The sequence below is a fragment of the Mesorhizobium sp. WSM4815 genome (assembly GCF_055811575.1).
On record NZ_JBVVQS010000102.1, the window covers coordinates 304,773 to 361,430 of the forward strand.

Below are 56,658 nucleotides of genomic sequence, written 5' to 3' on the forward strand. Positions count from 1 at the left end.
CCATCATTGCCGGCGGCCTTGTCGACGAACTTGCCCTGCGCGGCCATGATGTCATCGTCGAGGACATCGGCGAGGTCGGCGATGCCCAGAGACGCGAAATCGCGACAGGTTTCGCGGTTTGTCGGGCAGTCGCCACCAAGGTCGACATGGCGCGCGACGATGAGCGTTTTCCCATCGTGCTCGCCGGAAATTGCCTGACCGCCGCCGGTGCGGTGGCTGGCGACGCCGCTGATTCGATCATCTGGATCGATCAGCATGGCGATCTCAACACGCCCGAGACGTCCGCCTACGGCTTTCTCGACGGCATGGCGCTGGCGACGACGCTGGGGCTCTGCTGGCGGCCGATGACGTCAGCGATTCCCGGCTTCCAGGCGATCGACCCGTCGCGGTGCATGCTGGTCGACGCGCGCGACCTCGATCCAGATGAAAGGCGGCTTCTCGAGACGTTGCCGATCATTCGCGCCCAGTGGACCGATGCACTCGACAATGTCGGAAAGCTCAAGGCGGCCGGCGCGGCCCAAGTGCATTTGCATCTTGATCTGGATGTTCACGATCCGGATGTGCTGCAAGTGAACCGCTATGCGCTGCCGGGAGGTCCAAATCCGGAGCAGCTGCGGCAACTGGTTTGCGGGCTGGCCAAGTCGATCCCAATCGTCGGCATCACCCTGTCGGCCTATGATCCTGCCTTTGACGCCAAAGGCGAGGTTCCGCCTGTCGTTGGGCAATTGCTTGGCGATTTTCTTGCCGCGCATGCGAGGATCTGATGCTGAAAGCCCGCGTCATCCCCTGTCTCGACGTCAAGAACGGCCGCGTCGTCAAAGGCGTCAATTTCGTCGACCTGATCGATGCCGGCGATCCGGTCGAAGCGGCCAAGGCCTATGATGCCGCCGGCGCCGACGAGCTCTGCTTCCTCGACATAACCGCCTCGTCCGAAAATCGCGAGACCATCTTCGACATCGTCGCCCGCACCGCCGAGCAATGCTTCATGCCGCTGACCGTCGGCGGCGGCGTGCGCCAGGTCGCCGACATAAGAAAGCTGCTTTTGGCCGGCGCCGACAAAGTGTCGATCAACACGGCGGCAGTGAGGAATCCCGATTTCATCGCCGAGGCGGCCGACAAGTTCGGCAACCAGTGCATCGTCGTCGCCATCGATGCCAAGATAGTGTCAGGCGAAGGCGAGGCCGACCGCTGGGAGATTTTCACCCATGGCGGCCGCGAGAAGACCGGCATCGACGCGGTCGAATTCGCTCAGCAGATGGTCGATCGCGGCGCCGGCGAGATCCTGCTGACGTCGATGGACCGCGACGGCACCAAGGCCGGCTACGACATCGCGCTCACCCGCGCGGTCGCCGACGCCGTGCGTGCGCCGGTCATCGCCTCCGGCGGCGTCGGCACGCTCGATCACTTGGTCGAGGGCATTCGCGACGGCCATGCCGGCGCGGTGCTGGCGGCATCGATTTTCCATTTCGGTACGTACAGCATTGCTGAAGCCAAGTCGCACATGGCCCGCGCCGGCCTGCCGATGCGACTGGACTCGTCAGGGGATCGGCTCTAAAGCATGATCCCGAACCGAAGGTCCGCGCCAGCCAAAAAGGGGGAACCGGTTTCGGAAAAGATCATGCTTAAACAAGCAGATAGATGGCGCCATGGCTGAGTTTTCGCTCTCCGATCTGGAGACAATCATCAGGGAACGCGCGCATTCCGGCGATCCGGATTCGTGGACGGCAAAGCTGTTCGCGCGCGGCATCGACAAGGCGGCGCAGAAGCTCGGCGAAGAGGCGGTCGAAACGGTGATCGCGGCCGTTGGCGGTGACAGACAAGCCCTCGTTTCGGAAAGCGCCGATCTCATCTATCATTGGCTCGTCGTTCTGGGCGTCGCCGGCGTTCCGCTTGCCGATGTCCTGACCGAACTCGAGCGCCGCACCGGTCGTTCGGGCATCGCCGAAAAGGCGTCTCGGCAGGACCGGGGCTGATCGCTGCGGAGGGCAGGAAACTCGATGGACCAGCTCGCCCCCACCGAGAAATATTCGCCCTTCCGTTTTTTCTCGGCGGAAGAATGGTCGCAGTTCCGCGCCGACACGCCGATGACGCTCGGCGAGGACGAGATCCGTCGCCTGCGTTCGCTCAACGACCCGGTCGACCTCGAAGAGGTCAAGCGCATCTATCTTTCGCTATCTCGGCTGTTGTCGGCCCATGTCGAGGCCAGCCAGCTGCTGTTCAGGCAGCGCCAGGCCTTCTTCAACGCGGTGGATGTCGTCAAGACGCCCTTCATCATCGGCATTGCCGGCTCCGTCGCGGTCGGCAAATCGACCACGGCGCGCGTCCTCAAGGAATTGCTGGCGCGCTGGCCGTCGAGCCCCAAGGTCGATCTGATCACCACCGACGGCTTCCTGCTTCCCAACGAAATCCTGCGCCGCAACAATTTGATGGAGCGCAAGGGCTTTCCCGACAGCTACGATGTCGGCGCCCTGCTGCGTTTCCTGTCGGGCATCAAATCGGGGCAGCGCAATGTCCGCGCGCCAGTCTATTCGCACCTGACCTACGACGTCGTTCCCGGCGCGTTCCAGACCATCGACCGGCCGGACATATTGATCTTCGAAGGCATCAACGTCCTGCAGCCGGGCAAGCTGCCAAAGGACGGCAAGATCGTGCCTTTCCTGTCGGATTTCTTCGACTTCGCCATCTATATCGATGCCGAAGAGGAGCTGATCCATCAATGGTACATCGCCCGCTTCATGCGGCTGCGCGAGACCGCCTTCCGCGATCCGGACTCCTTCTTCCACCGCTATTCGCAACTTTCGCAAGCAGCGGCCCGCGCCATCGCCGAAGGCCTGTGGGCCAACATCAACCTGAAGAATCTGCGCGAGAACATTCTGCCGACGCGAGCCCGCGCCGATCTCATCCTGCGCAAGGGCGCCAATCATCTGGTCGAGGAAGTGGCGCTCAGGAAGCTGTAACGAAGCGGTTAACGGCGCTTTAGGCAGTGCCCGCTATCGTTCGATTGCAAATTCCAGAGCATTTGTCGGGAGCAGCCGGTGATCAATATGCCTGCATTGCGCCGGCCACCGCTTTTGCGAGACAGCATTAGCCAGGATAGGTCACCCGCCGCAGCGTCAGATTGATCCGGCCGCCATTCCTGAGCAGTGCCGAGGTCGACGGATAAATACGGTCGACGCCGTGGAAACAGAGGCGCCCTTGGCCGCCAAGCACGACGACGTCGCCGCTTTTCAGCCTGAACGATTTGGTGCCGCCTTCGCGCGTGCTCTGGCCGACCCTGAACAGGCAATCGTCGCCCAGTGAAACGGAGACGACCGGCGCGGAGAAATCGATCTCGTCGCGGTCCTGATGAAGGCCCATCTTCGCGTCGGGCGAATAGAAATTGACCAGGCAGGCCTCCGGCGGATGGGGATAGGCAGACACCTCGCGCCACAGCTCCAGCAGCACGTCCGGGATCGGCGGCCAGGGCGTTCCGGTTACCGGGTGCGTCGGCTGGTAGCGATAGCCGTGCTGCTTGTCGGTGACCCAGCCAAGCGAACCGCAATTGGTCATGCGCACGCTCATCTCCTTGCCGGTGCGCGGCATCGCCGGCACGAACAGCGGCGCTTCCTGCACGACCTGCCTCACATCCTCGATCAGCGCTTCCTGCACGGCGCGGGATAGGTAGCCGGGCATGTGGCGGACGCCTCTGGGCAGAACGAGCATCAGCTTGGTCGCTTCATCGGGTTCATCTGGCGGACAATGCCACCAACAAACAAGAACGGCGACCCGAAAGCCGCCGTTCTTGTCCTTGGATGGCAATCGCCAGCTTAAGGTGTGGTGAGATTCAGGTCAGGCCGAGCCGGAGTCGAAGACGGGCGCGAAGCGACCAAACAGGTGGTTTCCGAGAACCGGAGCGGAGCGTACTTAAGTACGTGAGCCCGCGCATGACCCCGAAATCGAGATCGATTTCGGCAAGGTCATGCGCAAAATCAAAGTTCTACAGCGTCCTTTGCGCGCCCAACAAGGCGCGCGGCGCTGTAGTAAGCGCAGGAAACCGCCGTTTGCAGGCCGGCATCACCTGAATATCAACATACCTTAGTCGAGATCCGGGATGCGCAGAACCTGCCCCGGATAGATCTTGTCCGGGTCGGTCAGCATCGGCTTGTTGGCCTCGAAAATGATCGTGTTCTTCGCACCCTTGCCCTTGCCATAGCTCTTTTCGGCGATCTTCCAGAGATTGTCGCCTTTCTTGACCGTGTAGAAGGTCGGTTGCTTGGCCGGGGCTGCGGGCGTGCCGGCCTCGGGCGCGGCGACCTGCAATTCATCCGCCTGCACCTTGGACACGCCGAGCGTGTTGCCGACGGCGATGATGGCTTTTTCGAAGATCGACTGATCCTTGACCACGCCTTTCAGCACAGCCGTATCGCCCTTGACGTCGACTTCCACATTGTCGGTGCCGAGCGCGTGCGAATCGAGTTCCTTCTTCAGCGTATCGGCGGTCGGCTCCGGCTCATCGTCGCCGAAGCCGAGCTTCTTGCCGACGTCCTTGACGAAATCAAACATGCCCATCTGCGGTCTCCTTGCTGTGACGAGTACCGAACTTGCCACCTGCAACCTCGAATTGGAAGCGGTCTCGACCGCGATCGATGTCGCGCCCGCCGCATCGGCCCAGAACTCGGAATCGATCTTTGGAAAAGCACCATGCGTGGCTGCCCGAGCGCGCACCCTTTGCGTCCGGGTGGACGCGCGTCAATCGTCGTCCACCCGACCGCGCAGCTTCTTGATCGTGCCGCGCCCAGCCTTGGTCTTCAGCCGCCTTTCGACCGCGCCTTTCGACGGCCTCGTCTTCTTGCGCGGCGGCGGCGGCGGTTCGGCGGCCTTGGCAACCAGTTCGGCAAGCCGCGCCCGGGCGTCCGCCCGGTTCTGCTCTTGCGTGCGGAAGCGTCCGGCCTCGATGACGATGACGCCGTCCTTGGTGGCGCGCTGGCCGGCCAGCTTAATGGTTCGCTCGCGGACGCGCTCCGACAGGCCAGGCGCATTCGCTGCATCGAAGCGCAATTGCACCGCCGTCGCCACCTTGTTGACGTTCTGGCCGCCGGGGCCGGACGAGCGGATAAAGTCCTCCTGCAGGTCATCCGGATGGATCACCGCATCGTCGGCAATGATGATCTTGTCGTCGGCGTTCATGCCGCAGTCATGGCGCGGCGAACGAAAAAAGAAAAGGCCCGGGTCGGGCCTTCCCCCGGGTCGGGCCCTCCCGATCCCGGTCCCGGGTCGGGCGTTCCCGACCCCGGTCCGGCGCATCGAGACGCAGCGGCGACTATTCCGCGGCTTCGCGCATGCGCGGCGCGGCGCCGAGCACGATGGCGTCGACATGCGGTTCGAATTTTTCGAAATTGACGGCGAACATGCCGACCAGCCTTGCCGCCTGCAGGTCATAGGCTGAGGTATCGGCCCATGTCGATCGTGGATCGAGAATGGCACGGTCGACGCCCGCGACCGCCACCGGCACCTCGAAACCAAAATTGGCGTCGGTCCGGTAATCGGCCCCTTTCAGCGAGCCGTCGAGCGCCGCGGCGAGCAGCGCCCGCGTCGCCTTGATCGGCATCCGCTTGCCGGTGCCGTAGGCGCCGCCGGTCCAGCCGGTGTTGACCAGCCAGCAATCGACACCGTGATGGGCGATCAGTTCGCGCAGGAGATTGCCGTATTCCGACGGATGGCGCGGCATGAACGGTGCGCCGAAACAGGTCGAAAACGTCGCTTCGGGTTCGGTGACGCCCTTTTCGGTCCCTGCCACCTTGGCGGTGTAGCCGGAGAGGAAATGATACATCGCCTGCGCCGGAGTCAGCCGGGCGATCGGCGGCATCACGCCGAATGCGTCGGCGGTCAGCATGATGATGTTTTTCGGGTGACCGGCGCGGCCCGTCTTGCTGGCGTTGGGGATGAAGTGGAGCGGATAGGCGCAGCGCGTGTTTTCAGTGAGATTGCCGTCGTTGAAATCCGGCACGCGGCCCGCGTCGAGCACCACATTCTCCAGCACCGTGCCGAAGCGCTGGGTGGTGGCGAAGATCTCCGGCTCGGCTTCGGCCGAGAGCTTTATCGTCTTGGCATAGCAGCCGCCTTCGAAGTTGAAGATGCCATGCGGACCCCAGCCGTGCTCGTCGTCGCCGACCAGCGTGCGCGACGGATCGGCCGACAGCGTCGTCTTGCCGGTTCCCGAGAGGCCGAAGAAGATGGCCGCGTCTCCGCCGGCGCCTTCATTGGCCGAGCAATGCATCGGCATCACGCCCTTCGCCGGCAACAGATAGTTGAGCACGGTGAACACCGATTTTTTCATTTCGCCGGCATACGAGGTGCCGCCGATCAGCACGATCATGCGCGTCAGATCGACGGCGATCACCGTTCCGGTTCGGCTGCCGTGGCGGACGGGATCGGCACGGAACGACGGCAGGTCGATGATCGTCAACTCGGGCACGAAATTATCGAGCTCGGCGGCTTCCGGGCGAATGAGCAGATTGCGGATGAACAAGGAGTGCCAGGCAAGCTCCGTGACGACCCGGGTCGTCAGCTTCAAGTCCTCATCGGCGCCGCCGACCAGGTCCTGCACATAAAGATCCTTGTCCGCCGCGTGGGCGCGAAAATCGGCGAGCAGCGTATCGAACTGGGCCGGCGAGATCGACTTGTTGTTGTCCCACCAGACATGCGGCCCGGTGGTCTCGTCGCGCACGACGAATTTGTCCTTGGGCGAGCGGCCGGTGTGCTGCCCGGTCTCGGCGACCAGTGCGCCATGCGCGGTAAGCCGGGCCTCGCCGCGGCGGATCGCCTCCTCGTAAAGGACGGCCTCGCCGAAATTGTAGCGCACCGCGCCGGTGGTTTTCAGGCCGATCCGGTCGATCGCCCATGCGGGATTGCGTTTGCCGGCTTCCGACATGAGGGGTTCCTTCTTCGATTGCAGCATCTTGGCCGGCGAACTTCCGGAGCCCCCAACGATGGAGACTGTAACGGTCAGAACCAGAAAAGCCAAATGATATCAAATATTTAATCGATTTAAATAATTTGAAAGTTGTTTAAATCGTTTATATGTGCGAAAAATCAGGCGGGTGCCCAAAGGATTGGCGGTCTGTATCGGTTCAATCCATGTTGAGGTGAGATTGTGGCCGCCGGCATGCCGCTCGTGACAGCGGACGAAGCCTGTGCCACATTTTGTACCTAATTTGTCCTGCAAAAGCCCCTTCTCGACCAAAGAAGGGACAGCTCATGAGGGAGCCACTTGAAATGGCAACAATCGCGCTTGTCGACGACGACCGCAACATTCTGACTTCGGTGTCGATCGCCCTCGAATCGGAGGGGTATCGCGTCGAAACCTATACGGATGGGGCGTCGGCGCTGGAAGGTCTGGCGGCGCGCCCGCCGAATCTCGCCATCCTCGACATCAAGATGCCGCGCATGGACGGCATGGAGCTTCTGCGGCGGATGCGCCAGAAATCCGACCTGCCGGTGATCTTCCTGACCTCCAAGGACGACGAGATCGATGAGCTTTTCGGCCTCAAGATGGGCGCCGACGACTTTATCCGCAAACCCTTCTCGCAGCGTCTTCTGGTCGAGCGGGTTCGCGCCGTGCTGCGCCGTGCCAGCGCCCGCGAGGCGTCGGCCAAGACGCCCAACCAGCAGGCCCGTTCGCTTGAGCGCGGCCAGCTTGTCATGGACCAGGAGCGCCACACCTGCACCTGGAAAGGCGAGCCGGTGACGCTTACCGTCACCGAATTCCTGATCCTGCATTCTCTGGCCCAACGCCCCGGTGTGGTAAAAAGCCGTGATGCGCTGATGGATTCGGCCTATGATGAGCAGGTCTATGTCGATGACCGCACCATCGACAGTCACATCAAGCGCCTTCGCAAGAAGTTCAAGGCCGTCGATGATGACTTCGAGATGATCGAAACCCTTTACGGAGTCGGATATCGGTTCCGCGAAGCGTAAATAGGCAATAGGCAGTAGGGAATAGTCGGTAGTCAGTTTTGAATGGTGCGAACGGCCACTCAGCATCGCCGCGACCTCAGCCAACCATTTCTCTATTCCCTACTGCCTACTCACTAATTACTAAGCGGGGGCTGCTATTCGATGGCAGTGGACGTAGAGCGAGTGAGACGGACGGGCGCCCGGCGCCCGTCGCGGATTCTGCCCGCATTCCTGTCGAGGATCACGGTGCCGATGCGCCGCTTCCTCGGCCACCATATCTTTTCCAGCCTGACGCGGCGCATTCTCTTCCTCAACCTCGCCGGCTTGGCCGTCCTGGTCACCGGCATTCTCTACCTCAACACGTTTCGCGACGGGCTGATCGATGCCCGCGTCGAGAGCCTGATGACCCAGGGCGAGATCATCGCCGGCGCGATCGCGGCATCGGCGACGGTCGAGACCGATTCGATCAGCATCGATCCGGAAAAGCTGCTTGAACTGCAGGCCGGCGAAAGCCTGGGCCCCGGCTCCGATCAGCTCGACAATCTGGACTTTCCGATCAATCCTGAGCGCGTCGCGCCGGTGCTCAGGCGCTTGATTTCGCCGACGCGGACGCGCGCCCGGATCTATGACCGCGACGCCAATCTTCTGCTCGATTCGCGCCACCTCTATTCGCGCGGCCAGATCCTTCGCTACGATCTGCCGCCGACCGACAAGGAAGAGCCCGATCTTCTCGAGCGAATCCAGAAATTCGTCTTCGACTTCTTCCGCAACACCGCGCTGCCGGTCTACCATGAGCAGCCGGGCGGCAACGGCGCTGCATTTCCGGAGGTGGTCAAGGCGCTTACCGGCAGCCCGTCGACCATCGTGCGGATCTCGGAACAGGGCGAGCAGATTGTTTCGGTCGCCGTGCCGATCCAGCGCTTCCGCGCCGTCCTCGGCGTGCTGATGCTGTCGACGGAAGGCGGCGACATCGACAAGATCGTCGCGGCCGAGCGCAAGGCGATCCTGCGCGTCTTCGGCATCGCCGCCCTTGTCACCGCCATCCTGTCGATGCTGCTTGCCTCGACCATCGCCAACCCGCTGCGCCGGCTGTCGGCGGCGGCGGTCAGGGTGCGGCGCGGCGTCAAGAATCGCGAGGAAATCCCGGACTTCTCCGATCGGCAGGACGAGATCGGCAATCTGTCGATCGCCGTGCGCGACATGACCAATGCGCTCTACGCCCGCATCGAGGCGATCGAAAGTTTCGCGGCCGACGTATCGCACGAATTGAAGAACCCGCTGACCTCGCTGCGCAGCGCGGTAGAGACCCTGCCTCTGGCCAAGAACGAGGCGTCGCGCGCCCGGCTGATGGAGATCATCCAGCACGACGTCCGGCGGCTGGACCGTCTCATCACCGACATTTCCGATGCCTCCCGTCTTGACGCCGAGCTCGCGCGCGAAGACGCAGGAACCGTGGATCTCAAGAAATTCATCACCGATCTGGTCGACGTTTCGCGCACGGCCACGCGCAACAAGAAGACGGTCGATATCGAGTTCAAGGTCGCCAAACTGCCGCAGGGCGTCAAAGGCTATTTCGTCGCCGGCCATGATCTGAGGATCGGCCAGGTCATCACCAACCTGATCGAGAATGCCCGCTCCTTCGTTCCTGAGGAGCGCGGCCACATCGCCCTATCGCTGGCGCGCGCCGGCAAGGTCAACATCATCACCGTCGACGACAATGGTCCCGGCATAAGGGCCGACAACATCGACCGCATCTTCGAGCGCTTCTACACCGACCGGCCGGCCGGCGAGGCGTTCGGCCAGAACTCGGGTCTTGGCCTGTCGATCAGCAGGCAGATCGTCGAAGCCCATGGCGGCACGCTGACCGCCGAGAACATCCCGGGCACCAAACCCGGCGAGATCAAGGGCGCGCGTTTCGTCGTGACACTGCCGGCGGAAGGCTGACGCATGATCCCGAAAAGTGGGAACCGGTTTTCGGACAAGATCATGCCTGAACCAACAAGCATGATCCCGAAAAGTGGGAACCGGTTTTCGGACAAGATCATGCGTGAACCAAAAAGCATGATCCGAAAAGTGGGAACGGATTTTCGGCCAAGATCATGCGTGAAACAAAAAGCATGATCCCGAAAAGTGGCGACCGGTTTCCGGACAGGAACTCATGCGTGAGCCGACTGTGAAGGCTGAGAACATTCACGGCACGGCGATCCTGATCGGCGAGCGTGGTGTCCTCATCACGGGACCGTCCGGGTCGGGCAAGACGACGCTGGCGTTCGCCCTCATCGATCATTGCCGCCAACGTGGATTGTTTTCGCGGCTGATCGGTGACGACAGGCTCCTCGCGGCCGATCACGCGGGGCGGCTGGTCTGCCGGGTGCCCGCTCCCATCGCCGGCCTCGCCGAGGTGCCCGGATTCGGCCCGCGGCCATTGTCGTTCGAGCCCGGCGGCGTCATCGACCTTTGCGTCCGGCTGGTCCCGGCAAGCGAAATGGACCGCTTCCAGGAAGATGCCAGCGAGTTCATCGCGGGCTGTCCGCTGCCGCGTATTGATCTTGCCGAACGCAATGTTCCGGCGGCCCTGCCGGCCGTGATGGCGCGGCTGCCAATTGCGCCTTTCGTATGATGCGATTTCGAATTGTTGCTGCAATGCGTCAAAATGGCCTGCGCCTGTGCAATTTTGGGCTTGTCAACGCGCCTCGCGTCGACAAGATAGCGCTCCCGCCGCCTGAAAAGGCCGGCGAGCATGAAACGCCTGTTAAGCGGCGATGACGGGAGCCACCAAAGAATGATCGGACTCGTGCTTGTAACGCACGGTCAACTGGCCGCCGAATTCCGCCATGCCGTGGAACATGTCGTCGGGCCACAAGACAGTTTCGAGACCGTCGCGATCGGCGCCGATGACGATATGGAGCAGCGCCGCAGCGACATCATCGATGCCGTTGCCCGTGTCGACACGGGAGCGGGCGTCATCGTCTTGACAGACATGTTCGGCGGCACGCCGTCCAATCTTGCAATTTCGGTGATGGAATCCGGTCGTACCGAGGTCATTGCCGGCATGAACCTGCCGATGCTGATCAAGCTGTCCAGCATTCGCAAGGGCGACAATATGAGCGCAGCGCTGGACGAGGCGCAGGCGGCCGGCCGCAAATACATCAATGTCGCCAGCCAGCTTCTGAGCAGCAAATGAGCGCGCTGTCGGCCAACAAGGGTGACATCGTCCGGGAATTTCCAATCGTCAACCAGCGTGGCCTGCATGCCCGCGCCTCGGCAAAATTCGTTCAGGTTGCCAGCGGCTTCGACGCCTCCGTCCAGGTCGAGAAGGACGGCGTCACGGTTGGTGGCACCTCGATCATGGGCCTCATGATGCTGGCGGCAAGCCCCGGCTATTCGATCCGCGTCACCGCCAGCGGCCCGGAGGCCGAGCAGGTGATCGACGCGCTGGAGCAACTGGTCGCCTCCCGCTTCGGCGAAGAGTCCTGACGCCTGGAGCGCGTCGCGGCTGAACCCGATTTCGCGCCGGCGCGCCTCTGAGGACATGCACGGATAAAGATTTCTTTATGTCCCATTGTCGTCCGACCGACGATCTGCTAGTCAGGCCGGCAACTCGCGCCCTTCGACACGCCTTCCGGCGCGGGCGCATCCCGAAGACAATTCTTGATCGGAGCACTGCCATGACGGGTAGCAATGACTATGTGGTCGCCGACATCTCGCTTGCCGGCTGGGGCCGCAAGGAGATCGAGATCGCCGAAACCGAAATGCCGGGCCTGATGGCCTGCCGCGAAGAATTTGGCAAGGCGCAGCCGCTCAAGGGCGCGCGCATCACCGGCTCGCTGCACATGACCATCCAGACGGCGGTGCTGATTGAAACGCTGAAGGCGCTCGGCGCCGAGATCCGCTGGGCCTCCTGCAACATCTTCTCGACCCAGGACCATGCGGCCGCGGCCATCGCCGAGACCGGCATTCCGGTCTTCGCGGTCAAGGGCGAGTCGCTCGAGGACTACTGGGTCTACACCGACAAGATATTCCAGTGGGCCGATGGCGGCACCTCCAACATGATCCTCGACGATGGCGGCGATGCCACCATGTACATCCTGATCGGCGCGCGCGCCGAAGCCGGCGAGGATGTGCTCTCCAATCCAGGCAGCGAGGAGGAAGAAATCCTGTTTGCCCAGATCAAGAAGCGGATGGCGGCATCGCCCGGCTTCTTCGCCAAGCAGAAGGAGGCGATCCGCGGCGTCACCGAAGAGACGACGACCGGCGTCAACCGGCTCTATCAGTTGCAGAAGAAGGGCCTGCTGCCGTTCCCGGCGATCAACGTCAACGACAGCGTGACCAAGTCGAAATTCGACAATAAATATGGCTGCAAGGAATCGCTGGTCGACGGCATTCGCCGCGGCACCGACACGATGATGGCCGGCAAGGTTGCGGTCGTCTGCGGCTATGGCGACGTCGGCAAGGGCTCTTCGGCGTCGCTCAAGGGCGCCGGCGCCCGCGTCAAGGTCACCGAGGTCGATCCGATCTGCGCATTGCAGGCGGCAATGGACGGCTTCGAAGTCGTCACCCTCGAAGATGCCGCCCCGACCGCCGACATCATCATCACCACCACCGGCAACAAGGATGTCGTCACAATCGACCATATGCGGGCGATGAAGGACATGGTGATCGTCGGCAATATCGGCCACTTCGACAACGAGATCCAGGTGGCGTCGCTGCGCAATCTGAAGTGGACCAACATCAAGCCGCAGGTCGACATGATCACCTTCCCGGACGGCAAGCGGATGATCCTTTTGTCGGAAGGCCGCCTGCTCAATCTCGGCAACGCCACCGGCCACCCGAGCTTCGTCATGTCGGCGTCGTTCACCAACCAGGTGCTGGCCCAGATCGAGCTGTACAGCAAGCCCGGCCAGTATCAGAACCAGGTCTATGTCCTGCCGAAGCATCTCGATGAAAAGGTCGCGCGCCTGCATCTCGACAAGCTCGGCGCCCGGCTTACCGAACTGTCCGGCGAACAGGCCGCCTATATCGGCGTGACCCCGCAGGGACCGTTCAAGCCGGAACACTACCGCTATTAACCACAGCGGAAATTACCACTAGATATTGAGGCCGGGCGATTGACTTTCGCCCGGCTTTATTTTTGCGCTGATTGATTCTTCACGCCGATTCGCGCAAGCGCTATGGTGCTGATTCGCGGGCCCGGGGACGAGGGCCGAAGCCCGCATCAGGGCGGTCTTGCATTCAGGCGGCGAAGAGGACCAGGACATGCCGGGGGATTACCCGCCTTGCGCGGGACAGGCCGTTTCCGGCGGCCACAACGATATGGCGACCACGGGTTCCGCTGCCAGAGGCGGAAGCCTCTTATGGCGCGCTGGCGCCCGCGTCGGAAAATTGCTTGCTTCTTCCGCGCTCGCCGGCCCGCTGCTTGGCCTTTCGGCACACGCTGGACCGGCTGCTGCATCCCACGCGGCTGCGCCCAAAGCCGGGCTGTCGGTCAGCACGGTCGAGGTCATGCAACTCGCCATGTTTGTCGGCGTCATGGGCGCGGCACTTGTCTCGGCCATTTTCCTGATCCGCGAACGGGCGCGCACCTCGGCCCAGAATGGCGAACTCAGAGCCCGCCTGGCCGACGTCAACGCTGCGCTGCAGCGCTCCGAGGCGCTGCTCAACCTGCGCGACCAGCGTGTCGTCGTGTGGGCATCGGAAAACAAAAAGCCCGAGCTCGTCGGGACATTGCCGGTTGAAAGCGGGGCTCCGGAAGACCGTGCCGCCTTCCTCGCCTTTGGCCGTTGGCTGATGCCGCGCTCGGCGGCGGCGCTCGAGAATGCTGTGGCGGGACTGCGGGAAAAGGCGAAGCCGTTCGATCTCGTCATCGAATCGCAGGCCGGGGCGCCGCTCGAAGTGCACGGCCGCAAGAGCGCAGCACACGTGCTCGTCCGCTTCGTCTCGCTTTCTGAAACGCAGCGAAGCGAGGCCAGGCTAAGAATTGAGAACCAGCGCCTTGCCGCCGACTATGACACCATGCTCGGTCTTTTCAACGCACTCAGCATGCCAGCCTGGCTGCGCTCGGCGGACGGGCGGCTGAAATGGGTCAACCGCGCCTATGCCAGGGCGGTCGAGGCGGAAAACGCCGAAGCTGCGGTTCGCGACGCGAAGGAGTTCCTGGGCGGCCAGGCGCGCGATGCAATCGCTGCGCAGCACAAGTCGCATCCCGTCTTCGAGCAGGCGCTTTCCACCGTGATCGAAGGCGACCGCCGCATGTTCGCCGTGACCGACTTCGCCGGCGCGGACGGCTCGGCGGGCCTCGCCTGCGACACCAGCGCCATCGAAACGATCCGTAGCGAATATGAGCGGACCGTGCGCAGCCATGCCGACACGCTCGACCAGCTCAACACCGCCGTGGCGATTTTCGATACCGATGAAAAACTGCGGTTTTTCAACCAGGCGTTTCAGAAACTATGGGGTCTCGACGCCGGCTTCCTGCACAGCGCTCCGGACAACGCCTTGTTGCTCGACCGGCTGCGCAGCGAAGGCAAGATCGCCGAGCAGCCCGAATGGCGGCGCTGGAAGGAAAGCCTGCTTGGCGCCTATCGCGCGGTCGAGTCGCAGGAACATTGGTGGCATTTGCCGGACGGCAAGACCATCCGCGTCGTCGCCAATCCGCAGCCCAAAGGTGGCGTCACCTGGGTGTTCGAGAACCTGACCGAGAAGATGGACCTTGAAAGCCGCTACCAGACCGCGGTGCGGGTCCAGGGCGAAACGCTCGACAATCTTGCCGAAGGCGTAGCCGTGTTCGGCCCCGACGGCAGGCTCAGATTTTCGAACCCTGCATTCGCAGCACTTTGGGGGCTCGACGCCGACGCCGCCAAGCCCAACGTTCACGTCTCCACGATCCGCGATCTGTGCGACCGGCGCGCCGCCGACAGCCCTTGGCGCGGCTTCGTTGCCGCCGTCACCGGTTTCGACGACGAGCGCCGCGACCGCCACGGCCAGACCGAGCTGAACAACGGCACCGTCCTGCGCTACGCGATGATCCCGCTGCCCAACGGGCAGGTGATGATGACCTTCGTCGACGTCACCGACAGCGTCAATGTCGAGCGGGCGCTGAAGGACAAGAACGAGGCGCTGGAAAAATCCGACCAGCTCAAGAACGAGTTTGTGCAGCACGTCTCCTACGAACTGCGCTCGCCGCTGACCAACATCATCGGTTTCACCGAGCTGCTTTCGCTGCCCTCGACCGGGACATTGAACCAGAAGCAGCGCGAATATGTCGAGCATGTCAGCTCGTCTTCCTCGGTCCTGCTCACCATCGTCAACGACATCCTCGACCTGGCGACCGTGGATGCCGGCATCATGGAACTCGATATCTCCGAAGTTCACGTCGACCGGACCATCGCTGCCGCTGCCGAGCTTGTGGCCGACCGGCTGGAGGAGCATGCGATCAGGCTCAAGATCGATGCGGCCACTGCGCCAAAGACGTTCCACGGCGACGAAATCCGCATCCGCCAGATCCTCTACAACCTGCTGAGCAATGCCGCGAACTACGCTCCTGAGGCGAGCACCATCACGCTCGCCTGCCGCTCGCTTGCCGAAGGCGTGGAATTCTCCGTTCACGACGATGGTCCCGGCATGCCGCCGGAACTGCTCGATTCGGTGTTCCGCCGTTTCGAACCGCGCACCAATAGCGGCCGCCGGCGCGGCCCTGGTCTCGGCCTGTCGATCGTCAAGAGCTTTGTCGAGCTGCATGGCGGCAGTGTCCGCATCGAAACCGGCAAGGACATGGGCACCACCGTCATTTGTGCCTTTCCCGACACGCCGTCCGGCATCCGCGCGGCGGCCGAGTAGCGCGCTCGATGGCAGGCATGGTGCTAGAGCGTTTTCTCGCCGACGAGGCTGCGACCGCAAGGCTGGGCGAGGATCTGGCCATGTCGCTGCGCCCCGGCGACGTGCTGGCTCTCAGAGGCGATCTCGGCGCCGGCAAGTCGAGTTTGGCCCGGGCGCTGATCAGGGCAATGACCGACGATGCCGGTCTCGACGTGCCGAGCCCGACCTTCACGCTGGTCCAGAGCTATGAGGCGCGCGTCCCCGTCCATCATTTCGACCTCTATCGCCTGTCCGCGGCGTCCGAACTGGACGAACTGGGTTTCGACGAGGCGCTGGCGCAGGGCGCTGCGCTGGTCGAATGGCCGGAGCGGGCAGCGGCCTATTTGCCAAAGACTTCGGTGCTCATCGAACTCGTCCATCAGGACGCCGGACGCCTGGCGAGACTGTCGGGACAAGGCGCTGCCTTCGAGCGCGCGGCGCGCTCGTTGGCCATGCGCAATTTTTTGGAAACAACCGGCTGGGGTGAAGCGCAGAGACGCTACTTTATCGGCGACGCCTCGGCCCGCTCCTATGAGGTCGTCTCGCTGGCCGGCCTGCCGCCGCGCGTGTTGATGAACTCGCCGCGGCTGGTGCTCGGGCCGCCGGTCCGCGACGGCAAGCCCTATGCGGTGATCGCCCACACCGCGCAATCCGTCGCTGCCTTCGTCGCCATCGATCGGGCACTGCGGGCCGGCGGCGTCAGCGCCCCGGAAATCCACGCGCAGGATCTGGACCAGGGCTTTCTTCTCATGGAGCATCTCGGCTCGGAGGAATTTCTCTGCCAGCACGGTCAGCCGCTGGCGGAGCGCTACGCGGCGGCGGCCGAACTGCTGGCCATGATGCACGGCAAGACGTGGCCCGATCGCATCGAGGCCGCGCCCGGCGTCTTTCACGATGTGCCGCCTTTCGACCGCGACGCCATGATGATCGAAGCCGAATTGCTGCTCGACTGGTATGTGCCGGCGATTTCAGGCGGCCCGGCAAGCGATGCCTTGCGCGCCGGCTATACCAAGCAATGGAACGCGGCTCTCGACCGGCTGGAGGGGCGCGAATACACGCTCATGCTGCGCGACTTTCATTCGCCGAACATCATCTGGCGCGGCAATCGTTCCGGTCACGATCGCCTTGGCATCGTCGATGTCCAGGACGCGCTGATCGGCCCCTCCGCCTATGATCTCGCCTCTCTCGCCATGGATGCCCGGGTTACGATCTCGCCTGAGATCGAGCGGCGGACGCTCGATGCCTATATCGCCGCTCGCCACAAGGCTGGCGTTTTTAACGAAGACGAATTCGTCGAGACCTATGCGATCATGGCAGCGCAGCGCAATTCGAAGATCCTCGGCATTTTCGTCCGGCTCGAAAAGCGCGACGGCAAGCCCTATTATCTAAAACACCTGCCGCGCATTCGCGATTATCTTCGGCGGGCGCTGGCGCATCCGGCACTTGCCGGCCTGCGGCATTTCTACACCGCCCACGGGCTGCTGGAGGAGCGGCCGCTGTGACGACACGCCCCAAAACCGCAATGGTGCTTGCCGCCGGGCTGGGAAAGCGCATGCGGCCAATCACCGACACAATGCCGAAACCGCTGGTCAGGATATCAGGCAAGACGTTGCTTGACTGGAGCCTGGACGGCCTGGCTCGTGCCGGCGTCGACAAGGCCATCGTCAACGTCCATTATTTTCCCGAGCAGATCGTCGCCCACGTCGCCGCGCGCCGCGCGCCGCGCGTCGTTATTTCCGACGAAAGCCAAACACTGCTCGATTCCGCCGGCGGTATCGTCCATGCTTTGCCGGAACTAGGAGGGGCTCCCTTTTACATCGTCAACGCCGACACCTTCTGGATCGACAGCGGCGTGCCCAACCTTGCCCGCCTCGCCCTTGCATGGGACGCGGCGAAAATGGATATTCTGCTGATGCTCGCGGATTCCCAGTCGGCAACCGGACACAGCGGCGGCACCGATTTCCTGATGGCGCCGGACGGCGCCTTGCGGCGTTCGAAAGGCGACCCGACAGGCCTGATCTATGCCGGCGCGGCGATCGTCCATCCCAGGCTTTTCAAGGATGCGCCGGCCGGCCCACACTCGCTCAACGCCTATTTCGATGCGGCCATCGCAGCCGGCCGCCTGTACGGCATGGTGATGCACGGCCATTGGATCACCGTTGGCACGCCTGACGCCATTCCGCTTGCCGAAGCGGTCGTTGCCACCGCTCTTGCTGAGTCGCCCGGCACTCTTACCGAGTTGACCAGCGCTCTCACCGAGTTGAAATGAGCGGCTCCCGCCGCGTTTTCTCGATCCCGCCCGGAGCGCCGTTTCTGCCGACGCTGGCCGAGGCCCTGCTGTCAGGGCGCCTCGTTTCCGGTTTCCGCTTCGACGGCGACCCGCTGGCGCTGGCCGACGCCACCATCTACGTGCCGACGCGCCGCGCCGCGCGGGCGCTGCGCGGCGTCTTCGTCGACTGTCTGGGTCGCCGCTCGGCGATCCTGCCGGTCATCCGCCCGCTCGGCGAGTTCGACGAGGACGAGGCCGCGTTCGAGGCCGACGCATCCGCCGCCATCGACCTCGCGCCGCCGATCGCCGCGATCGAGCGCCTGCTGCTGCTGGCGCCGCTGGTGCGCGCCTGGAAACGCCGCCTGCCGGCGCATGTCGCGGCACTTTTCGACGAGGAGATCGTTGTGCCGGCGTCGGCCGCCGATGCCATCTGGCTGGCGCGCCACCTGGCCCGGCTGATGGACGAGATCGAGACGGAAGGCACGGACTGGACCAGGCTCGCCGATCTGGTGACCGGCAACCTCGCCGGCTGGTGGCAAGTGACGCTCGACTTCCTGAGCATCGTCACCGAAAACTGGCCGAATCTCCTCGAAGAACGCAATCGCTCCAACCCGGCTGCGCATCGCAATGCGCTGATAAGGCTGGAAGCAGCGCGGCTGAAGCGCAATCCGCCGACCGGGCCGGTGATCGCCGCCGGCTCCACCGGGTCCATTCCCGCCACCGCTGAATTGCTTGCGGTGATCGCCGGCCTGCCCAGCGGCGCGGTCGTGCTGCCCGGCCTCGACCTGATGCTGGATGAGCCGTCATTCCAGGCAATTGCGGTGCCCGGCGCGCGGCCGGCCTTGCTTGGCCACCCGCAATACGGCCTGGCAAAACTGATCGGCAAGATCGGCGTGCTGCGCGGCGATGTCGAGGAGATCGCCGTTGCCGAAAGGCCGCTCGCGCTGCGCGCCGCACTTGTCGGCGAGGCGCTGCGGCCGGCGGAGACCACCGAGCTGTGGGTCGAGACGCGCGCCCGCTTTACGGCCGGCGATATCACCGAGGCCTTCGCCGACGTGACGCTGCTCGAAGCCGCCGGCGAGCGCGACGAAGCGGTGGCGATCGCCGTCGCGCTGAAACGCGCCGTCGAACAGCCCGGCCAGCGCGCCGCGCTCGTCACCGGCGACCGCGCCCTGGCGCGGCGCGTCTCGGTCGAGCTGTTGCGCTTTGGTGTCGTCGCCGACGATTCGGGCGGCACACCGCTCATCAACACGCCAGCCGCCAGCCTGCTCAGGCTGGCGCTTCAGGCGGCGTTCCGCCCCGGCGATCCCGTGGCCCTGCTGTCGCTGCTCAAGCACCCGCTGCTTGGCCTCGGTCTGGAACGCACAAGCGTCCGTCGCGCGGTGGAGATCGTCGAACTGGTGGCGCTGCTCGGCGGCACCGGCCGCCCCGACGTCGCCTCGCTGCCGGAGCTCTTCGAGGCCCGCCTCACCGGCCTGGGCAGCACCCGGCCACCGTTCTGGTTTTCCCGCCTGACCGTGCGAAACATCGAAGGCGCCCGCGAACTGCTCGTCCGCCTTACTGCTGCGCTGGCGCCGCTGATTGCCTTTCGCAGTCAAGCCGAAGCCGACCTTGCCGAATTGACCCGGGCCAGCGTCGTCGCGCTCGAAGGTCTCGGCCGCGCCGCGGATGGCAGTCTGAGCGAACTCTATGCCGGCGACGCCGGCGAAAAGCTCACCGAGCTCTTGCGCGGGCTGGTCGCTGCCTCGGCGTCGTTCTCCTTCGGAGCCGACGAATGGCCCGATGTGATGGAGGCGCTGATCGCACCCGAGACGGTCAAGCCGGCACAAGGCACCGACAGGAACATCGCCATCTGGGGTGCGCTGGAAGCCCGGTTGCAGAACGTCGATACGCTGGTCGTCGGCGGGCTCAACGAAGGCGTGTGGCCGCGCAAGCCGGAAAGCGACCGCTTCATGTCCCGGCTGATGAAGACCGGCATCGACCTCGAGCCGCCCGAACGGCGCATCGGCCTGGCCGCCCATGATTTCCAGATGGCGATGGGGGCGAAGCAAGTGGTGCTGGCGCGCTCCGCCCGCTCCGGCGACGCGCCGGCGGTGCCGTCGCGCTGGCTGCAGCGCCTGCTGACCTTCATAGGCAAGGACCATGCGGCGGTGCTTCGCCGGCGTGGTGATGAATTCCTGTCCTGGGCCCGTGCGCTCGATGCCGGCGAACGAAGAGACTTCGCGCCGCGGCCGCAGCCGAAGCCACCGCTGGATGTGCGGCCGCAACATTTCTCGGTCACCGAGATCGAAACGCTGCGCCGCGACCCTTACGCGATCTATGCCAGGAGGATCCTCCGCCTGATGCCGCTCGACCCGGTCATCCGCGACCCGGGTGCTGCCGAACGCGGCACGCTGTTTCACGCCATCCTGCATCTCTTTTCGCGGACCGTGGCCGATCCGCTTGTGCCGGAGGCGCTGGACGGTCTCATTGCCGCCGGCCGCGCATGCTTTGCCGAGGCGGCCCTTCCTCCCGATGTCGAGGCGGTGTGGTGGCCGCGTTTCGAAAAGCTCGCCGCCGGCATCATCGAATGGGAACGCGGCCGCGCCTTCGCCGTGACAATGCGGCATGCCGAGGAGCACGCCGAGAAAACAGGCGTCGGCCAGTCCGGCGTGACGCTGTCCGGCTATGCCGATCGTGTCGATCTCCTGGCCGGCGGCATGGCCGACATTCTGGATTACAAGACCGGCTCTTCGCCGTCGAAGGCGCAGGCCCATACGCTGCTTTCGCCGCAACTGGCGCTCGAGGGCGCGCTGCTCAGGCGAGGCGCCTTCAAGGGGCTTGGCGCGCGCGAGCCGTCGCAGTTGGCCTTCATCAGGCTGAAGCCGAACGGCGAGGTGTTCGAGGAATCCATCCTCGAATACAACCGCAAGCCGCGAACCGCCGCAGACCTCGCCGAGGAGGCCTGGGCGCGGCTCGAAAAACTGCTGATCCACTATGCCAACCCGGCTACCGGATACCTGTCGCGGGCGTTGCCGTTCCGCGAGGGCGAGACCGACGGCGACTACGACCATCTCGCCCGCGTGCTCGAATGGTCTGCCGGCGGCGACGCCGACGACGAGGGAGGGGAGGCATGAAGAAGGCCTATCCCATCCCGACCGATACCGCCGTCAGCCAGGCAAGCGCCTCAGATCCGCAAAATTCCGCCTGGGTGTCGGCCAACGCCGGATCGGGCAAGACCCATGTGCTGGCCCAGCGCGTCATCCGTCTTCTGCTGCGTGGCACCGATCCGTCGAAGATCCTGTGCCTGACCTACACCCGCGCCGCCGCTGCCAACATGTCGAACCGGGTGTTTTCGACATTGTCGGAATGGACGGCGCTTGGCGACGCAGAACTGGCGACAAGGATAGAGACGCTGGACGGTCGCCAGCCCGATCGCGAAACCATGCGCCGCGCCCGCCGGCTGTTCGCCGAGGCGCTGGAGACGCCCGGCGGGCTGAAGATCCAGACCATCCACGCTTTCTGCGAATCGGTGCTGCACCAGTTCCCGCTGGAGGCCAACATACCGGCCCATTTCGAAATGCTCGATCCGCAGATGGAGGCGTCGCTCTTCGCCGCCGCCCGCCGTGACATGATCTCGGGCACGGCGGCCGGCGATGCGGGGCTGGCCGAGGCTTTCGCCACCATTCTGGAACGCGGCGGCGAACATGGGCTTGACGCCTTGCTGGCCGAGATCGTGCGCAAGCGCGACGGTCTGCGCGCTTTCATCAGCGCGGCCGGCGGCGATGGTTTTCAGGCGCTGTTCGACGAGTTCAGGTTTCGCGCCGGCCAGACCGCCGAAGGCCTGGCGGCGTCCGTCTGGCCGCTGCCGGGCTTCCTGCCGGACTATTTCATCACCTTTGCCCGCGCTGCCGAAGCCGCCGATGCCCGCTTCGTGCTCAACAACGTTCTGCCCTATGCGCGCCTTGCCTTCGCCGAGGATGATCCGGTTCGCCGGCTGCATCTGCTGGCAAAAGCCTTCCTGCGAGGCGATGGCGAGCCTTATGAGCCGGCAATGTTCAAGAAGGCGTTGCTCGACCGGCTGCCGGATCTTGCCGAGCGCTATCTGTCAGCGGTCGATGCCATTCTTGAAATCTCCGACCGATTGGCCTTGTTCAGGATGCTGGAGGGCACACGTGCCGCGCTGACCATCGCCGACTGGCTGATCGCCCGCTACGAGCACCTGAAGCGCGCCCGCGGCTTCCTCGATTTCAACGACCTCATCACCCGAACGGTCAATCTCCTGGCACGGCCCGACGCCGGCCCCTGGGTGCAATACAAGCTCGACCAGGGCATCGACCATATCCTGCTCGACGAGGCGCAGGACACCAGTCCCGACCAGTGGGAGGTGGTGAAGCGACTGGCCGAGGAATTCTTTGCCGGGCTCGGCGCACGCGACAATGTTCACCGCACGGTGTTCGCCGTCGGCGACGAAAAACAGTCGATCTATTCCTTTCAAGGAGCGGCGCCCGACTCCTTCGCCGACTCAAGGCTGCTGTTTTCCGCAAAAGTGCGCGACGCCAAAGCCGCCTTCGCCGATCTCAAGCTGACCTGGTCGTTCCGCTCGACCGAAGACGTGCTTGCGGCGGTGGACCGTGTCTTTGCCGACCCGCTCGTGCGGCGCGGCATCAGCCACGATCCCGACCCGCTGACCCACAAGGCGATCCGCAGCGATGCGCCGGGCTATGTCGAGGTCTGGCCGTCGATCGGCGCCGACGTCGTCGACGAACCCGACGACTGGACGCAAGCCGTCGACCACGCCCATGCACCGGCGGTGCGTGTTGCCGAAAACGTCGCGGCAACCATTGCCGGCTGGATCGGCGCTGGCGAGATCATCGAGGGCCGCGGCAAGAAGCTTCGGCCCGGCGACGTGCTGGTGCTGGTGCGCAAGCGCGATCGTTTCGTCCATGCGCTGACGCGCGCACTGAAGCACCGCGACATCCCGGTCGCCGGCGCCGACCGCCTCAGCCTGCCCGGTCATATCGCGGTCAAGGATCTGATCGCGCTCGGCCACTTTCTGGTCCAGCCCGAGGACGATCTGTCGCTCGCCGCCGTGCTGCGCAGCCCGATTTTCGACGTTTCGGAAGAGACGCTTTTCGCGCTCGCCGGCGTCCGGCCGTCCGGCCTCTCGCTGATCGCATCGCTCAGGCAGCAGGCAGGCGAAAGCGCTGCCTTGGCCGCAATCGCTGCCCAGCTCGACACATGGTCCGATGAAGCCGCATTCAGGCCGGTGTTCGAATTCTATGCCGGGGCTCTCGCCCGCGACGGCTTGCGCAAGAAAATGATCGCGCGGCTCGGGCCGGAAGCCGGCGACATCCTCGACGAATTCCTGAGCTTCTGCCTGGCCGAGGAGCGGACCGGCCTGCCGGGACTGGAATCCTTCCTGGCGACGCTGGAGAATGCCGGCCCCGAGATCAAGCGCGAAATGGGCCAGACCCGCGACGAGGTTCGGGTCATGACCGTTCATGCCGCCAAGGGCCTCGAGGCGCCTGTCGTGTTCCTGGTCGATGGTGGCTCGGCGCCGTTCAGCGATCAGCATCTGCCGCGACTGATGCCGTTCGATGGCTCGGGCCAACACTGGGACGGCAAGGGCTATCTCTGGCGTTCGGCCAGCGATGTCGCCAATGGCTTTTCGCGGGCCGCTTCGGTCCGCGCGCGCGAACTGGCCGACGACGAATACCGCCGGCTGCTCTATGTCGGCATGACCCGCGCCGAGGACCGGCTGATCGTCTGCGGCTATCACGGCAAGCGGGCGCCGAATGCCGGCACCTGGCATTCGATCGTCAGCCGCGCGCTGGTCGGCGCCCCCGAAAGCATCGAGCGGCAGCACCCCACCACCGGCGAGACCGTGCATCGCTTTCACGTGACAAAATTGCCGCCCGTCGCACAGGCGGCCGCCGAACAGGCGCGGCAGGCGCAACAGTTCGAGCCGTTGCCAAAGAGCCTGTTCCAGCCCTTGCCGCCCTTCGAGGATCTGCCGCGGCCGCTGTCGCCGTCCGGCGCCTCGGCGCTGATCGACGAGGCCAGGCAAGCCGTAATCGACACCGGCTCGCCGGTACTGGACACCGAGGCAGAACCTGGCTTTGCGGTCATGCGGGGGCTGGCGCTGCACAAATTGCTGCAGATGCTGCCCGGCATTGCCGAGACCGAACGCCGCGATGCCGCGGAGCGCTACCTCAAGCGCGCTGGCGCGCAATGGCCTGAAAGCGAGCGCGACAAGGCTTTGGCTTCGGTGGCGACGATCCTTGCCGACAGCCGCTTCGATCAGCTGTTTGCGCCGAATTCACGCGCTGAGGTCGCGGTCATGGGCAGCCTGGAGGTCAAGGGCAAGCTGCGCTCGATCTCCGGCAAGATCGACCGGCTGGCGGTCACATCAGGCAGGGTGTCGATCGTCGACTACAAGACCAACCGGCCGGCGCCTGCAGCGCTGGCGGACGTTCCACCGGCCTATGTCCTGCAGCTCGCGCTCTATCGCGCACTGCTCCAGCCGCTTTATCCCGGACATGAGGTCTCGGCGGCGCTGCTGTTCACTGAAGCGCCACGATTGATCGAGCTGCCGCCGGCGGTGATGGACGACGCCCTTGCCCGACTCACGGGAGCGTGACACAACAGCTGCTTGAAGAAGGGCGCGATCACCACCACATTTGGTGCGACAACAACTCTCGAAAGGATTTTCGCATGGCCACCGTCAAGGTCGACAAGAGCAATTTCCAGACCGATGTGCTTGACGCCAAGGAGCCGGTCGTCGTCGATTTCTGGGCGGAATGGTGCGGCCCGTGCAAGATGATCGCGCCGGCGCTGGAAGACATCGCCATCGAACTCGGCGGCAAGGTCAAGATCGCCAAGCTCAACATCGACGAGAATCCCGAGTTGGCCGCGCAGTTCGGCGTGCGCTCGATCCCGACGCTGATGATCTTCAAGGGCGGCGAAATGGCCGACATGAAGGTCGGCGCCGCTCCGAAGACGGCGCTGTCGCACTGGATCAACGGCAATCTCGCCTGATCCGGCGGAAATCCGCAGACAAGCCCGGCCCTCGCGCCGGGCTTTTTGCTGCGTCATCTAATGTACCGCGCTTCCCCCTGGACGCGCGAAGGACGCTGCTGCACTTGATCTGACCGAAGATCGGATCGGGATTTTCTGGGTCATGCGGCTGGTCCGCCGTGGCACTCGCCACTTGCCGGCCCATGTTCTTGTCTGGCTTAAAGCAGGAGAACGACTTGACCGGATCCGCCAAGGCCACCGTCTTCATCGACAATGAGCGCGTCATCGTCACCGAATACCGCTTCGCGCCGGGCGACAATACCGGCTGGCACCGCCATGGCCATGATTATGTCGTCGTGCCGCTGATGGACGGCAAGCTCAAGCTCCTGACCAAGGACGGCGAATCCTTCGCCGAAATGAAGAAGGGAGCGCCCTATTTCCGCAAGGAGGGCGTGGAGCACGACGTCATCAATGCCAATGAGGGCGAGTATGCCTTCATCGAGATTGAGCTGAAGTAGTCCCCACCGAGGCCATCTCCGCCATAGGCGTGAGGCGATCACCAATCCGCGATGCGATCGCCTCCGACGAACTGCGCACTTTTCTCTGTGTATTCAAACAGTTCTATCTTCACGTTGTTAGGATCGCGAATCCAAGCCTGGTAGGTATCATCGCATGCGTGTTTCTTTGACGTGACTTCAACGCCTTTCGCTCTTACGTGGGGGATCGCGGCGTCAAGGTTTTCCACTTCAAGGCAGAAGTGGTTGATCTGGTTCAAGTCGCTATAGCTGGCCTCGTCTTTCTGGAACACCTCGACGTGGCTGCGGTTGCCGCAATTGAGGTAAAAACCGAAAATCTTGCCGTCGCGCAGGAAGTTGAACTGGGTGTCCATGCCGAGGACGTCCCGATAGAAGCTTCGCGTCACTTCGAGATCATCTGCGAAGATGCAAACGTGAGCGAGCTGTTTTACCTTGATCATGACTGGCTCCTCGCGATGATCTGACAAAGTCAGGTCATCGTGGCCTGATGAACGCGCCGCTCAAACCGGCGGCGTGCCGTTTTCGGCCAGCACCGCGCCGGCCAGATAGAGCGAGCCGCTGATCAGGATGCGCGGTGGCGGTCCGTCCCATGTGTCGCGCAGCAGCATCAGCGCATTGGCGACGGAGCTCACCGGTTCGGCCGACAGGCCGGCTTCGACGGCGCGGATCGCCAGTTCGTCATTCGGCACACTGGCCTCGCTGAGGCTCACCGGCACCGTGTAGACATGCCGCACCAGGCCCTTGAAGGCGCGGAAATAGCCGCTCTGGTCCTTGGTGTTGATCATGCCGCAAATCAAGAACAGCGGCCGCGGGTTTTTTTCCTCCTGCTCGGCCAATGCCTCGGCAACGACCACGCCGGCGCCGGGATTGTGGCCGCCGTCGAGCCAGATGTCGGCGCCCTTTGGCGCCAGTTCCGTCAGCCTGCCTTGCGGCAATTTCTGCATCCGCCCCGGCCAGGTGACATTGGCCATCGCCTTGTCGGCGACGCGATGGCTGATCTCGAAACCTGCCGACTTGACCGCCGCAATCGCCGCCGCCGCATTGGCGAACTGGTGGCGCCCTGGCAGGCGCGGTGGCGACAGGTCCATCAGCCCGTCTTCGTCCTGATAGACCATCCGGCCGTTTTCCTCGAAGGCGAGGAAATCCTGGCCATAGACGAAGGCGGGACAGTCGAGCCGCTCGGCGGTTTCGATAAGCACCTGAAGCGCCGTTTCGCTTTCCTGCGCGCCAATGACCACCGGGCAACCGCTCTTGATGATGCCGGCCTTTTCGGCTGCGATCAGTTCGACACGGTCGCCGAGAAAGGATTCGTGGTCGAGCGAGACCGGCATGATCACCGACACCGCCGGCTCGGTGATGACATTGGTGGCATCAAAGCGGCCGCCAAGGCCGACCTCGATGATGACGGCATCTGCCGGATGTTCGGAAAACAGCAGGAAGGTGACGGCGGTGAGGATCTCGAAGACGGTGATCTTCTGGCCTTCATTGGCCTTGGCGACGCGGGCGATGGCATCGGCGAAGACCTCGTCCTCGACCAGCCTGCCGCCGCCATCGGCGGCCAGCCGATAGCGCTCATGCCAGTTCACCAGATGTGGCGATGTGTGGACATGGACGCGGTGGCCGGCCGCTTCGAGTAGCGCCCGCGAAAACGCGGCGCAGGAGCCCTTGCCGTTGGTGCCGGCGATGTGGATGACCGGCGGCAGATGGTCCTGCGGATTGCCAAGCCGCTCCAGCAGCCGCGAAATGCGGTCGAGCGAAAGATCGAAGCCCTTCGGATGAAGCGACATCAGGCTTTCGATTTCGCGGTCGGCGGCAAGCGTGCTCATGGGAGAATCCTAGCGCATGACCCCGAAAAATCGAAATCGATTTTCGGAAAGGAATCATGCGTGAAATCAAGATGCTACAGCGCCACAGATGGCGCGCAATCGCGGTTCGCGACGACGGATGTCGCGTCAGGCTTGCGGGCGTGCTTCCGCCGGGACCGCCACCGGCGGCAGGATTTCCGGTTCCAGCGGCTTTTCTTCTTCCGGCAGCTTGAGCAGCATTTTCAGGAGCCGTGCGATCGTCTGGCGCATCTCCAGCCGCGACACCACCATGTCGACCATGCCGTGCTCCATCAGATACTCGGAGCGCTGGAAGCCGTCGGGCAGCTTTTCCCTGATCGTCTGCTCGATGACGCGCGGCCCGGCAAAGCCGATCAGCGCGCCGGGCTCGGCGATGTGCACGTCGCCCAGCATGGCGTAGGAGGCAGTGACGCCGCCGGTAGTCGGATTGGTCAGAACGACGATATAGGGAAGACCGGCTTCCTTCAGCCGATCGACGCCGATCGTGGTTCTCGGCAATTGCATGAGCGACAGGATGCCCTCCTGCATGCGGGCGCCGCCGGAGGCCGCGAACAGTATCAGCGGCCGCTTGCGTTGCACTGCGACCTCGAAGCCACGAACGATGGCGTCGCCGGCGGCCATGCCGAGCGAGCCGCCCATGAAGGCGAAGTCCTGCACGGTCACCACCACCGGCAGGCCTTCGACGGTGCCCAGCGCATTGATGATCGCGTCCTCCAGCCCGGTCTTGGCCTTGGCGTCCTTCAGCCGGTCGGTGTAGCGCTTCTCGTCGCGGAATTTCAGCGGATCCTGCACCACCTTGGGGTTTTCGAGCATCTCGTACTTGCCGTCGTCCATGAAGAATCTCAGCCGCTCCCTGGCCGAGATCTTCATGTGATGGCCGGAGGACGGGATGACGAACTGGTTCTGCTCCAGATCCTTGTGGAAGACCATCTCGCCGGTCTCCGGATCCTTGATCCAGAGGTTTTCAGGCATGTCGGTGCGCCGGCCGAGCATCGAATTGATCTTCGGTCGAACGTAGTTGGTGATCCAGTTCATCGCTTCGGCTCCTGTCCTGACGAAGAGTTAGACCATGATCCCGAAAAGTGGAAACCGGTTTTCGGTGGAGATCATGGTCAACCAGAAGATCAAGACTATTCGGCGGCAGCAAGGCGGGCCGCGCGCACGCCTTGCGAAAGCCCGCTGACCAGCGTGGCGACCGCCTCGGCCGGGTCGGCGGTCTTTTCGCCCTTCGGCCCCAGAACATTGGCGACCGCATTGACGATCGCAGTGCCGACGACGACGCCGTCGGCCGACGCTCCGATGATGCGCGCCTGCTCGGCGGTCTTGACGCCGAAGCCGACGCAGACCGGCAGGTCGGTATGGCCCTTGATGCGCCCGACCGCCGCCGCCACCTTGCCGGTGTCGGCAAGTGCTGAGCCGGTGATGCCGGTCATCGACACGTAATAGACGAAGCCAGAGGTGTTCTGCAGCACCTTGGGCAGGCGCTTGTCGTCGGTGGTCGGCGTCGCCAGCCGGATGAAATTGATGCCGGCCTTCAGCGCCGGAATGCACAGCTCCTCATCCATTTCCGGCGGCAGGTCGACGACGATCAGCCCGTCTATGCCGCTGGCCAGCGCATCGCCGAGGAAGCGGTCGACGCCGTGGATGTAGATCGGATTGTAGTAGCCCATCAAAACAATCGGCGTTTCATTGTCGGCGGCACGGAATTCCGACGCCATCTTCAGCGTCTTGACCAGCGTCTGCCCGCCTTTCAGCGCGCGCAGGCCGGCCGCCTGGATCGCCGGGCCGTCGGCCATCGGATCGGAAAACGGCATGCCGAGCTCGATGATGTCGCTGCCGGCGCCGGGCAATGCCTTCATGATCGACAGCGAGGTGTCGTAGTCGGGGTCGCCACCCATGAAATAGGTGACGAGTGCCGGGCGCCCTTCGGCCTTCAGCTTGGCCATACGGCGGTCGATGCGGGTGGTCATGATCAGATCTCCATGCCCAGCATATTGGCCACCGTATGCACGTCCTTGTCGCCGCGGCCGGACAGGTTGACGATGACGATCTGGTCCTTGTCCATGGCGGGCACGATCTTCACCGCATGCGCGATGGCATGGGCGGATTCGAGCGCCGGAATGATGCCTTCGACGCGTGTCGTCAACTGAAACGCCTCCAGCGCCTCGTCGTCGAGAACAGGCACATAGTCGACGCGGCCACTGTCGCGCAGCCAGGAATGCTCCGGCCCGACGCCGGGATAGTCGAGGCCGGCCGAAATCGAATGCCCGTCCATGATCTGCCCGTCGGCGTTCTGCAGGAGATAGGTGCGGTTGCCGTGCAGCACGCCGGGCGCGCCGGCGTTCATTGAGGCGCAATGCTCGATGCCGTCGAGGCCGCGGCCACCGGCCTCGATGCCGATGATCTTTACGCTGCGGTCGTCGAGGAACGGGTGAAAAAGGCCGATGGCGTTGGAGCCGCCGCCGACGGCGGCGATGATCGTGTCCGGCAGCCGGCCTTCCTGCTCGAGGATCTGGGCGCGCGCCTCGATGCCGATCACCGACTGGAAGTCGCGCACCAGCTCCGGATAGGGGTGCGGGCCGGCGGCGGTGCCGATCAGGTAGTAGGTATCCTCGACATTGGTTACCCAATCTCGAAGAGCTTCGTTCATGGCGTCCTTCAACGTGCCGTGGCCAGCGCTCACCGGCCGCACCTCGGCGCCGAGCAGCTTCATGCGGAAGACGTTCGGGCTTTGCCGGGCGACGTCGGTGGCGCCCATGTAGACGACGCACGGAAAGCCGAAACGCGCCGCCACGGTGGCCGACGCCACGCCGTGCTGGCCGGCGCCGGTCTCGGCGATGATGCGTTTCTTGCCCATGCGCTTGGCCAGCAGGATCTGGCCGAGGCAGTTGTTGATCTTGTGCGAGCCGGTGTGGTTCAGATCCTCGCGCTTGAAATAGACCTTTGCGCCGCCCCCGAGGCCCTTAGCCGCGGAAACCTCGCGAAGATGCCTGGTCAGGCCTTCGGCGAAATAAAGCTTCGACGGCCGCCCGGCATAGTGGGTCGAAAGGTCAGTCAGTTCGGCCTTGAAATCCGGATCGTCCTTGACCTCGTTCCAGTGCCGCTCGAGGTCGAGGATCAGCGGCATCAATGTTTCGGCAACGAAACGACCGCCGAAGATGCCGAACATGCCCTGCTCGTCGGGTCCGGTGCGGAAGGAATTGGGTATCGCCGGCTTGTTCATCGCCGATCTCCTAGCTTGTGGTTTGAAGCACGGTCAGGCGGCGCGGCTGTCGCGTGCTGCCTTGACGGCCCGGAAAAACTGTTCGATCAGCGCCGGATCCTTGACGCCCGGCGCGCTTTCCACGCCTGAGGAAATGTCTAGTCCGGGCGGGTTGGCAAGCCGAAAGGCATCGCCGATGTTGGCGGCGTTGAGCCCACCGGAAAGCATGTAATCGACGCTTGCGTCAAGGCCGGCCAGAATGCGCCAGTCGAAAGCAATGCCGTTGCCGCCCGGCAGTTGCGAACCCTTCGGCGGCTTGGCGTCGAACAAGAAACGGTCGGCAACGCCGACGAAGGGTCTTATCCGCTCCAGGTCGGCAACCTCGCTGACCGGCAGCGCCTTCATCACCGGCAGGCCATAGCGGGCCTTGATCTCGGCCACCCGCTCCGGCGTTTCCGAGCCATGCAGCTGCAGCATGTCGGGCTGCATTTTTTCGACGATTTCATCCAGAAACGCATCGCCGGCGTCGACTGTCACGGCAACCGCCCTGGCCTTGCCAATTGCCGCTTCGCGCAAGCGGCCGGCTTCCGCCGGCTCGACATAGCGCGGGCTTTTGGCAAAGAAAATAAAGCCGACATGGCTGGCGCCGCCGGCCAATGCCGCGGCCAATGCCTTGTCGGTCTTCAGTCCGCATATCTTGATGTCGAGCGCCATGACGCGGGGATTGGCACGAAACGGCAAAAGAGTCGAGAAAAAGCGCATGTTTGCCACCGGCGCGGAACGCGCTACCTTCCTAAGACAAGAGAGCGGAACGGGCTACTTACTTCAGATAATACAGGCGGGAGCAAACAGCATGGCAGACGATACCGTCGCCCAACTCAGGCAAAAAGTCGCCCAGGCTCGCGAGGTCATCGCCCATCTGATGGACAAGGCCGCATTCAATGGCGCCGAGGCACACCGCGCGCTCGACTATTTCGGCAGCAACGCCTTCAAGAAGGACTTCCTGCCATGGCCGCGCCATACCGACGAAGGCTTGAGGCCGGAGGAGTTGAATGCGGCGAATGACGACTGAGCGGCAGTGCAGGAGTAGTGAATAGTGAATAGTGAATAGTGAATAGTGAATAGTGAATAGTGAATAGTGAAGGAGGCTCTCTCACTACTCACTCCCATTCACTATTCACTATTCACTATTCCGGACCCTATTCGAACATGATCGCTTGCAGCGCGCCACCATTGCGCTTGAGCCAGTCCTTGCAGCGCTCGGTGTCGGGGCAGAGCTGTTCGCACAATTTCCAGAATTTCGGGCCGTGGTTCATCTCCTTGAGATGCGCCACCTCATGCGCGACGAGGTAGTTTATGACCGGTCGCGGCGCCATCATGATCCGCCAGGAGAACGACAGGTTGCCGTCCGACGTGCATGACCCCCAGCGGCTCGACGTGTCCTTGAAGCGGATTGCCTTGGCGCGCTTGCCGATCGTCCCGGTGTGCCTGACCACCAACCGCTCGATCTCGCGCTTGGCCTCGCGCTTGAGGAAATCGGCGATGCGGCGCGGCAGGTGCACGCGCTCGCCATGCACGATCATCAGCGGACCGCGTTCGTCGCACGACAGCGTGACGGTACCGCGTTTCGAGGGCTCATGAACGATGCGATGCGGCACGCCGCGCACCGGTATTTTGATGCCGGGCCGCACCTGCGGCCGGTTGGGCACCTTGGCCAGCCGCTGCTCCAGCCAGTCCTGATGGCGGTCAAGGAATTTTTCCACCTCGCCTCGCCGCAGGCCCGGTGGCACGGTGATGCGCAGGCCCCGGCCACCGGAATCGATGCGCAGCGTCAATCGCCGCGCCCGGTCGCTCTCGACGATCTTGAGCGGCAGCGTGCGGCCGGCAACACAATGCTCCCGCTCCACGACGGGGGCGGGCCTGGGTTTGGTCAGGTTGCGGAAGAAGCCGAATGACATGGCCGGAACGATACGTGATTCGAGGAAAACGAATAGAACAAAAAAGAAACGGCGCCGCTGACGCGACGCCGTTTTTGATTATTATTTATGTCGAGGCAAGTGACTTACTCGTCAAGCAGGCCTGGCGTGGATTTGCCACCGCCGGTTGTGGGCCCGCCGGTTGTGGGCGACGTCGACTTGTTGCGGTTCGCCATGAAGCGGTCGAACTCTTCCTGGTCCTTGGCGCGACGCAATTCCCTGGCGTATTCGTCGAACTCGCTCAGCATCTCGTCGAGCTTGCGGCGCTCTTCATTGAGCCGCTCGAGTTCTTTTTCGCGCCAGTCGTCGAAAGCGACGTTGCCGGTGCGGGCAGAGCCGTGGCCCCAGCGCGCCGCTTTGTCGGAACCGCGGCGGCAGCCGGCGAAGATGCCGTCGGTCGCGCGGTTGACGTCGCGCTTGAAGCCGTCAAGCCGGTCGCCCCAGATGATGTAGGCGAGCATGGCGAGGCCGAGCGGCCAGAACACCATAAAACCGATCACCATCAGAGCGATGGTCGCCGGCGTCCATGCCGGACGGATCAATGCAGATGTGTTCATTTTCTCCCAATCCTTCAGTTGGAGACAGCCAATCCCGGCTGCGTGGAATCGAAATGGGATGAGAAAAACGGCGATTCAAGACAGTGTCGGCCAAAACCGGACAAGCGTTTGAAATGATTATCGCTTTTTGAGCGTTTCAAGGAAAAGGACGACCAGGCCCGCAATCAGGCCCCAGAACGCCGCACCGACGCCGAACAGCGTCAGCCCCGAGGCGGTGACGGCAAAGGTGACGGTAGCGGCCATGCGTTCGCCGTCTTCCTTCAAGGCGATCGACAGCGCGTTGGCGAGCGGCGCCATCAGCGCCAGTCCGGCGACAAGTACGATCAGGCTCTGCGGCAGCACGGCGAAGATCGCCACCAGCGAGGCGCCGAAAATGGCGAAGACGAGGTAGGCAAGCGCGTAGAAGGGACCGGTCTTCCAGCGCTCGCCCGGATCGGGATGCACGTCGGGGCCGGTGCAGATCGCCGCCGAGATCGCCGCCAGGTTGGTGGTCGAGGCCCCGAATGGTGCCGACAGCAGCGAAAGCAGGCCGGTGACGCCGATCAGCGGGCCAGGTTCCGGGTGGTAGCCCGCCGCCCTCAGCACGGCGAGGCCGGACAGGTTCTGCGACGCCATGGTGACGAGATAAAGCGGCAGCGCCAAGCCGATGATCGCCGTGACGGTGAACTGCGGCGCAATCAGCGTCAATGTCGAAAGTTCCGGGGTCGGCAGACCACCGACCCGGCCGGTGAGGAAGGCGGCAGCGCCGCCGCCGATCAGCACCGCCAGCACCGAGAGCGCCGGATTGAACAGGCGGATGACAAAGAAGGCGGCGATCAGCGGCAGGATCAGCCACGGGTCGACGGGAATCGCCTTCACCGCATTGATGGCGAAGGTGACGACGATGCCGGCGAGCATCCCCGACGCGACCGAGGCCGGTATCCTGGCGATCAGCTTGGTCAAGGGCCTGAACAGGCCGGTGGCAATCAGCAAAATCCCGGTGACGATGAAGGCGCCGACGGCCTCGTTGATCGAAAAGCCGCTCGACGCCGCGATCAGCGCCACCCCCGGCGTCGACCATGCGGCGATGACCGGCATCCTGGTGCGCCACGACAGCCACAGGCTCTCGATCGCCATCGCGAGGCAGATCGCCGTCACCCAGCTCGCGGTTTCGACTTGCGTCGCACCGACTGCCTTGGCGGCGGCGATGACGATGGCCAACGTGCCGCCGAAGCCGACAATCGCTGCAACGAAGGCGGATACCGGAATGGAAATGCGCATGTCCTAGCCTGCCTGCCGCACGATGGCATTGACCGCCCGCACCAGCATGTCGAGATCCTGAGGCCGCGACAGGCGATGGTCGCCGTCGGGGATCAGCGACAGCGTGACGTCGTCGGCCGGCAGCAGGCCGACCAGTTTCAGCGCATGGCTCGGCGGCACGTCGGCATCGGCCAGCCCTTGCAATATGTGGACGGGGCAGTGGGTGTCGATCGGCCCGGTCAGCACCCGGTTGTTGCGGCCGTCCTCGATCAGCGCTCGGGTGTAGATGTAAGGCTCGGCCGAATAGTCCGACGGCTCCTCGAAAAAACCTTTTTTGGCAAGATCGCGCTTCTGCGCTTTGGTCAGCGCCGGCTCGACCAACTCGGCGGTGAAATCCGGCGCCGGCGCTAGAAGCACCAGACCGGCGATGCGGTTCTCGCCTGGCGTGTGCAATTCCTGGCGCAATTCCTGGACCATGCGCAGCGCGATCCATGCGCCCATCGAGGAGCCGACCAGGATTTGCCTGCCTTGCGTGAAATGATTGAAGACGGCGAGACTTTGCGAAAGCCAGTTCGAGACGGTGCCGTCCGCAAAGGCGCCGCCCGATTCGCCGTGACCGGAATAGTCGTGACGCAGGAAAGCCCGGCCTTGCCCGCTCGCCCATTCCGCCAGCTTCTCGGCCTTGGTGCCCAGCATGTCCGACTTGTAGCCGCCGAGCCAGACAATGCCTGGCTCGGCACCCGCAGCGCGCCTGACAGCGATGCTGGTTCCGTCGACGTCGAGAAAAACCGGTGCGGTCATGGCTCACTCCTTACGCAGGTCTTTTGACACAGCGGACGGTTCAACGAAAAGTGCTCGGCAACTTTCTTCGTTTGGTGCAGGCAGAAGTCAGGGAACAGGTGATTTCCTGTGAGCGCTGTGCTATTGACTCCGGCCGCGCGCTCACCACATTGGCGCGTTCGCAATTCTGAATTGAAAACCCCCAACGAAACGGCTCAAGGAGACCACGACCATTCGCAGACCTTTCAAAGCAACGGCGCCCACCAAGGAGGGCCCGCGCTCCAACCGTGACATCCGGGTTCCCCGGGTCCAGCTTATCGACGCCGAAGGCCACAACCATGGCGATGTCTCCATCAACGACGCATTGCTGCTCGCCGAAGAGGCTGGGCTCGATCTGGTCGAGATATCGCCCAACGCAGTGCCGCCCGTCGTAAAAATTCTCGATCTCGGCAAGCTGAAATACGCCAACCAGAAGAAGGCGGCCGAGGCGCGCAAGAACCAGAAGGTCATCGAGATCAAAGAGATCAAGATGCGCCCGAACATCGACAGCCATGACTACGAGACCAAGATGAAAGCGGTCCGGCGGTTTTTCGAGGAAGGTGACAAGGTCAAGTTGACATTGCGCTTTCGCGGCCGCGAGATGGCGCATATGGAACTCGGCATGCAGCTTTTGAACAAGGTTCGCGAGGAAGTTGCACCCATCGCCAAAGTCGAAGCCGAACCGAAGCTCGAAGGCCGCCAGATGATGATGGTGCTGGCGCCCCGCTAAGCGATTCCGCTAAAGCGGTCCCGTCAAAGCAAAGGCCGCTTCGGCGGCCTTTTGTTTGTTTTTGTCTTCGCCATGATTTCTCCGCAAGTTGCATCGACAAGGATTCCGGTTGCCGGTCCTCGCGGCGAAAGGATTGTCCATGGCCGCTGCGGCACGTTCTCCGATTGAAAGATCGTTCGACGAAATGGGCCGCTATCAGCGGCGCCGGCGCGTCCTGCTGGCGCTGCTGATCGGTGCTTTTTGCGCTTTGCTGATCTTCGGCGGCTCCACCCACGATGAACTAGGCCACGAACGCATAGAGGGGCAGTACGGCATCGCCCTGATACTGATCGGGATCGGCGGCCGGCTCTGGTCGATCCTCTATATCGGCGGCCGCAAGTCGGCCGAACTGGTTGCTACCGGCCCATATTCGGTGATGCGCAACCCGCTGTATTTTTTCTCCACCATAGGGGCCGCCGGCATCGGCGCCCAGACCGGCAGCGTGATCGTCTCGGTGGCGTCGGCGGTTTTGTGCGCGGCCGCGTTCTACATCGTCACGCTCCGCGAGGAACGGCATTTGACGACCGTGCTCGGGGCGCCGTACAAGGACTACATCGCACGGGTGCCGCGGTTTTTTCCCAATCCCCGGCTTTATCGCGATCAGGCCGAGGTCACCTTCACACCGCGCATTTTTAATCACACGCTGCGCGACGGCTTGATGTTCGTGGCTTCCGTACCGTTTTTCGAACTCATCGAGTCCGGACAGGAAAGCGGTGTAATTCCCGTCCTCTTCTGGCTGTATTGAACTGCGGATGCCGCGATCGCCGGCAAGTTCCTCGACGATTGGATTCCCGACATGCTCAATGAAGTTAAATCGGCGCAGGCCGAACAAGCGCAGGCCAGGCGTGCGCTGGGCAGGTATCAGCACGCGCGCAGGATGGTGCTTGCCGCCCTCGTGGTCGTCATGTTCGCAGCGCTGCTGTTTGGCCAGTCTGCTTTTCCTCCCGAAAGCGTGCCGCACGAAACGATCGAAATGGTCGGCGTCCTGCTGATCTTTCTTGGCATTGTCGGGCGCTTGTGGTCGACGCTCTATATCGGCGGACGCAAATCCTCCGAGGTGGTTACCGGCGGACCCTATTCGATCACCCGCAATCCGCTCTATGTCTTCTCCTCGATAGCTGCCGCCGGCGTCGGCGCGCAGATGGGCTCGATCACTGCGGCGATCGGCTTCGCGGTGATTTGCGCCGCCGCCTTTCATGTCGTCATCCTGCGCGAAGAGACGTTCCTGAAGGAGGCCTTCGGAACGCCATTCCAGGCCTATATGGCGCGAGTGCCGCGCTTCTTCCCGAAGCTTTCGCTGTATCAGGAAGGCAACACCGGCAGCTTCAAGCCGCGCCTGCTGCGGACGACGCTGCTGGACGGACTGGTGTTCCTCGTTGCCATGCCGTTTTTCGAATCGATCGACGCCGCCCAGCAATCGGGCATACTGCCGGTGCTGTTCCGTTTCCCATAGGCCCATTGTGTGTCGGCACGAGGTGTTGCACGCCGGCCCGCTTTGACGTATAGCACCGCCGTTCCCAAAAACCGCCCGGCAGGGCATGCCGTGGCGGTTTCATTTGCTTTTCGGGCTTTGGTCGGCCTGAAGCGAACAAAAAGCGCGATGATGCGCACATAAACGGAGTAGCAAAATGCCCAAGATGAAGACCAAGTCAGCCGCCAAGAAGCGGTTCAAGATCACAGGTACGGGAAAAGTCCTGTCGGCTGCGGCCGGCAAGCGTCACGGCATGATCAAGCGTTCCAACAAGTTCATTCGAAATGCCCGCGGCACGATGGTTCTGGCTGAACCGGATGGCAAGAAGGTCATCAAGAATTTTCTGCCGAACGGCCTCTAAGGCATTCGGTCTGGACAAGTTTTAAGGAGATCATGACATGGCACGCGTAAAAAGAGGCGTCACCTCGCACGCCAAGCACAAAAAGGTACTGAAAGCCGCCAAGGGTTTCTACGGCCGCCGCAAGAACACCATTCGCATCGCCAAGCAGGCGGTGGAAAAGTCGCTGCAGTATGCCTACCGCGACCGCAAGAACCGCAAGCGTTCGTTCCGCGCCCTGTGGATCCAGCGCATCAATGCCGCTACCCACGAGCATGGCCTGACCTATGGCCGGTTCATCGACGGTCTCAACAAGGCCGGCATCGAGATCGATCGCAAGGTCCTGTCGGACATGGCCATCCACGAGCCGCAGGCATTTGCCGCCCTTGTGGCCAAGGCCAAGGTCGCGCTCGAGTACCTCAAGAACACCACGCCGAACGCTTTTGAAAGCGCTGTAGCCTAACCAGCGCCTTCCCAAGCACATCGACACTTGATTTGGGAAACCCGCGCTGGCAGGGCTGGCGCGGGTTTTTCTTTGCCTTCAATCGAGTCTGAAACATGAGTGACATGGAAACTCTCGAAAATTCCCTGATGAGCGACATTTCGTCGGCCGCAGACGAGCAGGCGATCGAAGCCGTGCGTGTTTCAGCGCTCGGCAAGAAGGGCTCGGTCTCCGAAATGCTGAAGACGCTCGGCTCGATGAGCGCAGAAGAGCGCCAGATAAAAGGCCCGGCGATCAACGGTCTCAAGAACCGCATCACCGAGGCGCTTACCGCGCGCCGCGCCGAACTCAAGGACGCAGCGATCGCATCACGGCTCGCGGCGGAAAAGGTCGACGTCACACTGCCGGTGCGGCAATCGACGGCCGAGCGCGGCCGCATCCATCCGATCAGCCAGGTCAGCGACGAGATTGCCGCGATCTTCGGCGACCTCGGCTTTGCCATCGCCGAAGGTCCCGATATCGAGACCGATTACTACAATTTCACTGCGCTGAACTTCCCGGAAGGCCATCCGGCGCGCGAGATGCATGACACCTTCTTTTTCCAGCCGGACGAGAAGGGCGAGCGCAAGCTTTTGCGCACCCACACCTCGCCGGTGCAGATCCGCACCATGGAGATGCAGAAGCCGCCGATCCGCATCGTCATTCCCGGAAAAACCTACCGCCAGGATTCCGATGCCACGCACTCGCCGATGTTCCATCAGGTCGAAGGGCTGGTGATCGACAGATCAGCCAACGTCGCCAACATGAAATGGGTGCTGGAGGAGTTCTGCAAGGCCTTCTTCGAGGTACGCCAGGTCAAGATGCGCTTCCGGCCGAGCTTCTTCCCGTTCACCGAACCCAGCATGGAGGTCGACATCCAGTGCGACCGTTCGCGGCCGGGCGAGGTGCGCTTCGGCGAAGGCTCCGACTGGATGGAGATCCTCGGTTGCGGCATGGTCCACCCCAATGTGCTGAGATATGGCGGGCTCGATCCCGACGAATATCAGGGCTTTGCCTGGGGCATGGGCATCGATCGCATCGCCATGCTGAAATACGGCATGCCGGACCTGCGCGCCTTCTTCGACGCCGATGTGCGCTGGCTGTCGCATTACGGCTTCCGGCCGCTCGACATGCCGACGCTGTTCGCAGGCTTGAGCACATGACAGCGGCCCACACCGGCGGCTGCCGCTGCGGCGCCGTGCGGTTCGAGGCTTCGGCCGAACCGCACCATGTCAGCTATTGCCATTGCGGCGATTGCCGGCGGGCCAGCGGCGCGCCGGTATCGGCCTTCGTCGGCTTCATCACCGAGCAGGTCGCCTTCACGGGCAAGGCGCTGAAGATGTTCGAGAACGGGCCGGTGACGCGCTCCTTTTGCGGCATCTGCGGTTCGCCGATCGCCTATGTCGATGAGCGGCTGGCCGACCACATCTATTTCATGCTCGGCGCCATGGACATGCCGGCCTATTTCAAGCCGACGCACCACGCCCATGTGCGCGAGCAGCTTCCCTTCGTGCACATGCCGGATGACTTGCCGAGACATCTGAAGACCAGCGTGCCCAGACCAGACGGAACACAGTCATGAAATTCACCCTCTCCTGGCTCAAGGACCACCTCGAGACCGACGCCTCGCTCAACGAGATCGTCGAGCGGCTGACCTCGATCGGCCTCGAAGTCGAGCATGTCGACGACAGATCGAGCCTAAAACCCTTCGTCATCGCCAAGGTGCTGGCGGCAGTGCAGCACCCCGATGCCGATCGGTTGCGCGTGCTGACGGTCGATACCGGCGACGGCAAGGCACCCGTGCAGGTTGTGTGTGGAGCGCCGAACGCCCGCGCGGGCCTGATAGGCGCCTTTGCAGCACCCGGCACCTATATTCCGGGCATCGACGTGACGCTGACGGTCGGCAAGATCAGGGGCGTCGAAAGCCACGGCATGATGTGCTCCGAGCGCGAGCTTGAGCTTTCCGAAGAGCATGACGGCATCATCGATCTGCCGGCCGATGCGCCGGTCGGCACCAGCTTCGCCGCCTATGCGCATCTCGACGATCCGGTCATAGAGATCAATTTGACGCCGAACCGTCCGGACGCGACCAGCGTCTACGGCATTGCCCGCGATCTGGCGGCGAGCGGGCTCGGCCGCCTCGTCGGCGGCGCGATCATGCCGCATGCCGGCAGCGGCATGTGCCCGGTGAAGGTGACGATCGAAGCCCCTGAACTCTGCCCCGGCTTCGCCCTGAGATTGGTGAAAGGCGTGAACAACGGTCCGTCGCCGAAATGGCTGCAGCAGCGGCTGATCGCCATTGGGCTTCGGCCGATCAGCGCGCTGGTCGATATCACCAATTTCGTCACCTTCGATCGCGGCCGGCCGCTGCATGTGTTCGACGCGAACAAGGTCGCCGGCAACCTTACCGTGCGCCGGGCGCGTGACGGTGAAAAGGTGCTGGCGCTTGACGGCCGCGAATACACGCTGACGCCTGACATGTGCGTGATAGCCGACCAGGACGGCGTCGAATCGATCGCCGGCATCATGGGCGGCGAACATTCCGGCTGCGACGAGAACACCACCGACGTGCTGATCGAATCGGCGCTTTGGGATCCGATCACCACGGCCCGCACCGGCAGGACGCTCGGCATCATCAGCGATGCGCGCTACCGCTTCGAGCGCGGCGTCGACCCGGAATTCATGGTGCCCGGCGTGGAGTTGGCGACCAAGCTGGTGCTGGACTTCTGCGGCGGCACGCCGACCGAAACCGAAGTCGTCGGCTATGCCGGTCACGCGTCGAAGATCGTTTCCTTCCCGCTGTCGGAAGTGAGGCGGCTGACCGGCACAGAGGTGCCCATGGAGGAGAGCCTCGCCATTCTTTCGCGCCTCGGCTTCAAGCCGGAAGGCGCGGGCGATGTCGTCGATGTGGCGGTGCCGTCCTGGCGGCCGGATGTCGACGGCAAGGCCGATCTGGTCGAGGAGGTCATGCGCATCCATGGCGTCGACAACATCGCGCCGCAGCCGCTCGGCGCGCACGATGCCGTCAACGCCAAGATCCTGACTGTCCTGCAGGTCCGCACCCGCGCCGCCAAGCGGGCGCTGGCGGTGCGCGGCATGATGGAGGCGGTCACCTGGTCGTTCATTCCGGCAAAACATGCCGAACTGTTCGGCGGCGGCCAGACCGCACTGAAGCTCGCCAACCCGATCGCTGCCGACATGTCCGACATGCGGCCGTCGCTGCTGCCGGGCCTGATCGCCGCCGCGCAGCGCAATGCCGACAAGGGCATCGGCGATGTCGCGCTGTTCGAAGTGTCCGGCACCTACGAGGGCGATGCGGCCGACCAGCAACGGCGCGTCGCCGCCGGCGTGCGGCGCGGCACGGCCAAGCTCGAAGGCTCCGGCCGCCACTGGGCCGGCAATGCCGGTCCGGTCGGCGTGTTCGACGCCAAGGCCGACGCGATCGCAGCACTTGAAGCCTGCGGCGCGCCGGTCGAGCGGCTGCAGATCGAGGCCGGCGGCCCGGCCTGGTATCATCCCGGCCGCTCCGGCACGATCAAGCTCGGGCCGAAGGTCATTTTGGGAACATTCGGCGAGTTCCACCCGAAGACGCTGGAGGAACTCGACGTTTCCGGGCCGCTCTGCGGCTTCGAGATTTTCATCGATGCCGTGCCCGAGCCGAAGGCCAAGCCGACGCGGACAAAACCGAGACTGGAGCTGTCCGCCTTCCAGGCGGTCAAGCGCGATTTCGCCTTCGTCGTCGACAAGGCGGTCGAAGCCGGCACGCTGACCCGCGCAGCCCTTGCCGCCGACAGGAAGCTGATCACCAACGTCTCGGTCTTCGACGTGTTCGAAGGGGCGTCACTCGGCGCCGCCAAGAAATCGATCGCCATCGAAGTGTCGATCCAGCCGGTCGAAAAGACGCTGACCGACGAGGATTTCGAGGCGCTGGCCAAGCGCATCGTCGAGAATGTGCACAAGCAGACTGGTGGTGTGCTGCGGGCCTAAGTTGCAAACTAAGAAGGGGTACCGCGCCATCTTGCCTTCTCCCCTTGTGGGAGAAGGTGGATTGGTGCGTAGCGCCAAGACGGAAGAGGGGTGTTGGACGGAGCGCGGCTTTTGCCAAGCTGGAACACCCCTCATCCGTCGCCTTCGGCGACACCTTCTCCCACAAGGGGGAGAAGGCAGAGCCGCGCGAGACCTCACGCTGGCGCTCGCCCCCCGGAATGGGCAACTCAAGCCTGAAGGGATTTCATAGCCGCTGTCACCCGTTGACCAGCGCCAGCATTTCTTCGGTGTAGCGCTTGCCGACGACCTTCTCCGGCGACAGGGCGTCGCCAATGGCCGCCACTTCCGCCTGGCTCAGCGCAATCTGTGCTGCTGCCGCGTTCTGCTCGAGATGGCGGATTTTTCGCGCGCCGGGGATCGGTACGATGAAATCGCCCTGATGCAGCACCCAAGCGAGCGCCAGCTGCGCCGGCGTCACGCCCTTGCCCGCCGCCATTGCCTCCAGCGTCGCGATAACAGCTGCATTGGCCGCCATGGCGTCGGCCTGGAAGCGCGGCAGTCCACGCCGCCAGTCATCGGCGCCGAGCACCTCTGGCTTGGCGATCGTTCCGGTCAGCAGGCCGCGGCCGAGCGGGCTGTAGGGGACAAAGCCGATGCCGAGTTCGCGGCAGACGGCGAACACCTCTTCCTCCGGATCGCGGCTCCACAGCGAATATTCGCTCTGCACGGCTGATATCGGATGCACCGCATGCGCCCGGCGAATGGTCGCGGCACTCGCCTCCGACAGGCCGAGCGCGCGCACCTTGCCCTCGCGCACCAGCTCGGCCATGGCGCCGACCGTATCCTCGATCGGCACATTGGGATCGACGCGATGCTGGTAGTACAGGTCGATCACCTCGGTGCCCAGCCGCTTCAATGACGCTTCGGCCACCGCCTTGACGTGTTCGGGGCGGCTGTCGACACCCGCCATGCGCTCGACGCCGTTGCCTTCTTCAAGGATTTTGAAGCCGAATTTCGTCGCGATCGTCACCTGGTCACGCACCGGCTTCAGCGCCTTGCCGAGCAGGATCTCATTCTCGTACGGGCCATAGACCTCGGCCGTGTCGAAGAAATTGACGCCGATATCGACGGCGCGGCGCAGTGTGGCGATCGCGTCCACCTCCGGCTGGCCGCCATAGCCGAAGCTCATCCCCATGCAGCCGAGACCGACCGGATAGACATAAAGTTCATTTCCAAGCTTGCGGGTTTGCATCACGCGTCTCCTTGTTGTGATGCGGCAGAGATAGCGCCTTGCACCGCGTTCGATAATCGGCTCTTACTTGCACGGGCTGTTCTAAAAGATAGATCAATGAACCGAACGCATCTCTCCCAACTTGCGGTGCTGGCTACCGTCGCCCAGTGCGGCAGCTTTCGCGGCGCGGCCAAGGAGCTCGGCATTGCGCCCTCGGCAGTCAGCCATGCGGTTTCCAGCCTGGAGGCGCGTCTTGGCGTGCGGCTCCTGGCGCGCAGCACGCGCAGCGTCGCCCCGACCGAGGCAGGCGCACAGCTGCTCGATCGGCTGAGGCCGGCGCTGTCGGAAATCGATCTGGCGCTGGAATCGGCGGTCGAGGCGCGCGACCGGCCGGCGGGCAATCTCCGGCTGACCGTGCCGCGCACCGCCGCCCACCTGGCGCTGACGCCGCGGCTCGGTGCCTTTGCATCGGCCTATCCCGACATCGTGCTGGAGATCGTCATCGAAGACCGCTTCACTGATGTGGTCGAAGGCGGCTTCGACGCCGGCGTCCGGCTCGGCGAGAGCCTGCAGCGCGACATGATCGCTGTGCGCATCGGTCCAAACCTTCGCGGCGCCGTCGTCGGCGCGCCATCCTATTTCGCAACCATGCCCAGGCCGCGCCATCCACACGATCTCGTCGGTCACCGTTGCATCCGCTTCCGTTTCTCCAGCGGCATCCTCTACCGCTGGGAATTCGAGAAGGACGGCGAGGAGATCGAGCTGGCGGTGCAAGGGCCGCTGATCCTCGACGAGGACCATCTGATCGCCAATGCGGCGGCCGACGGCGCTGGGCTTGCCTTCCTGTTCGAGGACTATGTCCGCGAGGCGTTGGCCACCGGCCGGCTCATTCGCGTGCTGGAAGACTGGTGCCCGCCCTTCGACGGTTTCTTCGCCTACTACCCGAGCCGCCGCCAGATGCGGCCGGCGCTGCGAGCCTTTGTCGATTTCTTCAAGGTAACCGGATGAGGCTTGTCGGAGCGTCGTCGGCTTTGACATGACACATACAGGTAGAAGGGGATAGCCTTTGCAGGACCTGGGTTCCTCGCCCCCCTTTGCGGAGACGAGGAACCCAAGCTCTGCGGAGGGCAGCGCCGGCATCCGAACAAGCCGCAGACGATCGCCTTGCTCGCTGCCATGCTTCGCATTGGCTTTTTTGCCGATTTCAGGCAAACCTCCACGCCTGCAATTTGAAGAGGGAGAAGCCTGATGTTCCGATGGGGTGTTTTGTCGACGGCCAAGATCGGCCGCGAGCATCTTTTGCCTGCAATGGTCGAGGCGGAGAACGGCGTGCTATCGGCGATCGCCAGCCGCGACCTGTCGAAAGCCCGTGCCCTGGCCGATCGGTTCGGCGCCCCCCATGCCTTCGGCTCCTATGACGAGCTGCTCGCATCCAGGGATGTCGACGGCGTCTACATCCCGCTGCCGACCGCCCAGCATGTCGAATGGACCGCCAAGGCGATCGAGGCCGGCAAGCATGTTCTGGTCGAAAAGCCGCTGGCGCTCGATGCCAGGGACATTCCGCCGCTGATCAAGCTGCGCGACGCCAAAAACGTGCTGGTCTGCGAAGCCTTCATGGTCGTCTACCACCCGCAATGGGTCAAGGTGCGCGAGCTGATCGCCAACGGCGCCATCGGCCGGCTGCGCCATGTCCAGGGCGCGTTCTCCTACTACAATGTCGATCCCAAGAACATGCGCAACCAGCTCGACCTCGGTGGCGGCGCGCTGCCCGACATCGGCGTCTACCCGACGGTGTCGACGCGCTTTTCGACGGGCAAGGAGCCGCTGCGCGTCCAGGCGACGATCGAGCGCGACAAGACATTCGGCACCGACATCTACTCCTCGATCCGCGCCGATTTCGGTGACTTCGAATTGTCGTTCTATCTGTCGACGCAGATGGCGGCCCGGCAGGTGATGGTGTTCCACGGCGAGAAGGGCTTCATCGAGGTGCTTTCGCCGTTCAACGCCGGCATCTACGACCACCATCGCATCGAGCTGCACAACCAGAACCATAGCGAGGCGCAAGTGTTCCGCTTCCCCGGCATGCAGCAATACCGGCTGGAGGTCGAGGCCTTCGCGCGGGCGGCACAGGGCGGCACCGACCGCGTCTTCACGCTGGAAGAGTCCGTGCTCAACCAGAAGGTCATCGACGCCATCTTCCGCGCCGGCGAGAAGGAAGGCTGGGAGACGGTCTGACAATCGTCAGCCGGGGAGGAGAGCCGGGGGGAGAAGGTGGCTGACGATGCGGATGTGATCATTGTCGGCGCCGGCCTTGCCGGGCTCGTCGCGGCGGCCGAGCTGGCCGAGGCCGGCAAGAAGACCATCATCGTCGACCAGGAGCCTGAACAGTCGCTCGGCGGCCAGGCGTTCTGGTCGCTTGGCGGCATCTTCCTCGTCGATTCGCCCGAGCAGCGGCGCATGCGCATCCGCGATTCGCATGATCTGGCGCTCGAGGACTGGCTTGGCACCGCCGCCTTCGACCGTGCGGAAGATTTTTGGCCGCGCCGCTGGGCCGAGGCCTATGTCGGCTTCGCCGCCGGCGAGAAGCGCTCCTGGCTGACGCAGCGCGGCATGAAGTTCTTCCCAATCGTCGGCTGGGCCGAGCGCGGCGGCGGCAACGCCGTCGGCCACGGCAATTCGGTGCCGCGCTTTCACGTCACCTGGGGCACCGGGCCGGGCGTGCTCGACCCGTTCGTACGGCGCGTGCGCGAGGCCGAGAATAGCGGGCTGATCCGCTTCAAATTCCGCCACCGGGTCAACGAACTGACGCGGACAGGCGCCGTCGTGAATGGCGTGCGCGGCGACATGCTTGAGCCGAGCGATGTCGATCGCGGCCGCAGGAGTTCGCGCGACGTCGCCGGCGACTTCGAGCTCAACGCGCAAGCGGTCATCGTCGCCTCCGGCGGCATCGGCGGCAATCCCGAGCTTGTCCGCAAAAACTGGCCGCAGCGGCTCGGCACGCCGCCCAGACGCATGATCTCTGGCGTTCCCGATCATGTCGACGGCCGCATGCTGGCGATCACCGAACAGGCCGGCGGCAGCATCATCAACCGCGACCGCATGTGGCACTATGTCGAAGGCATCAGGAACTGGGCGCCGCTCTGGACCGACCATGCAATCCGCATCCTGCCCGGCCCGTCGTCGCTGTGGCTCGACGCCCGCGGCAAGCGCCTGCCGGTGCCGCTCTATCCCGGCTTCGACACGCTGGGCACGCTCAGCCACATCATGAGCACCGGCTTCGATTATTCCTGGTTCATCCTGACCAAAAAGATCATCCAGAAGGAGTTCGCGCTGTCGGGCTCCGAGCAGAACCCCGACCTCACCGGAAAAAGCTGGCGCCAGGTGCTTGGCCGCGCCACATCGGGCGTTCCCGGTCCGGTAAAGGCGTTCATGGAGAAGGGCGAGGATTTCATCGTCGAGCCTGATTTGCCGGCGCTGGTCGCCCGCATGAACGCGCTTGTCGGCGGCGAGCCGCTGCTCGAACTGGCGCAGGTCGAGCACGAAATCCGCGCCCGTGACCGGCAGCTCGACAATCCGTTCTCCAAGGATATGCAGATCACCGCCTTGCGCGGCGCCCGAGCCTATCTCGGCGACCGGCTGATCCGCACGGCCAAGCCGCACAAGATGCTCGACCCTGCCAATGGGCCGCTGATCGCGGTCAGGCTCAACATCCTGACCCGCAAGACGCTGGGCGGCTTGCAGACCGATCTCGACAGCCGTGTCCTGGGTACCGATGGCCAGCCGGTCGAGGGATTGTACGCGGTCGGCGAAGCCGCCGGTTTCGGCGGCGGCGGCATGCATGGCTATGCGGCGCTGGAAGGGACGTTTCTTGGCGGCTGCCTTTTTTCAGGCCGCGGCGCCGGCCGGGCGGCGTCGCGGGCAGTGGGGTAGGACCCTCACCAGATCCATTCGCCGCGTCCCAGAGCCGATACCGCGTCAACGATCCGGGTAAAGCTCGAGCGCGCACGACCGACCGTGTGCCGGCCTCTGAGATAGCCATGCACCAGCCCCGGCTCTTCGAACCAGTAGGCGTGACCCTCCTCCGCGACGAGGCGGTCGCGATAGGCCTCGCCGTCTGACGACAGCGGGTCGCATTGGGCGGTGATCAGCACAGTCGGCGGCAGATTGGCAAAATCGGCATCGGCCAGCGGCGACAGCGTGAGATCGCCGGTGCGGTCTTCGCCGCCGGTCCTGGTATTCGTGTAGAAATCGAGGTCGCGGACCGTCAGCATCGGCGCCTCGGCATGGGTAACGTAAGAGCCTTGCGAGCGGTCGCCGCCAAGGCCGGGATAGATCAGCACCTGGCCGATCGGCCTTCGTGCATGGCCGCGCGTCGCATGGCTGACCGCGGCGGCAAGATTGCCGCCGGCGCTGTCGCCGCAAAGCAGGATCGGGCGCTTGTAGGTCGTCGCCGCCCATTCGAAGGCGCTGATGGCATCGTCGAAGCCGGCCGGATGCAGATGTTCCGGCGCCAGCCGGTAATCGACAGAAACCACCTCATAGCCGGTGCGGCTGCAAAGCTCGGCGCAGAAGTCGTCATGGCTGTCGAGCCCGCCGAGGATATAACCGCCACCATGGAAATAAAGCACCATCGCCGCCGCTTCCGGCGCGGGTGTGCGGTAGATGCGGATCGGGATTTGATGCGAAGGCGTGGCAATGGCGGTGGTCTCCGCCGTAACGTTGTCTGGGTGGCCGGCAGAGAATTCACGGCACATGCGGTCGTAGATGTCGCGCTGCTGATCGATCGTGTAGTCGATCGCATCAGGCGGAAAATAGGAATTGGTCCGCTCGATGAAGGCCCAAGTCTCGGCGTCGATGAGCTTTTTGTAGTCGGTCATGGACGCTGAACGCGATCTGACGACAGCGCCTGGGCACCCCCCTCTGCCCTGCCGGGCATCTCCCCCTCAAGGGGGGAGATCGGATGTCGCTTCGGTTTTCGCCAATCTCCAACGTTGCAAGATGGGCTGCAAGGCCGAAGCTGCCAATCTCCCCCCTTGAGGGGGAGATGGCCGGCAGGCCAGAGGGGGGTGGGCGCCGTCATTTCAACAATACCTTCACTTCCCCTTCCACACCGGGTCGCGCTTTTCGGCAAAGGCGCGAAAACCCTCGAGATTGTCCTCCGAGCCGTACAGTGCGTCAACCGTCGCCAATTGGCGGCGCGTCACCCGGTTCATCGCGTCCTGGAAGGTGAGTGCTTCGGCGATCCGCGCCGTCTCCTTGATCGCGGCAAAGACCAGCGGCGGACCGCCGGCGAGCAGTCGTGCGATCTCCCAGACGCGATCCTCGAGCTTCTCCTTGGGCAGAACCTCGTTGACCAGACCCCAGCGATGCGCTTCGGCGACATCCATCCAGCGGCCGGTGAACAAAAGGTCCATGGCGACATGATAGGGAATGCGCTTCGGCAGCTTGATCGTCGCTGCATCGGCCAGCGTGCCGGCGCGAATTTCCGGCAGCGCAAAGGAGGAGTGATCCGACGCGTAGATGAGGTCGCAGGACAGCGCCAGCTCGAAGCCGCCGCCGACCGCCATGCCGTTGACGCAGGCGATGACCGGCTTGTTGAGATCGCGCAGCTCCTGCAGCCCGCCGAACCCGCCGACGCCATAGTCGCCGTCGACAGCATCGCCGCTGGCCGCGGCTTTCAGGTCCCAGCCGGCGCAGAAGAACTTGTCGCCGGCGGTCTTGACAATGGCGACCCGCAGATCCGGATCGTCACGGAACGCCTTGAAGGTCTCGCCCATCAGCCGCGAGGTGTTGAGGTCGATAGCGTTGGCCTTGGGCCGATCGAGCGTGACTTCGAGGATCGTGCCCTCGCGGCGGGTGGTGATGACGTCAGACATTCTTGTTTTCTCCAAGCACCAGCAGCGCGTCGGCGATCCAGGCGCCTTTGCCTTGCGCGCAGACGATCAGCGGGTTGATGTCGAGCTCCTCGATCTCGCCGGCATTTTTCTGCACGAAGGCGGCGATGCCTGATATCGCCTCGATGGCCGCCGCGAGATCGGCCTTGGGCCGGCCGCGATAGCCTTCGAGCAGCGGGAACAATTTGAGCCCGCGCAATGCCGCCTCGATGTCGTCGCGGGTCGCCGGCAGCATCAGCGTGACGCTGTCGCGCAGCAGCTCGACCAGCACGCCGCCGGTGCCCAGCGTCATCACCGCGCCGAACATCGGGTCACGGGTGAAGCCGACGAGCAGTTCGGCGACGCCGTCGCGCACCATGCGCTCGACATAGAGGCCGGTGCCGAGCGCATCGAGATCATGGGCGGCCGTGCTGACGGATTCGGCGTCCCTGAGGTTGAGCCGAACCGCGTCAAGCTCGGATTTGTGGGTGACGCCCAAAGCCTTCAGCGCAACCGGAAAACCGAGCGCCATCGAGGAGATGACCGCCTCGACCGAATTGCCGGCGCGTTCACCGCTCGGCACGGGGAGCCCGGCCTCGATCAGCCGCGCTTTCGCCTCGGCCTCATCAGGCGTGACATGGTCGCCGGCCGGCGCCCCGGAAGCGGAGGTGTCGATCGGCTGCGCCTGCGGCTCGCGCCAGGCCCAGCCAATGAAGGCGGCCGCCTGGGCGGCGTCCATGGCTTCGGAAATGCCGAACAACGGCACCATGCCGCGTCCCATCAGGCCGGCGGTGTATTCCTCGGGCAGGTTCTCCGGCAGCGAGGAGACGATCGCGCCCTGCGCCTTGTTGGTCTTCAGCGCCGATTCGAAGGCGCGCAGCGTCGTCCACCAGTCGGTGTCGGAGCAGCGGTCGGGGCGCGGGAAATCGAGCACCAGCATGTTGAGGTCGAAGCCGCCCGACACCATGGCGGTGAAGGTGGCGGTCATCGCCGGCTCGTTGTTCCAGATGAAGGTGTGGTAGTCGAGCGGGTTGGCCACCGCAACCAGCGGCCCGAGCGTCGATTTGACGTGGGCGCGGTGGGTGTCGGTCAGCGCCGGGAAATTCACCCAGCGGCCTTCGGCGCTGTCGGCCATGACAGACGCTTCGCCGCCCGAACAGCTCATCGACGACAGCCGGTAGCCGGGCAGGGGGCCGGTGACGTGCAGCAGCTTGAGCGCCTCGATGAAGGCAGGGATGGAATCGACGCGGGCGATGCCGAGCCGCTTCAGGAAGGCGCCCGAGGCAGCGTCCGAGCCGGCCAGCGATGCGGTATGCGACACCGTTGCTTGCCGCGCCTGCTCGGAGCGGCCAACCTTCATGGCGATGATCGGTTTCTTCAGCTCTCGCGCCCGCGCGGCCAGCCTTTCGAAGCCGGCTACCGAATCGAAGGCCTCGATATGCAGGCCGAGCGAAGTGACCCGATCGTCCTCGATCAGGCCGAGCGCCATTTCCGAAAGGCCGGTCTGTGCCTGGTTGCCGGCGGTCATCAGAAAGGCGATCGGCAGGCCGCGCTTCTGCATCGTCATGTTGATGGCGATGTTCGACGACTGGGTGATGATGGCGACGCCGCGGCCGCCCTCGGCCAGCCTGATGCCGCCATGCTGGTCGGGCCATAAAAGCGCGCCGTCGGCATAATTGATCAGGCCGTAGCAGTTCGGCCCGATGATCGGCATCTGGCCCGCCGCAGCGACCAGTTCCGCCTGCAATCGCTCGCCATGCTCGTCATAAGCCTCGGTCTCGAGAAAGCCGGCGGCAAAGCAGACGGCGCCGCCGGCACCTCGCTCGGCCAGCGCCTTGACCACCTCGATGGTCGAATGCCGGTTGACGCCGACAAAGGCGGCGTCCGGGGCGCCGGGCAGGTCGGCCACCGAACGGTAGGCCTTGCGGCCGGCGACTTCATCCTTGGTCGGGTGCACCGGCCAGATCTCGCCGGCAAAACCCATCTTGATCGACTGCGCGACGACGGCGGCGGCCTGCGCGCCGCCGAACACGGCAATCGTGCGCGGGCGCAAGAGGCGCTCAAGTTTGTGCATTTATCAGCCCCCGAACGGGCGCAGCAGCGCCCGTGAAATGATGTGGCGCTGGATTTCCGACGTGCCTTCCCAGATGCGCTCGACGCGGGCGTCGCGCCAGATGCGTTCCAGCGGCAGATCGTCCATCAGCCCCATGCCGCCATGGATCTGGATCGCCTCGTCGGCGACGAAGGCAAGCATTTCGGTGGCCTTCAACTTGGCCATGGCCATGTCCTGATCGGTGACGGTGCCCTGATCGTACTTCCAGCCGGCTTCGAACACCATCAGGTCGGCCGCTTTCAGTTCTGTCGCCATATCGGCAAGCTTGAATGAAACGCCTTGGAACTTGCCGATCTGCTGGCCGAACTGCTGGCGCTGCGCGGCGTATTCGATCGCATGGCCAAGCGCCCGCTCGGCCCGGCCGAGACAGGTGGCGCCGACCTGCAGGCGGGTCGCGCCAAGCCACGAATTGGCGACGTCGAAACCCTTGTGGACCTCGCCCAGAACCTGGGCTCCGGGTAGCCGGCAATCGTCGAATTCGAGGATGGCGTTGGTGTAACCGCGGTGCGAGACGTTGCGGTAGCCGTCACGCACCGTAAAACCCTTGGTGCCCTTGTCGACGAAGAAGGCGGTGATCTTCTTGCGTTTTCCACGCGGCGTCTCCTCTTCGCCCGAAGCCATGAAGACGATGGCGAAATCGGCAAGATCGGCATGGCTGATGAAGTGTTTGGTGCCGTTCAGCACCCAGTCGTCGCCGTCCTGAACCGCGGTCGCCTTCATGCCGCGCAGATCGGAGCCGGCACCCGGCTCGGTCATCGCCAGGCAATCCCACTTCTCGCCGCGAATGCAGGGATAGAGATACTTTTCGCGCTGCTCCGGCGTGCCGGCCAAGAGGATGTTGGATGGCCGCGCCACGCAGGTCCAGTGCAGTGCGTAATTGGCGCGGCCGAGTTCCTTCTCGTAAAGCAGCCAGGTCACCGTATCGAGGCCGGCGCCACCGACCTCCGCAGGCATGTTGGCGGCATAGAGCCCGGCTTCGATCGCCTTGGCCTTGATCTCCTCGATCAGCTCGCGGCGCAGCACGCCGGTGCGCTCGACCTCGCGCTCATGCGGGTAAAGCTCGTTCTCGACGAAGGCGCGCGTCGTCTCGACGATCAGTTTCTGTTCCTCGGAGAGGCCAAAATCCATGGTCTCAGCCTTTCTTCTTTTTCTTCGGCTTTTCGGCCTTGGCCTTCTCGGCCGCCTTGGAGGCGGTGGGCTTCTTCGCCGCAAGCTTGGCGAGCTGCTTGGTATAGTCCTTGTGCAAGGCGCCGGCGCCCCAGCCCCTGCCTTTGTTCTGCTTCGAGAGCGCATCCATGATGGCGACCAGATTGTCGTCGCGGATCTTTTCGAGCTCGCGGATCGACAGGCCATCCGCCTGATCGTCCGACTGCGTGGCGATCAGGTCGACCAGTTCGTCGTTGAACTCCGGCACATCCATCAGCTTGGTCCACGGCCATTTCAGGCACGGCCCGAACTGCGCCATGAAATGGCGCATGCCGGCCTCGCCGCCGGCGACGCGGTAGACCTGGAACATGCCCATCTGCGCCCAGCGCAGGCCGAAGCCATAGCGCATGATGTCGTCGAGTTCCTCGACCGTGCAGATGCCGTCCTTGATCAGCCACAGCGCCTCGCGCCATGCCGCCTCCAGCAGGCGGTCGCCGACGAACGCCTCGATCTCCTTGCGGATCACCACCGGTTTCATGCCGATCGAGGCGTACATCTCCTTGGCGACCTCGATCGCCTCGTGAAAGGTCTGCTCGCCGCCGACGATCTCGACCAGCGGAAGCAAATAGACCGGGTTGAATGGATGGCCGACGACCAGCCGTTCCGGATGCTTCTTCATCGCCACCTGCATGTCGGTCGGCTTGATGCCGGAGGTCGAGGAGCCGACGATGGTATTGGCCGGCGCATAGAGGTCGATCTCGGCCAGCACGCGGTGTTTCAGGTCGAGCCGTTCCGGCACGCTTTCCTGGATGAAATCGGCATCGGCGACGGCGTCGGCAATGGTCTTGGCAAAGGTCAATTTGCCTTCTTTTGGCAGGCCGTCGGGCAGCATCTGCTTGTAGGCGCGACGCGCGCCTTTCATCACTTCGCCGACCTTGCGCGCGGCTTCGGGGTCGGGATCGAAAATCGACACGTCGATGCCGTTCAAGAGCAGTCGCGCCACCCAGCCGGCGCCGATGACGCCGCCGCCGATTACAGCTGCCTTGGTGATGATGCTCATGCGGAGGCTCCGGTTCTTGTCCTGGCTTTTTCCAGGTCGATGAGAGGCACGCGCTCGCCGGCGCGGATCACGGTGGGGTCATAGGCCCTGCGCGCAAACACCTCGAGCACGAAGGGCCGGAAGAAGTCGATCGGCAACGTCTCGTAGTCGGGGTCGAAGCTCGACTGGTCCCAGCGCTCACAGAACTGGTCGCAATCGTCGAAATAAAGGTGGCCGGCGAAACCGTCGCGCGCATGCGGATTGCCGCCGAGATGGTGGGCGTAGTAGAGGCGCTGGAAGTCGCCGTGCTTTTCCACAACCCAGGTGCACTGCTCGCGCACGAAAGGTTTTAGGACCGAAGCTGCATATTCGTCGTGATTGTACGGTGCGTAGACGTCGCCGATGTCGTGCAGCAGGGCGCAGACGATCCAGTCGGTGTCGGCGCCGTCGCGCCATGCGCGCGTCGCCGCCTGCAGCGAATGGCCGAGCCGGGTGATCTTGTAGCCGGACAGGCCTTCGTCGAGTTGGACAAGCGCGTCAAGCAGCCGTTCGCCGGTCTTCGCCGCATAGTCGATCTCGTGCTCGGTGAGGAACGCGTAATCGTCGCGGTCGCCATCCTTCATTGCGGTGAATTTCACGGTCTTCATCGGCGGCTCCTCCCTACCGATTGCTTGTTCAAAGCGGCGCGCGCTTTGTCAAATTGAGCTTCTTGCGCACTTCATCGGGGCCGATGACCCTTGCGCCCATGTTCGACACGATGCTGACCGCCCGCTCGACCAGCTGCGCATTGGTTGCCAGCACGCCCTTGTCGAGCCAGAGATTGTCCTCAAGTCCGACGCGGACATTGCCGCCGGCCAACACCGCGGCGGCGGCATAGGCCATCTGGTTGCGGCCGATGGAGAACGCCGACCAGGTCCAACCTGACGGCACATTGTTGACCATCGCCATAAAAGTGTTGAGATCGTCCGGCGCGCCCCATGGCACGCCCATGCACAATTGCACGAGAGCATCCGGGTCCAGCACCTTTTCCTCGACCAGTTGCTTGGCAAACCACAGATGGCCGGTGTCGAAGGCCTCGATCTCCGGCTTGACGCCAAGCGCCGTCATCCTGCCGCCCATGGCGCGCAGCATGCCTGGCGTGTTGGTCATGACATAGTCGGCCTCGGCGAAATTCATGGTGCCGCAGTCGAGCGTGCATATCTCCGGCAGGCACTGGCGCACATGTTCCACGCGGTCGGTGGCGCCGCCCATATCGGTGGCTTTCTCGTTCAACGGCAGCGGGTTTTCCGGCGAGCCGAACACCATGTCGCCGCCCATGCCGGCGGTCAGGTTTAGCACCACGTCGACGTCTGCCGCACGGATGCGCTCGGTCACTTCGCGATAAAGCTGCACGTCACGGCGCGGCCTGCCGGTTTCGGGGTCGCGCACATGGCAGTGGACGATCGCCGCACCCGCCTTTGCCGCGTCGATGGCCGAATCGGCGATCTGCTTGGGCGAGCGCGGCACATGCGGGCTGCGGTCTTGCGAGCTGCCGGACCCGGTTATGGCACAGGTAATGAAGACCTCACGGTTCATCGCAAGCGGCATCGACTTTTCTCCCAATCAGCACAGATGGTCCCGATCAAACATGGGCCCAATCGAACAGATGGCAACAATGCCTGACTTGCCGGAAACTGTTTTGCATTTTACGAAGTGCGTATGATGAAAAACGAAAAGTCGTCGATCTTTCGCGCCGAACGGTTGCCGCTCAAGGTGACGCTGCTGGTGTTTTCCGGGTCGTCGATCATGTGTGTGGCCTCGGCCGTCGATCCGCTGCGCGCCGCCAACCGTATTGCCGGCGAGACGCTGTTCGATTTCAGGCTGGTTTCGGTGACCGGCGAAGCGCCGGTCACCACATGCGGCCTGCCGGTTGCGGTCAGCGGCCGCTTCGATGCGGCGGATACGACGGATGTGCTTGTCGTCGTCGCCGGTTTCGGCACGCAGAACTATGCCACGTCGGCCCTGCTTGCCGGCCTGCGCCGAGCGGGGCGCGCCGCACGCGCCTGCGGCGGCGTCGAAGCCGGTACCTGGCTGGTCGCCCGCGCCGGTCTGCTGGAAGGGCGCAGCGCCACCACCCATTGGGAGGACATGGAGGACTTCTCCTCGGCCTTTCCCGAGGTCGACGTTCGCCCCGACCGCTATGTCATCGACGGGCCGGTCTTCACCTCCGGTGGCGCTTCGCCGACCTTCGACCTGATGCTGCATCTGATCCGCACGCGGCTCGGCATGGCGGTCGCGCTCGATGTGGCAAGCGTCTTCATCTACGACCAGGCACGCGCCGCGACCGACGCGCAGCCTTTGGTCTCGCTCGGCCGCCTCGACGGCTACGATCCGCGGCTTGCGCAAGCCATCCGGCTGATGGAAACCCACGTCGACCAGCCCTTGACCATCGCCGCGGTGGCAAAGCGTGCCGGGGTGACGGCACGTACGCTGGAAAGCATCTTTCGCAAGTCGATCGGCGAGACGCCGGGCGCCTATTATCTCAGGCTGCGGCTGGGTGCAGCGCGCCGGCTGGTGGTCGACACGCGCGTGGCCATGGCCGATATTGCCGGGCGAACGGGGTTCTCGTCCGCCGCGGCATTTTCCAGGGCGTTCTCAAGGGCTTTCGGCGAAGCGCCGGTCAGGCTGCGCCGGGGATAATGCATGTCGCCCAAAAGCGCGTAGCGGTTTTGGGGTAACGGCATGCATAGACAAAGGTGGATCAGGCAGCGTCCTGGCGGTCGCTTTTGCCGTCGATCTGCGAGCGCATCTGTCTCGCAAGGTGGGTCTCGAAGCGGCTGGCGACCGCGCGGTCCCATTCGCTTGCACCGCGCGCGCCATGCTTCGGATGCGGCAGCGCCATCAGCCGGTCGATGATCGATCCCTCGCCAGATGAGAGCAGGGCGTCGATTTCGCGTTCGTGCTGCATATCGGTTCGCCTCCTTCTTTCTGTTCCCGCCACG

The 56,658-nt window shown here is 63.8% G+C and carries 53 protein-coding genes (1 of these 53 cut by a window edge); 30 read left to right on the forward strand and 23 right to left on the reverse strand.

Annotated features, from left to right (window positions below; translation table 11 throughout):
* From AC0L2B_RS30255 to coaA, 4 genes are all read left to right on the forward strand, one after another.
* Positions 1-764: the 3' portion of an arginase family protein gene (locus tag AC0L2B_RS30255; RefSeq protein ID WP_473492736.1), read on the forward strand. It extends 73 nt beyond the left edge of the window; 764 of the gene's 837 nt are visible here — the last part of the coding sequence; the start codon falls outside the window, past its left edge; its stop codon occupies positions 762-764.
* Complete coding sequence (gene hisF / locus AC0L2B_RS30260; RefSeq protein ID WP_167366398.1) at positions 761-1,555, forward strand: imidazole glycerol phosphate synthase subunit HisF; 795 nt, start codon at positions 761-763, stop codon at positions 1,553-1,555. The genes AC0L2B_RS30255 and hisF overlap by 4 nt, the downstream gene beginning before the upstream one ends.
* A 91-nt stretch (positions 1,556-1,646) precedes the next feature.
* Positions 1,647-1,973 (forward strand): phosphoribosyl-ATP diphosphatase, encoded by a 327-nt coding sequence (locus AC0L2B_RS30265; protein WP_023796915.1) that lies wholly within the window; start codon positions 1,647-1,649, stop codon positions 1,971-1,973.
* 24 nt (positions 1,974-1,997) lie between these two features.
* A complete protein-coding gene (gene coaA, locus AC0L2B_RS30270) occupies positions 1,998-2,957 on the forward strand; it encodes a type I pantothenate kinase (protein WP_091592562.1) in 960 nt (319 codons plus the stop codon).
* A 127-nt stretch (positions 2,958-3,084) separates the two neighbouring features.
* Here the strand turns inward: coaA and AC0L2B_RS30275 are convergent, their stop codons facing one another.
* The 4 genes from AC0L2B_RS30275 to AC0L2B_RS30290 form a co-directional block, all read right to left on the reverse strand.
* Complete coding sequence (locus tag AC0L2B_RS30275) at positions 3,085-3,702, reverse strand: alpha-ketoglutarate-dependent dioxygenase AlkB (RefSeq protein WP_473747991.1); 618 nt, start codon at positions 3,700-3,702, stop codon at positions 3,085-3,087.
* Between the two features lie 372 nt (positions 3,703-4,074).
* Positions 4,075-4,548 carry a peptidoglycan-binding protein LysM gene (lysM, locus tag AC0L2B_RS30280; protein ID WP_473747992.1) on the reverse strand — a complete coding sequence of 158 codons (474 nt, stop codon included), beginning with the start codon at positions 4,546-4,548 and terminating at the stop codon, positions 4,075-4,077.
* Positions 4,549-4,728: 180 nt separating this feature from the next.
* Positions 4,729-5,166, reverse strand: a complete 438-nt coding sequence (gene arfB / locus AC0L2B_RS30285) for an alternative ribosome rescue aminoacyl-tRNA hydrolase ArfB (protein WP_473747993.1) — start codon at positions 5,164-5,166, stop codon at positions 4,729-4,731.
* A gap of 133 nt (positions 5,167-5,299) precedes the next feature.
* Complete coding sequence (locus AC0L2B_RS30290; protein ID WP_473747994.1) at positions 5,300-6,910, reverse strand: phosphoenolpyruvate carboxykinase; 1,611 nt, start codon at positions 6,908-6,910, stop codon at positions 5,300-5,302.
* Positions 6,911-7,254: 344 nt separating this feature from the next.
* On the opposite strand from AC0L2B_RS30290, the gene AC0L2B_RS30295 reads away from it, so the two are divergent.
* From AC0L2B_RS30295 to AC0L2B_RS30355, 13 genes are all read left to right on the forward strand, one after another.
* Entirely contained in the window at positions 7,255-7,956 is a 702-nt protein-coding gene (locus AC0L2B_RS30295; protein ID WP_023796909.1) for a response regulator transcription factor, read from the forward strand.
* Between the two features lie 141 nt (positions 7,957-8,097).
* Positions 8,098-9,879: a stimulus-sensing domain-containing protein gene (locus tag AC0L2B_RS30300; protein WP_473747995.1), complete on the forward strand. Its 1,782-nt coding sequence runs from the start codon at positions 8,098-8,100 to the stop codon at positions 9,877-9,879.
* Between the two features lie 214 nt (positions 9,880-10,093).
* On the forward strand, positions 10,094-10,555 hold the full coding sequence (locus tag AC0L2B_RS30305; RefSeq protein ID WP_473747996.1) for an HPr kinase/phosphorylase: 462 nt from the start codon (positions 10,094-10,096) through the stop codon (positions 10,553-10,555).
* A gap of 162 nt (positions 10,556-10,717) precedes the next feature.
* Positions 10,718-11,119: a PTS sugar transporter subunit IIA gene (locus AC0L2B_RS30310; protein ID WP_027152037.1), complete on the forward strand. Its 402-nt coding sequence runs from the start codon at positions 10,718-10,720 to the stop codon at positions 11,117-11,119.
* Positions 11,116-11,412: an HPr family phosphocarrier protein gene (locus tag AC0L2B_RS30315; protein ID WP_023796904.1), complete on the forward strand. Its 297-nt coding sequence runs from the start codon at positions 11,116-11,118 to the stop codon at positions 11,410-11,412. Before AC0L2B_RS30310 ends, AC0L2B_RS30315 begins: the two co-directional genes overlap by 4 nt.
* A gap of 191 nt (positions 11,413-11,603) precedes the next feature.
* Complete coding sequence (gene ahcY, locus AC0L2B_RS30320; protein ID WP_473747997.1) at positions 11,604-13,004, forward strand: adenosylhomocysteinase; 1,401 nt, start codon at positions 11,604-11,606, stop codon at positions 13,002-13,004.
* Between the two features lie 187 nt (positions 13,005-13,191).
* Entirely contained in the window at positions 13,192-15,771 is a 2,580-nt protein-coding gene (locus AC0L2B_RS30325) for a sensor histidine kinase (RefSeq protein ID WP_473747998.1), read from the forward strand.
* A gap of 8 nt (positions 15,772-15,779) precedes the next feature.
* Positions 15,780-17,291 (forward strand): tRNA (adenosine(37)-N6)-threonylcarbamoyltransferase complex ATPase subunit type 1 TsaE, encoded by a 1,512-nt coding sequence (gene tsaE, locus AC0L2B_RS30330; RefSeq protein ID WP_473747999.1) that lies wholly within the window; start codon positions 15,780-15,782, stop codon positions 17,289-17,291.
* On the forward strand, positions 17,288-18,058 hold the full coding sequence (locus AC0L2B_RS30335; RefSeq protein ID WP_473523049.1) for a nucleotidyltransferase family protein: 771 nt from the start codon (positions 17,288-17,290) through the stop codon (positions 18,056-18,058). Before tsaE ends, AC0L2B_RS30335 begins: the two co-directional genes overlap by 4 nt.
* Positions 18,055-21,174, forward strand: coding sequence for a double-strand break repair protein AddB (addB, locus tag AC0L2B_RS30340; RefSeq protein WP_473748000.1), 3,120 nt, complete (start codon positions 18,055-18,057; stop codon positions 21,172-21,174). Before AC0L2B_RS30335 ends, addB begins: the two co-directional genes overlap by 4 nt.
* Positions 21,171-24,680 carry a double-strand break repair helicase AddA gene (gene addA, locus AC0L2B_RS30345; protein ID WP_473748001.1) on the forward strand — a complete coding sequence of 1,170 codons (3,510 nt, stop codon included), beginning with the start codon at positions 21,171-21,173 and terminating at the stop codon, positions 24,678-24,680. The genes addB and addA overlap by 4 nt, the downstream gene beginning before the upstream one ends.
* A 74-nt stretch (positions 24,681-24,754) precedes the next feature.
* Entirely contained in the window at positions 24,755-25,078 is a 324-nt protein-coding gene (gene trxA / locus AC0L2B_RS30350) for a thioredoxin (RefSeq protein ID WP_091592579.1), read from the forward strand.
* Between the two features lie 215 nt (positions 25,079-25,293).
* Positions 25,294-25,575 (forward strand): cupin domain-containing protein, encoded by a 282-nt coding sequence (locus AC0L2B_RS30355; protein ID WP_023796896.1) that lies wholly within the window; start codon positions 25,294-25,296, stop codon positions 25,573-25,575.
* Between the two features lie 38 nt (positions 25,576-25,613).
* On the opposite strand, the gene AC0L2B_RS30360 is transcribed toward AC0L2B_RS30355, so the two are convergent.
* The 6 genes from AC0L2B_RS30360 to AC0L2B_RS30385 form a co-directional block, all read right to left on the reverse strand.
* Positions 25,614-26,033, reverse strand: coding sequence for a VOC family protein (locus AC0L2B_RS30360; RefSeq protein ID WP_473748002.1), 420 nt, complete (start codon positions 26,031-26,033; stop codon positions 25,614-25,616).
* A gap of 60 nt (positions 26,034-26,093) precedes the next feature.
* Complete coding sequence (locus tag AC0L2B_RS30365; protein WP_023796894.1) at positions 26,094-27,419, reverse strand: bifunctional folylpolyglutamate synthase/dihydrofolate synthase; 1,326 nt, start codon at positions 27,417-27,419, stop codon at positions 26,094-26,096.
* 126 nt (positions 27,420-27,545) lie between these two features.
* Positions 27,546-28,472 carry an acetyl-CoA carboxylase, carboxyltransferase subunit beta gene (gene accD, locus AC0L2B_RS30370; RefSeq protein WP_023796893.1) on the reverse strand — a complete coding sequence of 309 codons (927 nt, stop codon included), beginning with the start codon at positions 28,470-28,472 and terminating at the stop codon, positions 27,546-27,548.
* 95 nt (positions 28,473-28,567) lie between these two features.
* The gene (gene trpA / locus AC0L2B_RS30375) at positions 28,568-29,407 is read right to left on the reverse strand and encodes a tryptophan synthase subunit alpha (protein ID WP_128172852.1); all 840 of its coding nucleotides are present in this window, start codon (positions 29,405-29,407) and stop codon (positions 28,568-28,570) included.
* 2 nt (positions 29,408-29,409) lie between these two features.
* Complete coding sequence (gene trpB / locus AC0L2B_RS30380) at positions 29,410-30,660, reverse strand: tryptophan synthase subunit beta (RefSeq protein WP_473748003.1); 1,251 nt, start codon at positions 30,658-30,660, stop codon at positions 29,410-29,412.
* A gap of 33 nt (positions 30,661-30,693) precedes the next feature.
* A complete protein-coding gene (locus AC0L2B_RS30385; RefSeq protein WP_473748265.1) occupies positions 30,694-31,353 on the reverse strand; it encodes a phosphoribosylanthranilate isomerase in 660 nt (219 codons plus the stop codon).
* A gap of 139 nt (positions 31,354-31,492) precedes the next feature.
* Between AC0L2B_RS30385 and AC0L2B_RS30390 the strand changes: the two genes are divergently transcribed.
* On the forward strand, positions 31,493-31,711 hold the full coding sequence (locus AC0L2B_RS30390) for a hypothetical protein (RefSeq protein ID WP_023796889.1): 219 nt from the start codon (positions 31,493-31,495) through the stop codon (positions 31,709-31,711).
* Between the two features lie 127 nt (positions 31,712-31,838).
* On the opposite strand, the gene AC0L2B_RS30395 is transcribed toward AC0L2B_RS30390, so the two are convergent.
* The 4 genes from AC0L2B_RS30395 to AC0L2B_RS30410 all read right to left on the reverse strand — a co-directional run bounded on the left by AC0L2B_RS30395 (position 31,839) and on the right by AC0L2B_RS30410 (position 35,212).
* A complete protein-coding gene (locus AC0L2B_RS30395; protein ID WP_027152023.1) occupies positions 31,839-32,597 on the reverse strand; it encodes a M48 family metallopeptidase in 759 nt (252 codons plus the stop codon).
* A 104-nt stretch (positions 32,598-32,701) separates the two neighbouring features.
* Positions 32,702-33,172 carry a DUF2852 domain-containing protein gene (locus tag AC0L2B_RS30400; RefSeq protein ID WP_023796888.1) on the reverse strand — a complete coding sequence of 157 codons (471 nt, stop codon included), beginning with the start codon at positions 33,170-33,172 and terminating at the stop codon, positions 32,702-32,704.
* Positions 33,173-33,289: 117 nt separating this feature from the next.
* Positions 33,290-34,432, reverse strand: a complete 1,143-nt coding sequence (locus AC0L2B_RS30405; RefSeq protein ID WP_236377961.1) for a benzoate/H(+) symporter BenE family transporter — start codon at positions 34,430-34,432, stop codon at positions 33,290-33,292.
* Positions 34,433-34,435: 3 nt separating this feature from the next.
* Entirely contained in the window at positions 34,436-35,212 is a 777-nt protein-coding gene (locus AC0L2B_RS30410; RefSeq protein ID WP_128170369.1) for an alpha/beta hydrolase, read from the reverse strand.
* A gap of 211 nt (positions 35,213-35,423) precedes the next feature.
* Here AC0L2B_RS30410 and infC point away from each other — a divergent pair, with 211 nt between their 5' ends.
* The 8 genes from infC to pheT all read left to right on the forward strand — a co-directional run bounded on the left by infC (position 35,424) and on the right by pheT (position 42,275).
* Positions 35,424-35,960, forward strand: a complete 537-nt coding sequence (infC, locus tag AC0L2B_RS30415; protein WP_077374810.1) for a translation initiation factor IF-3 — start codon at positions 35,424-35,426, stop codon at positions 35,958-35,960.
* Positions 35,961-36,099: 139 nt separating this feature from the next.
* Positions 36,100-36,744, forward strand: coding sequence for a methyltransferase family protein (locus AC0L2B_RS30420; RefSeq protein ID WP_023796884.1), 645 nt, complete (start codon positions 36,100-36,102; stop codon positions 36,742-36,744).
* Positions 36,745-36,795: 51 nt separating this feature from the next.
* Positions 36,796-37,452 carry a methyltransferase family protein gene (locus AC0L2B_RS30425; protein WP_287171451.1) on the forward strand — a complete coding sequence of 219 codons (657 nt, stop codon included), beginning with the start codon at positions 36,796-36,798 and terminating at the stop codon, positions 37,450-37,452.
* Positions 37,453-37,627: 175 nt separating this feature from the next.
* Positions 37,628-37,831: a 50S ribosomal protein L35 gene (rpmI, locus tag AC0L2B_RS30430; protein ID WP_006201248.1), complete on the forward strand. Its 204-nt coding sequence runs from the start codon at positions 37,628-37,630 to the stop codon at positions 37,829-37,831.
* A gap of 37 nt (positions 37,832-37,868) precedes the next feature.
* The gene (gene rplT / locus AC0L2B_RS30435; RefSeq protein ID WP_023796882.1) at positions 37,869-38,270 is read left to right on the forward strand and encodes a 50S ribosomal protein L20; all 402 of its coding nucleotides are present in this window, start codon (positions 37,869-37,871) and stop codon (positions 38,268-38,270) included.
* A 95-nt stretch (positions 38,271-38,365) separates the two neighbouring features.
* Positions 38,366-39,451 carry a phenylalanine--tRNA ligase subunit alpha gene (pheS, locus tag AC0L2B_RS30440; RefSeq protein WP_473748004.1) on the forward strand — a complete coding sequence of 362 codons (1,086 nt, stop codon included), beginning with the start codon at positions 38,366-38,368 and terminating at the stop codon, positions 39,449-39,451.
* Complete coding sequence (locus AC0L2B_RS30445) at positions 39,448-39,870, forward strand: GFA family protein (protein WP_027152017.1); 423 nt, start codon at positions 39,448-39,450, stop codon at positions 39,868-39,870. The genes pheS and AC0L2B_RS30445 overlap by 4 nt, the downstream gene beginning before the upstream one ends.
* On the forward strand, positions 39,867-42,275 hold the full coding sequence (gene pheT / locus AC0L2B_RS30450) for a phenylalanine--tRNA ligase subunit beta (RefSeq protein WP_473748005.1): 2,409 nt from the start codon (positions 39,867-39,869) through the stop codon (positions 42,273-42,275). Before AC0L2B_RS30445 ends, pheT begins: the two co-directional genes overlap by 4 nt.
* Before the next feature lie 256 nt (positions 42,276-42,531).
* On the opposite strand, the gene AC0L2B_RS30455 is transcribed toward pheT, so the two are convergent.
* Complete coding sequence (locus AC0L2B_RS30455; protein ID WP_473748006.1) at positions 42,532-43,527, reverse strand: aldo/keto reductase; 996 nt, start codon at positions 43,525-43,527, stop codon at positions 42,532-42,534.
* Positions 43,528-43,623: 96 nt separating this feature from the next.
* On the opposite strand from AC0L2B_RS30455, the gene AC0L2B_RS30460 reads away from it, so the two are divergent.
* From AC0L2B_RS30460 to AC0L2B_RS30470, 3 genes are all read left to right on the forward strand, one after another.
* On the forward strand, positions 43,624-44,514 hold the full coding sequence (locus AC0L2B_RS30460; protein WP_473748007.1) for a LysR family transcriptional regulator: 891 nt from the start codon (positions 43,624-43,626) through the stop codon (positions 44,512-44,514).
* Positions 44,515-44,754: 240 nt separating this feature from the next.
* Positions 44,755-45,741 carry a Gfo/Idh/MocA family protein gene (locus tag AC0L2B_RS30465; protein ID WP_091592606.1) on the forward strand — a complete coding sequence of 329 codons (987 nt, stop codon included), beginning with the start codon at positions 44,755-44,757 and terminating at the stop codon, positions 45,739-45,741.
* Positions 45,742-45,777: 36 nt separating this feature from the next.
* Positions 45,778-47,436 carry an FAD-binding dehydrogenase gene (locus tag AC0L2B_RS30470; RefSeq protein WP_473748008.1) on the forward strand — a complete coding sequence of 553 codons (1,659 nt, stop codon included), beginning with the start codon at positions 45,778-45,780 and terminating at the stop codon, positions 47,434-47,436.
* 5 nt (positions 47,437-47,441) lie between these two features.
* Here the strand turns inward: AC0L2B_RS30470 and AC0L2B_RS30475 are convergent, their stop codons facing one another.
* From AC0L2B_RS30475 to bcoG, 7 genes are all read right to left on the reverse strand, one after another.
* Complete coding sequence (locus AC0L2B_RS30475; protein ID WP_473748009.1) at positions 47,442-48,383, reverse strand: alpha/beta hydrolase; 942 nt, start codon at positions 48,381-48,383, stop codon at positions 47,442-47,444.
* Positions 48,384-48,599: 216 nt separating this feature from the next.
* Positions 48,600-49,382, reverse strand: coding sequence for a carnitinyl-CoA dehydratase (locus tag AC0L2B_RS30480; RefSeq protein ID WP_473521326.1), 783 nt, complete (start codon positions 49,380-49,382; stop codon positions 48,600-48,602).
* The gene (locus AC0L2B_RS30485) at positions 49,375-51,453 is read right to left on the reverse strand and encodes an acetate--CoA ligase family protein (RefSeq protein WP_473748010.1); all 2,079 of its coding nucleotides are present in this window, start codon (positions 51,451-51,453) and stop codon (positions 49,375-49,377) included. The genes AC0L2B_RS30480 and AC0L2B_RS30485 overlap by 8 nt, the downstream gene beginning before the upstream one ends.
* A gap of 3 nt (positions 51,454-51,456) precedes the next feature.
* A complete protein-coding gene (locus AC0L2B_RS30490; protein WP_023796872.1) occupies positions 51,457-52,620 on the reverse strand; it encodes an acyl-CoA dehydrogenase family protein in 1,164 nt (387 codons plus the stop codon).
* 4 nt (positions 52,621-52,624) lie between these two features.
* Complete coding sequence (locus tag AC0L2B_RS30495; protein ID WP_473748011.1) at positions 52,625-53,698, reverse strand: 3-hydroxyacyl-CoA dehydrogenase NAD-binding domain-containing protein; 1,074 nt, start codon at positions 53,696-53,698, stop codon at positions 52,625-52,627.
* A complete protein-coding gene (locus tag AC0L2B_RS30500; RefSeq protein WP_128244560.1) occupies positions 53,695-54,324 on the reverse strand; it encodes an HD domain-containing protein in 630 nt (209 codons plus the stop codon). Before AC0L2B_RS30500 ends, AC0L2B_RS30495 begins: the two co-directional genes overlap by 4 nt.
* A 28-nt stretch (positions 54,325-54,352) precedes the next feature.
* Positions 54,353-55,264, reverse strand: a complete 912-nt coding sequence (bcoG, locus tag AC0L2B_RS30505) for a 3-dehydrocarnitine:acetyl-CoA trimethylamine transferase BcoG (protein ID WP_128244559.1) — start codon at positions 55,262-55,264, stop codon at positions 54,353-54,355.
* Positions 55,265-55,375: 111 nt separating this feature from the next.
* Between bcoG and AC0L2B_RS30510 the strand changes: the two genes are divergently transcribed.
* Positions 55,376-56,356 (forward strand): GlxA family transcriptional regulator, encoded by a 981-nt coding sequence (locus AC0L2B_RS30510; protein ID WP_128244558.1) that lies wholly within the window; start codon positions 55,376-55,378, stop codon positions 56,354-56,356.
* A gap of 61 nt (positions 56,357-56,417) precedes the next feature.
* Here the strand turns inward: AC0L2B_RS30510 and AC0L2B_RS30515 are convergent, their stop codons facing one another.
* Positions 56,418-56,624, reverse strand: coding sequence for a hypothetical protein (locus AC0L2B_RS30515; RefSeq protein ID WP_128244557.1), 207 nt, complete (start codon positions 56,622-56,624; stop codon positions 56,418-56,420).
* Positions 56,625-56,658: the final 34 nt, after the last annotated feature.

Coding starts and splice junctions, on each gene's coding strand:
- AC0L2B_RS30395 (WP_027152023.1), bottom strand. CDS start 32,597: ATGTCATTCGGCTTCTTCCGCAACCTGACCAAACCCAGGCCCGCCCCC.
- AC0L2B_RS30385 (WP_473748265.1), bottom strand. CDS start 31,353: ATGGCGCTCGACATCAAGATATGCGGACTGAAGACCGACAAGGCATTG.
- AC0L2B_RS30390 (WP_023796889.1), top strand. CDS start 31,493: ATGGCAGACGATACCGTCGCCCAACTCAGGCAAAAAGTCGCCCAGGCT.
- AC0L2B_RS30465 (WP_091592606.1), top strand. CDS start 44,755: ATGTTCCGATGGGGTGTTTTGTCGACGGCCAAGATCGGCCGCGAGCAT.
- AC0L2B_RS30315 (WP_023796904.1), top strand. CDS start 11,116: ATGAGCGCGCTGTCGGCCAACAAGGGTGACATCGTCCGGGAATTTCCA.
- AC0L2B_RS30300 (WP_473747995.1), top strand. CDS start 8,098: ATGGCAGTGGACGTAGAGCGAGTGAGACGGACGGGCGCCCGGCGCCCG.
- tsaE (WP_473747999.1), top strand. CDS start 15,780: ATGGCAGGCATGGTGCTAGAGCGTTTTCTCGCCGACGAGGCTGCGACC.
- AC0L2B_RS30445 (WP_027152017.1), top strand. CDS start 39,448: ATGACAGCGGCCCACACCGGCGGCTGCCGCTGCGGCGCCGTGCGGTTC.
- AC0L2B_RS30460 (WP_473748007.1), top strand. CDS start 43,624: ATGAACCGAACGCATCTCTCCCAACTTGCGGTGCTGGCTACCGTCGCC.
- arfB (WP_473747993.1), bottom strand. CDS start 5,166: ATGAACGCCGACGACAAGATCATCATTGCCGACGATGCGGTGATCCAT.
- AC0L2B_RS30360 (WP_473748002.1), bottom strand. CDS start 26,033: ATGATCAAGGTAAAACAGCTCGCTCACGTTTGCATCTTCGCAGATGAT.
- AC0L2B_RS30305 (WP_473747996.1), top strand. CDS start 10,094: ATGCGTGAGCCGACTGTGAAGGCTGAGAACATTCACGGCACGGCGATC.
- trpB (WP_473748003.1), bottom strand. CDS start 30,660: ATGAACAAGCCGGCGATACCCAATTCCTTCCGCACCGGACCCGACGAG.
- AC0L2B_RS30510 (WP_128244558.1), top strand. CDS start 55,376: ATGATGAAAAACGAAAAGTCGTCGATCTTTCGCGCCGAACGGTTGCCG.
- addA (WP_473748001.1), top strand. CDS start 21,171: ATGAAGAAGGCCTATCCCATCCCGACCGATACCGCCGTCAGCCAGGCA.
- rplT (WP_023796882.1), top strand. CDS start 37,869: ATGGCACGCGTAAAAAGAGGCGTCACCTCGCACGCCAAGCACAAAAAG.
- accD (WP_023796893.1), bottom strand. CDS start 28,472: ATGAACTGGATCACCAACTACGTTCGACCGAAGATCAATTCGATGCTC.
- trxA (WP_091592579.1), top strand. CDS start 24,755: ATGGCCACCGTCAAGGTCGACAAGAGCAATTTCCAGACCGATGTGCTT.
- AC0L2B_RS30420 (WP_023796884.1), top strand. CDS start 36,100: ATGGCCGCTGCGGCACGTTCTCCGATTGAAAGATCGTTCGACGAAATG.
- AC0L2B_RS30490 (WP_023796872.1), bottom strand. CDS start 52,620: ATGGATTTTGGCCTCTCCGAGGAACAGAAACTGATCGTCGAGACGACG.
- AC0L2B_RS30265 (WP_023796915.1), top strand. CDS start 1,647: ATGGCTGAGTTTTCGCTCTCCGATCTGGAGACAATCATCAGGGAACGC.
- AC0L2B_RS30485 (WP_473748010.1), bottom strand. CDS start 51,453: ATGCACAAACTTGAGCGCCTCTTGCGCCCGCGCACGATTGCCGTGTTC.
- coaA (WP_091592562.1), top strand. CDS start 1,998: ATGGACCAGCTCGCCCCCACCGAGAAATATTCGCCCTTCCGTTTTTTC.
- AC0L2B_RS30475 (WP_473748009.1), bottom strand. CDS start 48,383: ATGACCGACTACAAAAAGCTCATCGACGCCGAGACTTGGGCCTTCATC.
- lysM (WP_473747992.1), bottom strand. CDS start 4,548: ATGGGCATGTTTGATTTCGTCAAGGACGTCGGCAAGAAGCTCGGCTTC.
- pheS (WP_473748004.1), top strand. CDS start 38,366: ATGAGTGACATGGAAACTCTCGAAAATTCCCTGATGAGCGACATTTCG.
- AC0L2B_RS30290 (WP_473747994.1), bottom strand. CDS start 6,910: ATGTCGGAAGCCGGCAAACGCAATCCCGCATGGGCGATCGACCGGATC.
- AC0L2B_RS30480 (WP_473521326.1), bottom strand. CDS start 49,382: ATGTCTGACGTCATCACCACCCGCCGCGAGGGCACGATCCTCGAAGTC.
- AC0L2B_RS30275 (WP_473747991.1), bottom strand. CDS start 3,702: ATGCTCGTTCTGCCCAGAGGCGTCCGCCACATGCCCGGCTACCTATCC.
- AC0L2B_RS30515 (WP_128244557.1), bottom strand. CDS start 56,624: ATGCAGCACGAACGCGAAATCGACGCCCTGCTCTCATCTGGCGAGGGA.
- AC0L2B_RS30405 (WP_236377961.1), bottom strand. CDS start 34,432: ATGCGCATTTCCATTCCGGTATCCGCCTTCGTTGCAGCGATTGTCGGC.
- addB (WP_473748000.1), top strand. CDS start 18,055: ATGAGCGGCTCCCGCCGCGTTTTCTCGATCCCGCCCGGAGCGCCGTTT.
- trpA (WP_128172852.1), bottom strand. CDS start 29,407: ATGACCACCCGCATCGACCGCCGTATGGCCAAGCTGAAGGCCGAAGGG.
- AC0L2B_RS30295 (WP_023796909.1), top strand. CDS start 7,255: ATGGCAACAATCGCGCTTGTCGACGACGACCGCAACATTCTGACTTCG.
- AC0L2B_RS30365 (WP_023796894.1), bottom strand. CDS start 27,419: ATGAGCACGCTTGCCGCCGACCGCGAAATCGAAAGCCTGATGTCGCTT.
- ahcY (WP_473747997.1), top strand. CDS start 11,604: ATGACGGGTAGCAATGACTATGTGGTCGCCGACATCTCGCTTGCCGGC.
- rpmI (WP_006201248.1), top strand. CDS start 37,628: ATGCCCAAGATGAAGACCAAGTCAGCCGCCAAGAAGCGGTTCAAGATC.
- AC0L2B_RS30325 (WP_473747998.1), top strand. CDS start 13,192: ATGCCGGGGGATTACCCGCCTTGCGCGGGACAGGCCGTTTCCGGCGGC.
- AC0L2B_RS30425 (WP_287171451.1), top strand. CDS start 36,796: ATGCTCAATGAAGTTAAATCGGCGCAGGCCGAACAAGCGCAGGCCAGG.
- AC0L2B_RS30500 (WP_128244560.1), bottom strand. CDS start 54,324: ATGAAGACCGTGAAATTCACCGCAATGAAGGATGGCGACCGCGACGAT.
- AC0L2B_RS30455 (WP_473748006.1), bottom strand. CDS start 43,527: ATGCAAACCCGCAAGCTTGGAAATGAACTTTATGTCTATCCGGTCGGT.
- AC0L2B_RS30400 (WP_023796888.1), bottom strand. CDS start 33,172: ATGAACACATCTGCATTGATCCGTCCGGCATGGACGCCGGCGACCATC.
- AC0L2B_RS30410 (WP_128170369.1), bottom strand. CDS start 35,212: ATGACCGCACCGGTTTTTCTCGACGTCGACGGAACCAGCATCGCTGTC.
- bcoG (WP_128244559.1), bottom strand. CDS start 55,264: ATGCCGCTTGCGATGAACCGTGAGGTCTTCATTACCTGTGCCATAACC.
- AC0L2B_RS30495 (WP_473748011.1), bottom strand. CDS start 53,698: ATGAGCATCATCACCAAGGCAGCTGTAATCGGCGGCGGCGTCATCGGC.
- AC0L2B_RS30310 (WP_027152037.1), top strand. CDS start 10,718: ATGATCGGACTCGTGCTTGTAACGCACGGTCAACTGGCCGCCGAATTC.
- pheT (WP_473748005.1), top strand. CDS start 39,867: ATGAAATTCACCCTCTCCTGGCTCAAGGACCACCTCGAGACCGACGCC.